The organism is Pseudomonas sp. NPDC089758 (assembly GCF_044748705.1).
GTDB lineage: Bacteria > Pseudomonadota > Gammaproteobacteria > Pseudomonadales > Pseudomonadaceae > Aquipseudomonas > Aquipseudomonas putida_X.
Window position 1 is genome coordinate 56,116 of record NZ_JBIVGN010000010.1, and the last position, 56,573, is coordinate 112,688.

The 56,573-nt window shown below is 61.8% G+C and carries 54 protein-coding genes and 1 pseudogene (1 of these 55 running past the window's edge); 24 read left to right on the forward strand and 31 right to left on the reverse strand.

Going from position 1 to position 56,573, the window contains the following annotated elements:
- Positions 1–39 precede the first annotated feature (39 nt).
- Positions 40–1,236: a methionine gamma-lyase gene (locus ACIPZH_RS15155; RefSeq protein ID WP_400636716.1), complete on the reverse strand. Its 1,197-nt coding sequence runs from the start codon at positions 1,234–1,236 to the stop codon at positions 40–42.
- 127 nt (positions 1,237–1,363) lie between these two features.
- Between ACIPZH_RS15155 and ACIPZH_RS15160 the strand changes: the two genes are divergently transcribed.
- The 5 genes from ACIPZH_RS15160 to ACIPZH_RS15180 all read left to right on the forward strand — a co-directional run bounded on the left by ACIPZH_RS15160 (position 1,364) and on the right by ACIPZH_RS15180 (position 5,778).
- Entirely contained in the window at positions 1,364–1,843 is a 480-nt protein-coding gene (locus ACIPZH_RS15160; RefSeq protein WP_400636717.1) for an Lrp/AsnC family transcriptional regulator, read from the forward strand.
- 112 nt (positions 1,844–1,955) lie between these two features.
- The gene (locus ACIPZH_RS15165; RefSeq protein WP_400636718.1) at positions 1,956–4,220 is read left to right on the forward strand and encodes an S-type pyocin domain-containing protein; all 2,265 of its coding nucleotides are present in this window, start codon (positions 1,956–1,958) and stop codon (positions 4,218–4,220) included.
- Positions 4,217–4,480 carry a bacteriocin immunity protein gene (locus ACIPZH_RS15170; protein ID WP_400636719.1) on the forward strand — a complete coding sequence of 88 codons (264 nt, stop codon included), beginning with the start codon at positions 4,217–4,219 and terminating at the stop codon, positions 4,478–4,480. The genes ACIPZH_RS15165 and ACIPZH_RS15170 overlap by 4 nt, the downstream gene beginning before the upstream one ends.
- Positions 4,481–4,655: 175 nt before the next feature.
- A complete protein-coding gene (locus ACIPZH_RS15175) occupies positions 4,656–4,871 on the forward strand; it encodes a bacteriocin immunity protein (protein WP_400636720.1) in 216 nt (71 codons plus the stop codon).
- Positions 4,872–5,109: 238 nt separating this feature from the next.
- Entirely contained in the window at positions 5,110–5,778 is a 669-nt protein-coding gene (locus ACIPZH_RS15180) for an RES family NAD+ phosphorylase (protein ID WP_400636721.1), read from the forward strand.
- Positions 5,779–5,814: 36 nt separating this feature from the next.
- On the opposite strand, the gene ACIPZH_RS15185 is transcribed toward ACIPZH_RS15180, so the two are convergent.
- The 5 genes from ACIPZH_RS15185 to ACIPZH_RS15205 form a co-directional block, all read right to left on the reverse strand.
- Positions 5,815–6,447 carry a hypothetical protein gene (locus ACIPZH_RS15185; protein ID WP_400636723.1) on the reverse strand — a complete coding sequence of 211 codons (633 nt, stop codon included), beginning with the start codon at positions 6,445–6,447 and terminating at the stop codon, positions 5,815–5,817.
- A gap of 166 nt (positions 6,448–6,613) precedes the next feature.
- A complete protein-coding gene (gene cysN, locus ACIPZH_RS15190; RefSeq protein ID WP_400636725.1) occupies positions 6,614–8,515 on the reverse strand; it encodes a sulfate adenylyltransferase subunit CysN in 1,902 nt (633 codons plus the stop codon).
- A gap of 53 nt (positions 8,516–8,568) precedes the next feature.
- Positions 8,569–8,910, reverse strand: coding sequence for a four helix bundle protein (locus tag ACIPZH_RS15195; protein ID WP_267821113.1), 342 nt, complete (start codon positions 8,908–8,910; stop codon positions 8,569–8,571).
- A gap of 104 nt (positions 8,911–9,014) precedes the next feature.
- Positions 9,015–9,932 carry a sulfate adenylyltransferase subunit CysD gene (cysD, locus tag ACIPZH_RS15200; RefSeq protein ID WP_054884652.1) on the reverse strand — a complete coding sequence of 306 codons (918 nt, stop codon included), beginning with the start codon at positions 9,930–9,932 and terminating at the stop codon, positions 9,015–9,017.
- 224 nt (positions 9,933–10,156) lie between these two features.
- A complete protein-coding gene (locus ACIPZH_RS15205; RefSeq protein WP_241806639.1) occupies positions 10,157–10,915 on the reverse strand; it encodes a Nif3-like dinuclear metal center hexameric protein in 759 nt (252 codons plus the stop codon).
- 158 nt (positions 10,916–11,073) lie between these two features.
- Here ACIPZH_RS15205 and algW point away from each other — a divergent pair, with 158 nt between their 5' ends.
- Positions 11,074–12,237 (forward strand): Do family serine endopeptidase AlgW, encoded by a 1,164-nt coding sequence (algW, locus tag ACIPZH_RS15210; protein ID WP_241806638.1) that lies wholly within the window; start codon positions 11,074–11,076, stop codon positions 12,235–12,237.
- Positions 12,238–12,364: 127 nt separating this feature from the next.
- Here algW and ACIPZH_RS15215 read toward each other — a convergent pair whose 3' ends face one another.
- The 4 genes from ACIPZH_RS15215 to ACIPZH_RS15230 form a co-directional block, all read right to left on the reverse strand.
- Positions 12,365–13,129 (reverse strand): amino acid ABC transporter ATP-binding protein, encoded by a 765-nt coding sequence (locus tag ACIPZH_RS15215; RefSeq protein WP_054899237.1) that lies wholly within the window; start codon positions 13,127–13,129, stop codon positions 12,365–12,367.
- Positions 13,130–13,139: 10 nt separating this feature from the next.
- On the reverse strand, positions 13,140–14,237 hold the full coding sequence (locus ACIPZH_RS15220) for an amino acid ABC transporter permease (protein WP_241806637.1): 1,098 nt from the start codon (positions 14,235–14,237) through the stop codon (positions 13,140–13,142).
- A 10-nt stretch (positions 14,238–14,247) separates the two neighbouring features.
- A complete protein-coding gene (locus ACIPZH_RS15225; protein WP_400630325.1) occupies positions 14,248–15,426 on the reverse strand; it encodes an amino acid ABC transporter permease in 1,179 nt (392 codons plus the stop codon).
- Positions 15,427–15,493: 67 nt separating this feature from the next.
- Positions 15,494–16,522 (reverse strand): amino acid ABC transporter substrate-binding protein, encoded by a 1,029-nt coding sequence (locus ACIPZH_RS15230; RefSeq protein WP_241806635.1) that lies wholly within the window; start codon positions 16,520–16,522, stop codon positions 15,494–15,496.
- 330 nt (positions 16,523–16,852) lie between these two features.
- On the opposite strand from ACIPZH_RS15230, the gene ACIPZH_RS15235 reads away from it, so the two are divergent.
- Positions 16,853–17,509: an alpha/beta hydrolase gene (locus tag ACIPZH_RS15235; protein ID WP_400636726.1), complete on the forward strand. Its 657-nt coding sequence runs from the start codon at positions 16,853–16,855 to the stop codon at positions 17,507–17,509.
- A gap of 100 nt (positions 17,510–17,609) precedes the next feature.
- Positions 17,610–19,061 carry an ATP-dependent RNA helicase RhlB gene (rhlB, locus tag ACIPZH_RS15240; protein ID WP_241806633.1) on the forward strand — a complete coding sequence of 484 codons (1,452 nt, stop codon included), beginning with the start codon at positions 17,610–17,612 and terminating at the stop codon, positions 19,059–19,061.
- 279 nt (positions 19,062–19,340) lie between these two features.
- Here rhlB and moaE read toward each other — a convergent pair whose 3' ends face one another.
- The 5 genes from moaE to ACIPZH_RS15265 all read right to left on the reverse strand — a co-directional run bounded on the left by moaE (position 19,341) and on the right by ACIPZH_RS15265 (position 23,404).
- Entirely contained in the window at positions 19,341–19,787 is a 447-nt protein-coding gene (moaE, locus tag ACIPZH_RS15245; protein ID WP_241806632.1) for a molybdopterin synthase catalytic subunit MoaE, read from the reverse strand.
- Positions 19,788–19,789: 2 nt separating this feature from the next.
- Positions 19,790–20,035: a molybdopterin converting factor subunit 1 gene (gene moaD / locus ACIPZH_RS15250; RefSeq protein WP_241806631.1), complete on the reverse strand. Its 246-nt coding sequence runs from the start codon at positions 20,033–20,035 to the stop codon at positions 19,790–19,792.
- Positions 20,035–20,505, reverse strand: a complete 471-nt coding sequence (moaC, locus tag ACIPZH_RS15255; protein ID WP_241806630.1) for a cyclic pyranopterin monophosphate synthase MoaC — start codon at positions 20,503–20,505, stop codon at positions 20,035–20,037. The genes moaD and moaC overlap by 1 nt, the downstream gene beginning before the upstream one ends.
- A gap of 95 nt (positions 20,506–20,600) precedes the next feature.
- Entirely contained in the window at positions 20,601–21,995 is a 1,395-nt protein-coding gene (locus ACIPZH_RS15260) for a PhoH family protein (RefSeq protein ID WP_241806629.1), read from the reverse strand.
- A 281-nt stretch (positions 21,996–22,276) separates the two neighbouring features.
- The gene (locus tag ACIPZH_RS15265) at positions 22,277–23,404 is read right to left on the reverse strand and encodes a polysaccharide deacetylase family protein (protein WP_400636729.1); all 1,128 of its coding nucleotides are present in this window, start codon (positions 23,402–23,404) and stop codon (positions 22,277–22,279) included.
- A 136-nt stretch (positions 23,405–23,540) separates the two neighbouring features.
- Here ACIPZH_RS15265 and yaaA point away from each other — a divergent pair, with 136 nt between their 5' ends.
- Positions 23,541–24,320 carry a peroxide stress protein YaaA gene (gene yaaA / locus ACIPZH_RS15270; RefSeq protein WP_267821091.1) on the forward strand — a complete coding sequence of 260 codons (780 nt, stop codon included), beginning with the start codon at positions 23,541–23,543 and terminating at the stop codon, positions 24,318–24,320.
- 70 nt (positions 24,321–24,390) lie between these two features.
- Here yaaA and ACIPZH_RS15275 read toward each other — a convergent pair whose 3' ends face one another.
- The 8 genes and pseudogenes from ACIPZH_RS15275 to ACIPZH_RS15310 form a co-directional block, all read right to left on the reverse strand.
- Positions 24,391–25,608 (reverse strand): efflux RND transporter periplasmic adaptor subunit, encoded by a 1,218-nt coding sequence (locus ACIPZH_RS15275; RefSeq protein WP_400636730.1) that lies wholly within the window; start codon positions 25,606–25,608, stop codon positions 24,391–24,393.
- Positions 25,601–27,064: a TolC family protein gene (locus ACIPZH_RS15280; RefSeq protein WP_400636731.1), complete on the reverse strand. Its 1,464-nt coding sequence runs from the start codon at positions 27,062–27,064 to the stop codon at positions 25,601–25,603. Before ACIPZH_RS15280 ends, ACIPZH_RS15275 begins: the two co-directional genes overlap by 8 nt.
- Positions 27,057–27,428, reverse strand: coding sequence for an FtsX-like permease family protein (locus ACIPZH_RS15285; protein ID WP_400636733.1), 372 nt, complete (start codon positions 27,426–27,428; stop codon positions 27,057–27,059). The genes ACIPZH_RS15280 and ACIPZH_RS15285 overlap by 8 nt, the downstream gene beginning before the upstream one ends.
- Before the next feature lie 233 nt (positions 27,429–27,661).
- A pseudogene (locus tag ACIPZH_RS15290) lies at positions 27,662–28,234 on the reverse strand (ABC transporter permease); the annotation flags it as partial.
- Positions 28,212–28,877, reverse strand: coding sequence for an ABC transporter ATP-binding protein (locus tag ACIPZH_RS15295; RefSeq protein ID WP_400636734.1), 666 nt, complete (start codon positions 28,875–28,877; stop codon positions 28,212–28,214). The gene ACIPZH_RS15295 and the pseudogene ACIPZH_RS15290, both read right to left, overlap by 23 nt.
- Entirely contained in the window at positions 28,874–29,662 is a 789-nt protein-coding gene (locus tag ACIPZH_RS15300; protein WP_400636736.1) for a hypothetical protein, read from the reverse strand. Before ACIPZH_RS15300 ends, ACIPZH_RS15295 begins: the two co-directional genes overlap by 4 nt.
- A gap of 97 nt (positions 29,663–29,759) precedes the next feature.
- Positions 29,760–30,200: a hypothetical protein gene (locus ACIPZH_RS15305; protein ID WP_400636737.1), complete on the reverse strand. Its 441-nt coding sequence runs from the start codon at positions 30,198–30,200 to the stop codon at positions 29,760–29,762.
- Positions 30,201–30,260: 60 nt separating this feature from the next.
- Positions 30,261–30,683, reverse strand: a complete 423-nt coding sequence (locus ACIPZH_RS15310; protein ID WP_400636739.1) for a hypothetical protein — start codon at positions 30,681–30,683, stop codon at positions 30,261–30,263.
- A 442-nt stretch (positions 30,684–31,125) separates the two neighbouring features.
- Here ACIPZH_RS15310 and ACIPZH_RS15315 point away from each other — a divergent pair, with 442 nt between their 5' ends.
- From ACIPZH_RS15315 to ACIPZH_RS15380, 14 genes are all read left to right on the forward strand, one after another.
- A complete protein-coding gene (locus ACIPZH_RS15315) occupies positions 31,126–32,442 on the forward strand; it encodes a nucleotide sugar dehydrogenase (RefSeq protein ID WP_241806619.1) in 1,317 nt (438 codons plus the stop codon).
- 67 nt (positions 32,443–32,509) lie between these two features.
- Positions 32,510–33,991: a glycosyltransferase family 2 protein gene (locus ACIPZH_RS15320; RefSeq protein ID WP_267821080.1), complete on the forward strand. Its 1,482-nt coding sequence runs from the start codon at positions 32,510–32,512 to the stop codon at positions 33,989–33,991.
- A gap of 37 nt (positions 33,992–34,028) precedes the next feature.
- Entirely contained in the window at positions 34,029–35,195 is a 1,167-nt protein-coding gene (locus ACIPZH_RS15325) for a PilZ domain-containing protein (RefSeq protein WP_267821078.1), read from the forward strand.
- 12 nt (positions 35,196–35,207) lie between these two features.
- Complete coding sequence (algK, locus tag ACIPZH_RS15330; RefSeq protein WP_241806616.1) at positions 35,208–36,635, forward strand: alginate biosynthesis TPR repeat lipoprotein AlgK; 1,428 nt, start codon at positions 35,208–35,210, stop codon at positions 36,633–36,635.
- Complete coding sequence (locus tag ACIPZH_RS15335; RefSeq protein WP_400636741.1) at positions 36,632–38,110, forward strand: alginate export family protein; 1,479 nt, start codon at positions 36,632–36,634, stop codon at positions 38,108–38,110. The genes algK and ACIPZH_RS15335 overlap by 4 nt, the downstream gene beginning before the upstream one ends.
- 19 nt (positions 38,111–38,129) lie before the next feature.
- Positions 38,130–39,689, forward strand: a complete 1,560-nt coding sequence (algG, locus tag ACIPZH_RS15340) for a mannuronan 5-epimerase AlgG (protein ID WP_241806614.1) — start codon at positions 38,130–38,132, stop codon at positions 39,687–39,689.
- A 13-nt stretch (positions 39,690–39,702) separates the two neighbouring features.
- Positions 39,703–41,142 (forward strand): alginate O-acetyltransferase, encoded by a 1,440-nt coding sequence (locus ACIPZH_RS15345; RefSeq protein ID WP_400636743.1) that lies wholly within the window; start codon positions 39,703–39,705, stop codon positions 41,140–41,142.
- Positions 41,143–41,149: 7 nt separating this feature from the next.
- The gene (locus tag ACIPZH_RS15350; protein WP_400636745.1) at positions 41,150–42,253 is read left to right on the forward strand and encodes a mannuronate-specific alginate lyase; all 1,104 of its coding nucleotides are present in this window, start codon (positions 41,150–41,152) and stop codon (positions 42,251–42,253) included.
- 132 nt (positions 42,254–42,385) lie between these two features.
- Positions 42,386–43,846 (forward strand): MBOAT family protein, encoded by a 1,461-nt coding sequence (locus ACIPZH_RS15355; protein WP_241806611.1) that lies wholly within the window; start codon positions 42,386–42,388, stop codon positions 43,844–43,846.
- 11 nt (positions 43,847–43,857) lie between these two features.
- A complete protein-coding gene (locus tag ACIPZH_RS15360) occupies positions 43,858–45,015 on the forward strand; it encodes an alginate O-acetyltransferase (RefSeq protein WP_400629275.1) in 1,158 nt (385 codons plus the stop codon).
- Between the two features lie 21 nt (positions 45,016–45,036).
- Complete coding sequence (locus tag ACIPZH_RS15365; RefSeq protein WP_267821065.1) at positions 45,037–45,684, forward strand: alginate O-acetyltransferase AlgF; 648 nt, start codon at positions 45,037–45,039, stop codon at positions 45,682–45,684.
- A gap of 37 nt (positions 45,685–45,721) precedes the next feature.
- Positions 45,722–47,176, forward strand: a complete 1,455-nt coding sequence (locus ACIPZH_RS15370; RefSeq protein ID WP_241806608.1) for a mannose-1-phosphate guanylyltransferase/mannose-6-phosphate isomerase — start codon at positions 45,722–45,724, stop codon at positions 47,174–47,176.
- A 267-nt stretch (positions 47,177–47,443) separates the two neighbouring features.
- Entirely contained in the window at positions 47,444–47,908 is a 465-nt protein-coding gene (locus ACIPZH_RS15375; RefSeq protein WP_241806607.1) for a multidrug transporter, read from the forward strand.
- Between the two features lie 261 nt (positions 47,909–48,169).
- A complete protein-coding gene (locus ACIPZH_RS15380) occupies positions 48,170–48,994 on the forward strand; it encodes an SDR family oxidoreductase (protein WP_400636747.1) in 825 nt (274 codons plus the stop codon).
- Here ACIPZH_RS15380 and ACIPZH_RS15385 read toward each other — a convergent pair.
- The 5 genes from ACIPZH_RS15385 to ACIPZH_RS15405 form a co-directional block, all read right to left on the reverse strand.
- Positions 48,944–49,354 carry an SDR family NAD(P)-dependent oxidoreductase gene (locus ACIPZH_RS15385; RefSeq protein ID WP_349976350.1) on the reverse strand — a complete coding sequence of 137 codons (411 nt, stop codon included), beginning with the start codon at positions 49,352–49,354 and terminating at the stop codon, positions 48,944–48,946. The two genes, ACIPZH_RS15380 and ACIPZH_RS15385, sit on opposite strands and share 51 nt — an antisense overlap.
- 16 nt (positions 49,355–49,370) lie before the next feature.
- Positions 49,371–50,822 (reverse strand): efflux transporter outer membrane subunit, encoded by a 1,452-nt coding sequence (locus ACIPZH_RS15390; RefSeq protein ID WP_400636749.1) that lies wholly within the window; start codon positions 50,820–50,822, stop codon positions 49,371–49,373.
- A complete protein-coding gene (locus ACIPZH_RS15395; RefSeq protein ID WP_400636838.1) occupies positions 50,819–51,880 on the reverse strand; it encodes an HlyD family secretion protein in 1,062 nt (353 codons plus the stop codon). Before ACIPZH_RS15395 ends, ACIPZH_RS15390 begins: the two co-directional genes overlap by 4 nt.
- 27 nt (positions 51,881–51,907) lie before the next feature.
- Positions 51,908–53,449, reverse strand: coding sequence for an MFS transporter (locus ACIPZH_RS15400; RefSeq protein WP_400636750.1), 1,542 nt, complete (start codon positions 53,447–53,449; stop codon positions 51,908–51,910).
- 136 nt (positions 53,450–53,585) lie between these two features.
- Positions 53,586–54,494: a LysR family transcriptional regulator gene (locus ACIPZH_RS15405; protein ID WP_267821050.1), complete on the reverse strand. Its 909-nt coding sequence runs from the start codon at positions 54,492–54,494 to the stop codon at positions 53,586–53,588.
- Positions 54,495–54,789: 295 nt separating this feature from the next.
- Here ACIPZH_RS15405 and ACIPZH_RS15410 point away from each other — a divergent pair, with 295 nt between their 5' ends.
- Positions 54,790–55,239, forward strand: coding sequence for a universal stress protein (locus ACIPZH_RS15410; protein WP_400636752.1), 450 nt, complete (start codon positions 54,790–54,792; stop codon positions 55,237–55,239).
- A gap of 19 nt (positions 55,240–55,258) precedes the next feature.
- Here ACIPZH_RS15410 and ACIPZH_RS15415 read toward each other — a convergent pair whose 3' ends face one another.
- The 3 genes in view from ACIPZH_RS15415 to ACIPZH_RS15425 are tightly spaced (at most 10 nt apart) and all read right to left on the reverse strand, a layout consistent with a single transcriptional unit that may run on beyond the window.
- Positions 55,259–56,119, reverse strand: a complete 861-nt coding sequence (locus tag ACIPZH_RS15415) for an HlyD family secretion protein (RefSeq protein WP_241806600.1) — start codon at positions 56,117–56,119, stop codon at positions 55,259–55,261.
- Between the two features lie 10 nt (positions 56,120–56,129).
- The gene (locus ACIPZH_RS15420) at positions 56,130–56,330 is read right to left on the reverse strand and encodes a DUF1656 domain-containing protein (protein WP_241806649.1); all 201 of its coding nucleotides are present in this window, start codon (positions 56,328–56,330) and stop codon (positions 56,130–56,132) included.
- A gap of 4 nt (positions 56,331–56,334) precedes the next feature.
- Positions 56,335–56,573, reverse strand: partial view of an FUSC family protein gene (locus ACIPZH_RS15425; protein WP_400636753.1) — the 3' portion only. The gene runs 1,939 nt beyond the window's last position; the window shows 239 of its 2,178 coding nt (coding positions 1,940–2,178); its start codon lies beyond the right edge, outside the window; the stop codon is at positions 56,335–56,337.

Below are 56,573 nucleotides of genomic sequence, written 5' to 3' on the forward strand. Positions count from 1 at the left end.
AGGAGCCGGCTTGCCGGCGATAGGGCCAGACCAGGCCACCTATCTGCAAGACTCCAACGCCTGCTTCACATCCGCGATCAAGTCCTCGACATCCTCCAGCCCCACCGACAAGCGCACCAACCCCTCCGAAATCCCATGGTGCGCACGCTCCTGCGGCGTATAGCTCGAATGCGTCATGCTCGCCGGGTGCTGGGCCAGCGACTCGGCATCGCCCAAACTCACCGCCCGCGCAAACAGCTGCAAGGCGTTCATGAAGCGCCGCCCCGCCTCGATCCCGCCTTTGAGCTCGAACGCAATCATTCCACCTGGCAAGCGCATCTGGCGCTGGGCCAGCGCATGTTGTGCAAACGCTGGCAGCCCTGGGTAGTGGATCAGCTCGACCTGCGGTTGGCTCGCTAAAAACTCCGCCACCTGCTGCGCATTGGCGCAATGGCGATCCATGCGCAAGGCCAAGGTCTTGATGCCCCGCATCAGCAGCGAAGCGTCCTGCGGCGACAACACCGCGCCGGTCATGTCCTTCAGCCCTTCCAGGCGAACCCGGTCGATCAGCGCCTTGCGCCCGACCACCAGGCCCGCCGTGATATCCCCATGGCCGCTCAGGTATTTTGTCGCGGAATGCACTACCAGGTCGGCCCCCATTTCCAGAGGCCGCTGCAAATAAGGCGTGCAATAGGTGTTGTCGACCACGATATGCACGTCATGCCCACGCGCGGCGTCGGCCACCGCAGCGATATCGACCAGTTGCATGTTGGGGTTGGCCGGGGTTTCGAAGTAGATCATCCGTGTCTTGCGCGTGATCGCTGCCTTGAGCGCCTTGATGTCGTTAAGGTCCACGTGATGGATCTTAACCCCGAACTCGCCGATGCCATGGTGCAGGAAAGCAAAGGTGCAGCCATACAACGTACGCCCGACGATCAGCTCGTCGCCCGGCCGTAGCAGCGTCCACAGGGTGGAGGTGATCGCGCCCATGCCCGACGCCAAGGCCAGGCCTGCCTCGCCGCCTTCCAGCGAGGCCATGCGCTGTTCGAGCAAGGCCAGGGTGGGGTTGGAGATGCGGCTGTAGAAGTGCCCCGCCTGCTCCCCGGCAAAGCATGCAGCGCCGAATTCGACCGAGGGAAAGGCATAGGTAGCGGTCTGGTACACCGGTGGCACCAAAGCCCCGCCATGGGCCAGCGGATCGTAGCCTTCATGAATGGCACGGGTAGAAAAACCGTTGTTGTTATGGGAGCCGCGCATGGCAACCTGCCTCTGGTGGTTTGTTCTAAGCTTATGCCACCCAGCAAGGGGTATTTTTCCAAAATTGCCCACGCAATGCGTAGGGTTTGGAACAAAAAGAACGATAACTTCCTCCTGAGGGCAAACCATGCCTAACAGCCTCGACCGTACCGACCGCGCCCTGCTCGCTGCACTCCAGAACAACGCCCGCCTCACCGTCGCCGAACTTGCCGACCAGGTCGCACTGACAACCTCCCCTTGCTGGCGACGGGTCAAGCTGCTTGAGGACAACGGCTACATCACCGGCTACCAGGCCATCCTTTCGCCCAAATCGCTGGGGTTCGGGGTGACTGCCTTCGTCAGCATCATGATGGACTCGCACACCAAGGACATGACCCTGGCGTTCGAACGGCGGCTGATGGAAATCCCCGAGATCGTCGCCTGCCACAACATCTCCGGGCGCTATGACTTCTTGCTGGAAATCCTCGCACGGGATCTGGAGTCATTCGGTGAATTTACCCGCAAAGTGCTGCAGCGCTTGCCCGGGGTGAAGGAGATTTATTCGAGTTTTTCCTACAAGGCGATGAAGGAGAAAAGGGTAATACCTGTATCGGAAAAACACATCTAAGTCAGATCTTTCCGAGTGCCAGGAAGCTTCCTACCGATTGACAGGCCGCAGCTGACATACCGCGAATTCGATATACGAAAAGCTAACCCGTGTAGCTACTAGGAGAACCTACATGGCACGGGACAACACGTATTATCTCGATGAGGCGCTGTACATCAGCGCGCAAGCACCAACAGGTGCCGAACTGCGTTTTATTGGTGGAGGAGGTGGTGGACCGGGAGCAGGTGGCTGGGGACTAAGCGATGGTTATCCACGCGGCACCAGTCCAACCAAAAATGACATTGCACGGGTCATCTCCACTCGCAGAGTGCTGACAGAAGAATTTCAGATTATCGAGAAGGACTATTCAGAAAAATATGCTCACGAAGTAAGCCAGCTCCCTGAAACCATTACTGCACTGAAAGCCCAGATCAAAGCCGAGGCGAACAGTACAAACGGCGCGACATCAACACTCTCAACAGAACAACAAATCCTGTCATCGCGAATCAGTCAGATTCGTGATGGTTATTTGCAGATCTTGCCCGACGCCAATAACTACTTTGGCGTACCCGCATTCTACAAGCGCGGCGATTCAATGATGAGCCGGTTTCTGGACCCGGGCTTCTTCGCAGCAAAAACAGGCGAAGAGCTAGGTGTGGAATGGTCCACGAGGCTGCAGAGGTCTTGGGAAGGCACATACCGTTTACACATCGAAGCTCAAAAGCACCAAGCGCTGGCAGACGAACTTGAGGGCCTCGCAAGGCAAGTGGATCAGGAGGAGCTCAACCATCAGCCTCCAAATCTGGTGGAAGTGATCGCGCGCAGAACAGCTCAGATTCACGCAGAGCGGCAGATACATTTCGATTGTTTACCCAACGTCCTTCAGCATGAGCTGGGGCAAACCGTCATTGACGACGCGCTCACGCTTGTTCAAACCTTCAGCGCCTACCTGGCAACCGCTGCTGCCCTGGTGCAGGCCAAGCAATCACAAATTCCGCCGTACCATAATCAAAATCCCCGTATCAACGCCCCCCTGTCGAAGCCTCAACTTGAAGGGCTTTTGCATCTTGTAGATGAACAACGATTACGCCGGGCTGGCCCGCGCTGGCAGGAATACCACCTCGCACTGGCGCTAACCGAATCGATCAGATTCCTGGGCGTATATGCAGGTGCCACGCAACACCTGATGCAGCGCGCCGCTGAAGTGGAGAACCTCCAAGGTCAACTCGCCGCACAGGAAGAAGCTGCACGCCAGCAGGCCGAAGCTGAGCGCTTGGCTGCAGATGCCGAGCGGCAAAGGCTAGAGGCTCTGCGGCGGAGCATTTCCTATATCAACAAAGCGCGTCCGGCGGGACTGACGCCTGCCGTAATCCCCATTGGTGCTACCTCTTTTGCAGTAGCCGAAGCGGCTTACTCGGCTTTGGGTGAAACAATCACGGCCGCGATTGCCCGCCTTGTTGCTACGACTATTCCTTCCCTTGCAGTAGGCACCCTTGCGATGGCCTGGCCGTCAACGCTGGGCAACAGTGAGCGCCGTTATCTTATCAGCACCCCGCTAGCCAGCCTCACGCCACCCGGTGGGCCTGACCTTGCAACCTTGGCAGCGTCATCAACCAGCATCGACCTGCCGTATCTGCTGGCTGGATCCGAGCACGAAAATGGCATGGACCTGTATGTGGTGGCTGGGGGCAAGCCGGTACCGGTACGCGCAGCGACATTCGACACTGAACGTCAGGTCTACAGCCTGGCACTGGATAATCCGCACCGGATTCTCACTTGGACACCCGCCAGCGCGCCGGGCGGTGAAGACGGAAGTTCTACCAGCTTGCCACCAGCACCGCCCGGCACCGTCGTTTACACCGGCAGCACCCTGAACCCCGTCAATACCGAAACAGAGGGTTACCCCGCGCTGGATTTGCTGGACCAGGAACGGCTGATCATCACCTTCCCCATGGACTCGGGATTACCGCCTATTCTGGTGGTGTTCAAAAGCCCACGCTATGAGCCGGGGACCGCTACAGGTGTCGGCATGCAGATAACGGGAACCTGGCTCGGAGATGGTACTCGGAAAAACGGCGCGTCAATCCCAGCACATATTGCTGACCTTCTCAGAGGTACGGAATACAGAAATTTCGATGCATTCCGAACAAAATTCTGGAAGGCAATCGCTAATGATTCAGAGCTATCGAAGCAATTTGACGAAAGAAGCTTGCGCCGGATGAGGAAAAACGGGAATGCTCCGCCAGTAGATGATAGTGACATCTACAGGAGTCAGGTAACTTTTGTGCTCCATCACTCCACGCCGATAAGTGAGGGCGGCGGAGTCTACGACATGGACAACATTAAAATCGTGACACCGGTGGCTCATAATAGAATTCATTATGGAGACAACCAATGAAATTTAAAGAAAAACTCAGCGACTATACAGAAGAAGAATTTCTGGACTTCCTGAACGAAATCGACAGAGCAAATGACGACGAGCCTGACGCTGTGCTAGCTCCTCTGCTACTACATTTCAGAAAAATCACTGAACATCCATCTGGCATTAATTTATTGTACAAGCCTGCTTCCAGCAAGGATGGTGAGCCACAGGAAATACTCAGAATCATCAAGGAATGGCGCCTAGCTAACGGTAGGGATAGCTTCAAGACGTCCTGACAAGGTTCATACAGAGGTCCTGATAACTCAGGCCCTCTGACCTCCCCAACGCGTGCGATTGAAAATTCCTACACATCGGAAGAAAACGGCCCACAGCCAAATAGGTTCTACTTAGGTTTATAAAATTCAAAGACTACGTCACCATCTTTTGACACCCGCTCAAGAGAACTATCCTATGGCTGCTCATACCCCCAACCACATTCTTAACAAGCTAGCCGCACAGACTTTCGATGACTTCGACCACTTCACCCAGGCAGTCAGGATGGCAATCGCCGAAGACCCGATCTACTACACCGAAACCGCACACGAATGCTGCGCCGAGCAGGTGATCGCACATATGGCAGCTTGGCGAAAATCGCAGGAACTTGCCTTATTCAAGGATACGAAATGAGAACAACTGCACTCTTGTTGATCCCGATTTTGTCAGGGTGTGTCCATGGGAGACCCCTGCTTTTACCTGATAAGCAGGACCTGAAGTTCGCTTGCGACATGGACCCCTACAAACAAGGGTGCGAGAGGCGAAGCGACTACGATCAGCATTTCAAATTGATTGAGGGCAAGAAAGCCACATGGACCGAGGCTATTGAATAGCAGCCTGGTCAACAGCGCGATCAGATCGGAGGGCGGTCATGAGCAGTGAGGTACAGCGGTATGAAAACGACATAAAAAGAAAGGTACAGCAAGCACTGAACAACTATCCAGAACTGATGCGACAAATACGAAGAGGTACAATTTTGCATCGCGTTCAACCCTCCCGCTACGACGCCAACCCTGTCCACTACCGCGCCGATTCCGATACCCGCTACGCTGACTCTGCCAAACGGGTCGGCGTTTATTACTTGGGATTCACTGAAGAAGTTGCGTTGGCGGAGTCTTTTCAGCCTGGCAAGGGCGTTGATGATCAGCCGGTACGCCTTTCTCACCTGGAGCAGACGTCGCTGCACCGGCTAAAGGCTGCTCGCGACCTGAATGTCGTAGACGTGGCCGCCCTGGCGAACAGGGCCACTAATCACAAATTGCGAGATATCGTACAGGCCAAGGGGCAAGGCAGGCAGGGGTACGCTCTGACGCAGAGATTCAGCCAGGCGTGCATGCAGCTAAGGGAGATTGACGGGCTGCTTTATCAGTCAGCGGTATACACCGTAACCGGCTCGATGAATGGCTGCAATCTTGTTTTGTTCGAAGGCCGCACACTCCAAGTTTTAGCGATGAGCCATCGGTTGGTACTGGAGGCGGTACTCTCGAATGGTGAAACGGCCATCGAATTTCTGGACAGCCTGGGAGTTGCTCTGGAGTAACAGCTCAGGCACTCGACCTTCGATAGGGTCCGCTATTCACCGCCCCGCTTCCATGGCATTGACGTAGTCCCGCTTGATGATTGCCAAGGCATCGCTGTCGTCCAATAACTCGAAACGTGGCACTTCATTGCTCGGCTCCCCAGGCTCGGAATAATCCATCTTGCCGACTAGATGCTGAACCAGAAAATTCATGGCCTCGGTATCTGCAGGGTCGACATCGAGCGCCTTGATCAGGGTCGCAACAACCGCCCTTGGCTTGTTATAGGCAAACTGAAACGCTGGGTAGTATTTTCTGCGGTTACCGATGTTGGTGTAAGCCAGGAGGTGGCCAGCCTTGGTCTTCTGGCTCAGTGCCTGTTTGGTAATCCCCAATATCTCGTGCGCGGCCTTGGGGTCTAGTAACTCGCAACGGCTAGCTACACGCTCAAAGGCGCGCGCTTTCATATTGGCTGCCGCTTCCTGATTGCGGGTAGCAACACTTCGCTTCGAGTTCACGTCGACCTTGGCCAGTGCGGCAAACGCTTTTTCGTCGGCAAGGGCCACGGCTTTCAGCACGACCGCTGCCGATGCGCGGGCAAGGTGCTCTTCAAATCGCCCACGCAATGCCGCTTTGGCCGCCTCGAGGTGAGCGATCGTGGGGTGGATCTCTTTGTGGGCAGCAGTCGTCATGGCACCTCCTCAGGGGCTGATTAGACTCTTAAAGCGAAGATTAGACCGAGCCAGGCAGCATGTCAACTTGTCAATTTGTTCATATGTCAATCAGCCACGGATTGTGAGCCATGTACGCTTCAAAAAAAAACCCCGCCGAAGCGGGGTTTTGCATGGCAGCCAGTACTTAGATAGCGCCACGCTGACGCAGCACATCCAGCACCAACTTCACGGCTTCGTCGACACTGGTGTTCTGGGTATCGATCACCAGGTCAGCATCCAGCGGCACATCGAACGGGAAGCTCTCACCCGGGATGTTGTCGCCACCGGCAGCGTACAGGCCCTGCGGATCGCGCTCACGGCAGGCCAACGGCGAGGCCTGAACGTAAACGGTCACCAGGCGCTCTTTGCCGATCAGGGCCTTGGCCTGTTCGCGGCCTTCGGCATCCGGGGCCACGAACGCAGCCAGGGTCAGCAGGCCGGCTTCGTTGAACTGGCGCGCCACATGGGCGGCGCGGCGCCAGTTTTCGGTACGACCGGCGCGGTCTTGCGGCAGGCCCTTGTTCAGGTCGTGGCGCAGGTTCTGGCCATCGAGCACGTACACCGCACGGCCCATGTCGAACAGTTTGCGCTCCACGGCATAGGCCAGGGTGCTCTTGCCGGCACCGGACAGGCCGCTGAACAGCACGGTGGCTGGCTGCTGGCCAAAACGCAGGGCGCGCTCTTCGGTAGACACGTGGGCCTGCTTACCATGCTGGCCGGTGCTGCCGTGCGGCAGAACAGGCGGGGCGATGATCATGCCGGCGCCGACGGTGCCGTTGGTCAGGCGGTCGATGACGATGAACGCACCGGTGGTGCGGTTGCTGTCATAGCCGTCCAGGGCGATGGCGCTGTCCAGCGACACCTTGACGCGACCGATCTCGTTCAGCTGCAGCGCGCTGGCTGCATCTTTTTCGAGGGTGTTCACATCGACCTTGTGGGTGATGCTGGCAATCGAGCCCGGCACGTAGCTGGTGGCGCGCTTGATGTCGTATTTCTTGCCCGGCAGCATCGGTTCTTCGGCCATCCATACCAGCATGGCGTCGAACTGGTCGGTCACCGGTGGGACGTTGTCGGCATGTACCAGCAGGTCGCCACGGGAGATGTCGATCTCGTCTTCCATGGTCAGGGTCACGGCCTGGCCTGGGCCGGCGTTCTCCAGTTCACCTTCGTAGGTGACGATGGACTTGACCCGGCTGCTCTTGCCCGAGGGCAGCACGACGATTTCGTCGCCCTTGTGCACCACGCCGCTGGCGAGGGTGCCGGCGAAGCCGCGGAAGTTCAGGTTAGGACGGTTGACGTACTGCACCGGGAAACGCAGGTCGGTGAAGTTGCGGTCGGCCGCGACCTCGACGGTTTCGAGGATTTCCATCAGCGCAGGGCCGGTGTACCACGGCGAACGCTCGCTGCGGTTGACCACGTTGTCGCCCTTGAGCGCAGACATCGGCACGAAGTGCAGGCTGCTCGGGGTCAGGTTGATGGCATCGGCGAACTTCAGGTAGTCGGCCTTGATTGCCTCGAAGACGCCTTCATCGAAGCCTTTGAGGTCCATCTTGTTGACCGCGACGACGATGTGCTTGATGCCCAGCAACGAAGCGATGTAGCTGTGCCGGCGGGTCTGGGTCTGCACGCCGTAGCGGGCATCGACCAGAATGATCGCCAGGTCACAGGTGGACGCGCCGGTGGCCATGTTGCGGGTGTACTGCTCGTGGCCTGGGGTGTCGGCGATGATGAACTTGCGCTTGGCGGTGGAGAAATAGCGGTAGGCGACATCGATGGTGATGCCTTGCTCACGCTCGGCCTGCAGGCCATCGACCAGCAGCGCCAGGTCGACTTCTTCGCCGGTGGTGCCGGACTTCTTCGAATCACGGGTGATGGCCTCGAGGTGGTCCTCGTAGATCATCTTCGAATCGTGCAGCAAGCGCCCGATCAGGGTGCTCTTGCCGTCATCCACGTTGCCGCAGGTGAGGAAACGCAGCAGTTCTTTACGCTCGTGCTGAGCCAGGTAGGCGAGGATGTCCTCGCTGATCAGATCGGATTGGTGACTCATTGCATTCAAGCTCCAAGCTGTAAGCTTCAAGCAGCAAGCTTGTCGGCATACAGCTAGTTAGAAATTTTGTTGATCAACCCTGCAAGCATTTTGGAGAGCTCGCGGGTTTCGTTAATCCAGTCGTTAGCCAATTCAGCGGGCAGGTAACCTATTTCACCGGCGATGATCAGTTGCGTACGCAGCTCCGCACTGGAGGCTTTCGCTACGCTGAGAAACCAGACCTTCTCTCGCCATCCTCTACGCTCCATCCCCTCTGCAATAGTGGAGGGTATTGAAACAGCTGAGCGTGTGATCTGAGATCGGAACCCAAAATCTCGGCATTCGGCAAAAGCCCGATACATCTCGACCGCTAAGCACTTGCTTCTCTGCCAAACCAGTAACTTCTCAAAATCCACTGCGAGCACTCCCTGTGCGCCCGCAGAGCAGGCGGCAGTCCGCAAATTTCAGAAGCTAACGCGTTTCGCTTCTTTCTTGCAGCTTGCCGCTTGTAACTTGAAGCTTAGAAGTAGCCCTGACGTTTCTTGTCTTCCATGGAGCCAGCGCCATCGTGGTCAATGACTCGGCCCTGGCGCTCGGAAGTGCGCGTCAGGAGCATTTCCTGAATGATGTCGGTGAGCGTTTCGGCTTCCGACTCGACAGCACCCGTGAGCGGGTAGCAACCGAGGGTACGGAAACGCACCTTCTTCTTGACGATGCGCGCTTTCTCTTCCTCGGAGAGGTGCTCGAGGATGCGGTCGTCGTCGATCATGATCAGGGTGCCGTTCTTCTCGATGACTTCACGCTCGGCAGCGAAGTACAGCGGCACGATCGGGATGCCTTCGAGGTAGATGTACTGCCAGATGTCCAGCTCGGTCCAGTTCGACAGCGGGAACACGCGGATCGACTCGCCTTTGTTGACCTTGCCGTTGTAGACGTTCCACAGCTCTGGGCGCTGGTTCTTCGGGTCCCAGCGGTGCTTGCTGTCACGGAACGAATAGACGCGCTCTTTGGCACGCGATTTTTCTTCGTCGCGGCGGGCACCACCGAAAGCGGCGTCGAAACCATGCTTGTCCAAAGCCTGCTTGAGGCCTTGCGTTTTCATGATGTCGGTGTGCTTGGAGCTGCCATGGGTGAACGGGTTGATGCCCTGCGCCACACCTTCAGGGTTGACGTGGGTGATCAGCTCCAGGCCCATTTCCTCGACCATCTTGTCGCGGAAGCGGTACATCTCCTGGAATTTCCACTGGGTGTCGACGTGCATCACCGGGAACGGCAGCTTGCCTGGGAAGAAGGCTTTGCGTGCCAGGTGCAGCATCACGGCGGAATCCTTGCCGATCGAGTAGAGCATCACCGGGTTGTCGAACTCGGCGGCCACCTCGCGGATGATGTGGATGCTTTCCGCCTCCAGCTGTTTCAAGTGCGTCAGTTTGTCGACCATGGCTACTCACGTAAAACGATCTTATGGACGGCCTTCGGGCCGTGTTCGAGCGAGCCACTTTATCACAGCGGCTGATTCTATTTAGGCGCCTGACTAGATCGAAAAGGTCTAACGATATGACTGGGGGTTTGGCTATCGAAGGGCCGCTCTGCGGCCCCTTTCGCCGGCAAACCGACGCCCATGCACTGGAGGCCCGCTTGCCCGCGATGGGGCCGAAGATGGCCTCAGATCGGGTTCGGGCAATCGATGAACAGGTGCTCCAGGGCAAAGCGCCGAGCCAGGTAGTCGCCCAGCGCCTGCACGCCGTAACGCTCGGTGGCATGGTGCCCGGCGGCAATGAAGCTCACGCCATTTTCGCGGGCACTGTGGTAGGTCTGCTCGGACGCCTCACCACTGATGAACACGTCCACCCCTGCCGCGATCGCCGTATCGATATAGCCCTGCCCTCCGCCGGTACACCAGCCGACGCGACGGATCACCTGGTCACCCTCGACCAGCAGCGGCTCACGCCCCGTGACCTCTTGCACACGGCGGGCGAAATCGCGCGCCGTCACAGGCTCGGCCAGCGAACCTACCAGCCCGACCACCTTGGGGTTATTCGGGTCCAGCGGCCCTTCGACAGTGATATCCAGCTGGCGGGCCAGTTGCACGTTGTTGCCGACCTCAGGGTGCACATCCAGCGGCAGATGGAAGGCCAACAGGCTGATGTCGTGCTTGAGCAGGGTCTTCAGGCGGCGCTGCTTGATCCCCGTGATGCACGGGTTCTCGCCCTTCCAGAAATAACCGTGGTGCACCAGTACCAGGTCGGCCTGTGCCTCGACTGCGGCATCGAGCAATGCCTGGCTGGCGGTGACGCCGCTGACAATGCGGCTGACCTGCGGGCGGCCCTCGACTTGCAGGCCGTTGGGGCAGTAATCCTGGATTTTTGCGCTACCCAGGTAACGCTCGGCTTCTTCAACCAGGGTGTCAAGGGCGACGGCCATGGAAAATCTCCTCGAAATCTGCACGTTCAACGGGAACAACGCCCGTATAATGGCCGCCATTATGGGCCGTCGCCGGCGTTGGGGAAACCGGTGTATGATCGCGCGCGTTCGCGCTCCGCCGCGCCTCCATGGCCCTCGCCCACTCCCAGGATTCGTTCATGTTCAAGGCTTTGCGTTATTTTGGCTGGCCCCTGCTTACCGGCATATTGATCGCCATACTGATCATTCAGCGCTTCCCGCAGTGGGTCGGCCTGCCCAGCCAGGATGTAAACCTGCAACAAGCGCCACAAACCACGCAGATCATGCAAGGCCCGGTATCCTATGCCGACGCCGTCACCCTCGCCGCCCCCGCCGTGGTCAACCTGTACACCACCAAGGTAGTGAACAAGAGCGCCCACCCGCTGTTCGAAGACCCGCAGTTCCGCCGCTTCTTCGGCGACAACCTGCCCAAGCAGCGGCGCTGGGAGTCGAGCCTGGGCTCGGCGGTGATCATGAGCCCCGAAGGCTATCTGCTGACCAACAACCACGTCACCAGCGGCGCCGACCAGATCGTCGTGGCCCTCAAAGACGGCCGCGAAACCCTGGCACGGGTGATCGGCAGCGACCCCGAAACCGATCTGGCAGTCTTGAAGATCGACCTCAAGAGCCTGCCGGCAATCACCATCGGCCGCTCCGACACCATCCACATCGGTGACGTCACCTTGGCCATCGGCAACCCCTTCGGCGTCGGCCAGACCGTTACCATGGGCATCATCAGCGCCACTGGCCGCAACCAGCTGGGGCTGAACAACTACGAAGACTTCATCCAGACCGACGCAGCGATCAACCCGGGCAACTCCGGCGGCGCACTGGTCGATGCCAACGGCAACCTGGTCGGCATCAATACGGCGATCTTCTCCAAATCTGGCGGTTCACAGGGCATCGGCTTCGCCATCCCGGTCAAACTGGCACTGGAGGTGATGAAGTCGATCGTCGAGCATGGCCAGGTGATTCGTGGCTGGCTGGGTATCGAAGTTCAGCCGCTGAGCCAGGAACTGGCCGAATCGTATGGCATGCAGGGCCGCCCCGGTATCGTTGTCGCGGGCATTTTCCGCGATGGCCCGGCGCAGAAGGCCGGGTTGCAACTCGGTGACGTGATCCTGAGCATCAATGGCGAGCCGGCCGGTGACGGGCGCAAGTCGATGAACCAGGTGGCGCGGATCAAGCCGAACGAGAAGATCACCATCGAGGTGATGCGTAACGGTCAGCAGCTGAAGCTGATCGCCGAGGTGGGCCTGCGGCCGCCACCTGCTCCGGCAGCTGCCCCAGAAGAAGCGAAATAACAGAAGGGCTGCTCTGCAGCCCATCGCCGGCAAGCCCGCTGCCACAAGTGCTGCGCCTATACTGAGCCCGGCGCCGTACCTGTGGGCCGGCTTGCCGGCGATGGGCCGCAGCGCGGCCCCAGTTGCCTCAATGCAGGATCTGGCTGAGGAACAGCTTGGTACGGTCACTGCGCGGCCGGTCGAAGAAATCATCAGGCGCAGCCTGCTCCACGATCTCCCCCTTATCCATGAAGATCACCCGGTTCGCCACCGTGCGGGCAAAGCCCATTTCGTGAGTCACGCAGAGCATGGTCATGCCGTCCTCGGCCAGGCCAACCATGGTGTCGAGCACTTCCTTGACCATTTCCGGGTCGAGCGCCGAGGTCGGCTCGTCGAACAGCATGATCTTCGGCTTCATGCACAGCGCCCGGGCAATCGCCACGCGCTGCTGCTGGCCACCAGACAACTGCCCCGGGAACTTGTGCGCCTGCTCCGGGATGCGTACCCGCTCCAGATAGTGCATGGCGATTTCCTCGGCCTTGCGCCGCGGCATCTTGCGCACCCACATGGGCGCCAGGGTGCAGTTTTCCAGGATGGTCAGGTGCGGGAACAGGTTGAAATGCTGGAACACCATGCCCACCTCACGGCGGATCGCCTCGATCTGCTTGAGGTCGTTGGTCAGCTCCACACCATCGACCACGATGCGCCCCTGCTGGTGTTCTTCCAGGCGGTTGAGGCAGCGGATGGTGGTGGACTTGCCCGAACCGGACGGCCCGCACAGCACGATACGCTCACCCTGGCGCACGTTCAGGTTGATGTCCTTCAGTACATGGAACTGGCCGTACCACTTGTTGACGCCCTGCATCTGGATGATGCCTTCTGGGCCGGCAGGCTGCTTGATCGCTTCACTCATTTCGAAACTCCTAACGCTTGTGGCCAGTGTCCAGCTTGCGCTCCAGGTGCATGGAGTAGCGGGACATACCGAAACAGAAGATCCAGAACACCAGGGCTGCGAACACATAGCCCTCGGTGGCCATGCCCAGCCAGGCCGGGTCGGCGGCAGCCTGCTTGACGCTATTGAGCAGGTCGAACAGGCCGATGATGATGACCAGGCTGGTGTCCTTGAACAGGGCGATGAAGGTATTGACGATGCCAGGGATCACCAGCTTCAACGCCTGCGGCAGGATCACCAGGCCCATCGAACGCCAGTAGCCCAGGCCCATCGCGGCAGCGGCCTCATATTGCCCCTTGGGGATGGCCTGCAGGCCACCTCGCACCACCTCGGCGATGTACGCCGACTGGAACAGGATCACGCCGATCATGGCCCGCAGCAGCTTGTCGAAACTCATGCCTTCGGGCAGGAACAACGGCAGCATCACCGACGACATGAACAGCACGGTGATCAACGGCACCCCACGCCAGAACTCGATGAAGGTCACGCAGACCACCTTCACCGCCGGCATCCGTGAACGCCGCCCCAAGGCCAGCAGGATGCCCAGCGGCAAGGCGCCCACGATACCCACCGTGGCGATGACCAGGGTCAGCATCAGCCCGCCCCACTGGCTGGTCGGCACGCTTGCCAGGCCAAGGTATCCGCCATGCAGCAGCGTGTAGGCCAGGATCGGATACACCACCAGAAAGCCCAGGCCGTAGACGGCCTTGCGCGGGAAACGCTTGATGAACAGCGGCGCGGCGCCCAGCACGGCAAGCCATACGGTCAGGTCCACGCGCCAGCGCAACTCCACCGGATAGTAGCCGTACATGAACTGGCCAAAGCGCTGCTGGATGAACACCCAGCAGGCGCCCTCCTTGGTGCAGTCGGCGCGCGTGGTGCCGACCCAGTTGGCGTCGATCAACGCCCACTGCAGCAGCGGCGGCACGATCAGCCATATCAGGTACACGGCGAACAGGGTCAGCAGGGTGTTGATCCAGCTGGAGAAAAGGTTTGCCCGCATCCATGCGAGCACGCCGACGGTCTTGACCGGTGGCGGCATGTCAGGTTTGAAAACATGGGCATTCACGGGCGTATCCTCACCGCTCGATCAGCGCAATGCGCTTGTTGTACCAGTTCATCAGCAGCGAAATGCTGATGCTGATGGCGAGATAGACACTCATGGTGATGGCGATCACCTCGATGGCCTGGCCGGTCTGGTTGAGTACGGTACCGGCGAACAGCGAGACCATCTCTGGGTAGCCGATGCCGGCCGCCAGCGACGAGTTCTTCGCCAGGTTCAGGTACTGGCTGGTCAGCGGCGGAATGATCACCCGCAGTGCCTGGGGGATGATCACCTTGCGCAGCGTCGGGCCTTCGCGCAGCCCGAGCGAACGGGCGGCTTCGGTCTGGCCATGGCTGACCGAACGGATGCCCGAGCGCACGATTTCGGCGATGAACGCGGCGGTGTAGATGGTCAGTGCCAAGGTCAGCGCAAGCAGTTCCGGAATCAGAACCCACCCGCCAACGAAGTTGAAACCTTTGAGCTGCGGGTTTTCCCAATGCACAGGGCTGCCGAACAGCAACGCACAAAGGCCTGGGATCACCAGGAACAGGGCAAGCCCTGCCCAGAATTTGTGGAACGGTTCGCCGGTTTCGTTGAAGCGTTTGTTGGCGTAACGCACCATCGCCATGATTGCCACGATCGCCAGCACCAGGGCGGCGACGAATGGCCAGAAGCCTTCGGCCATGGTAGCGCCGGGCATGTTCAGGCCACGGTTGCTGATGAAGAAGGCATCGTCGAAGCTGATGCTGCCCCGTGGCCCCGGCAGGGTCAGAAACACAGCGAAATACCAGAACAGGATCTGCAGCAGCGGCGGGATGTTGCGGAATGTCTCGACGTACACCGTCGCCAGCTTATTGATCATCCAGTTCGGTGACAGGCGCGCCACACCGATGATGAACCCCAGGATCGTTGCCAGGATGACGCCGATGAAGGTGACCAGCAGGGTATTGAGCAAGCCGATCACGAACACGCGTGCATAGCTGTCGGACTCCACGTAGGGAATCAGGTGCTGGGCGATGCCAAAGCCGGCACTGCGGTCGAGGAAGTCGAAACCGGAAGTGATGCCCCGGTGTTGCAGGTTGGTCTGCGTGTTGTGGAACAGGTACCAGCCCAGACCCACCACGAAGATGATCGTGAGAATCTGGAATAACCACGCGCGCACACGTGGATCGCTCAGGGTCAGCCCCTTTTGTGCGCCGATTTGATTTTGCATGAAGTGCCCCGGACAGTAGGGATTCGAACAGCCTGCGGCGGCGGAATGCCGCCGCAGGGTGCAGCCATCAGCGCACAGGTGGCGCGTACTGGATGCCGCCGTTGTTCCACAGGGCGTTCATGCCACGGTCGATCTTCAAGTCAGTGCTCTGGCCCAGGTTCTTCTCGAACACCTCGCCATAGTTACCCACTTGCTTGACGATCTGTACTACCCAGTCTTTGGGCAGCTTGAGGTCCTTGCCGTACTCACCATCGGCACCCAGCAGGCGGGCGACGTCAGGATTTTTGGTACCTTTGGCTTCAGCCTCGACATTCTTCGAGGTGACGCCAGCCTCTTCGGCGTTGAGCATGGCGAACAGGGTCCACTTGACGATGCTGAACCACTCCTCGTCGCCCTTGCGTACCACCGGGCCCAGCGGCTCCTTGGAGATGGTTTCCGGCAGCACCACGTAGTCGGTCGGGCCGGCCAGCTTGGAACGCTGGGCGAACAGCTGCGACTTGTCCGAGGTCAGCACGTCGCAACGGCCAGACTCCAGCGACTTGGCACTTTCGTCGGAGGTATCGAAGGTGATCGGGGTGTACTTCAGGCCGTTGGCGCGGAAGTAGTCGGAGACGTTCAGCTCGGTGGTGGTACCTGCCTGGATGCAGATGGTCGCGCCATCGAGCTCCTTGGCACTGGAAACACCCAGCTTCTTGTTGACCAAAAAGCCAACGCCGTCATAGTAAGTGACGCCGGTGAACACCAGGCCCATGCCGGCATCGCGCGAGCTGGTCCAGGTGGTGTTGCGCGACAGCACGTCGACTTCGCCGGACTGCAGCGCAGTGAAGCGTTCCTTGGCGTTGAGCTGGCTGAACTTGACCTTGGTGGCATCGCCGAACACCGCGGCGGCCACGGCGCGGCAGACATCGGCGTCGATACCGATGATCTTGCCCTGCGCATCAGGAACCGAGAAGCCTGGAAGACCGTCGCTCACGCCACACTGAACGAAGCCCTTCTTCTTGACCGCATCGAGGGTGGCGCCGGCCTGGGCATTGCTCACGGCGCCCAGCGCGGCGGCAGCGGTGAGGACTGCCAGGGTGGTTTTCAACATCTTCATTCACAACCTCCAAATCGCTCTTGTTGTACGAGCCGGAATTGCACCGCACCCTTATGAGGCGCATCCGACCCTTGTTGGCTTGTTATTGGGTCAATGGCGCAATGGGCTGTTCTATGACAGCCTTCGCGTGTCAAGGGTGTTACCGTACCGGCCCGACCCTTGCATCGCAGGTTTCATAGCAAGGGGCGTACCATAGTTGGCGGCTAAAGCGTTTAAGCGCTCGTCAAGTAGGGAAAGTTGTATCGTTGCGACATTCTTTTTCCGACAATCATTTCCAGCGCCTTCTTTTTGCGCATGCCTTCATACGATTCGCACACTTTCGGAGCAGTCATGACCCACCCGTTGATTCTCGAACCCCAGAAAACCGCAGATGCCTGTGTGATCTGGTTGCACGGCCTGGGCGCCGACCGTTACGACTTCCTACCGGTTGCCGAATTCATGCAGGAACGTCTGCTGAGCACGCGGTTCGTCATGCCCCAGGCGCCGACCCGGCCAGTCACCATCAACGGCGGCTATGCCATGCCCAGCTGGTACGACATCAAGGCCATGACCCCGGCCCGCGCCATCGACGAAGCGCAGCTGGAAGAATCGGCCGACCAGATCATTGCCCTTATCGAAGCCGAGCGGGCCAAGGGCATCGACCTGACGCGGATCATCCTGGCCGGTTTCTCCCAAGGGGGCGCGGTCGTGCTGCACACCGCCTATATAAAGTGGCAAGAAGCACTGGGCGGTGTGATCGCACTGTCGACCTACGCACCGACCTTCAACGACACCCATCAGCTGAGCGCCTGTCAGCAACGCACCCCGGCCCTGTGCCTGCATGGGGTGCACGACCCGGTGGTGATCCCGGCCATGGGCCGCACCGCTTTCGAGTACCTGAACACCTGGGGCGTGGCCGCACGCTGGCAGGAATACCCAATGGAGCACGAGGTGGTGGTGGCAGAGCTGAGCGATATCCACGACTGGCTGAGCACGCAACTGCAATAGTCAGGCTCTCTTGTAGTTGTGGGCGCATTCCGCTACGCCGCGCCCAGATCTTGCATTACACTGCCCGGCGTACATTCCTTAATCAGTTGATGAGACGATCGTGCTCAAGGCACTCAAGAAAATATTCGGCAAGGGAGACGCGGCACCTCAGGCCGTCGCTCCTGCTGCCAGCATCACGCCGCCTGCGGCGCACGTAGCCCAGCCCGAGCCGCAGCCCTCCACGCCGCGCACCGAAGCCGCCGCCAAGGCTCCATTGCCTGTCGCCGCGGCCAAAGCCGAGCCGCCGGCCAAGGACAAGCCCCGCCGCGAACGCAAGCCCAAACCCCAGGCCAGCCTCTGGAAGCCTGAAGACTTCGTGGTCGAACCACAGGAAGGCAAGACCCGCTTCCACGATTTCAAGCTCTCCAACGAGCTGATGCACGCCATCCATGACCTGGGCTTTCCTTACTGCACGCCGATCCAGGCCCAGGTATTGGGTTACACCCTGCGCGGGCAGGACGCCATTGGCCGCGCGCAGACCGGCACCGGCAAGACCGCCGCGTTCCTCATCTCGATCATCTCTCAGCTGCAGCAGACGCCGCCGCCCAAAGAGCGCTACATGGGCGAGCCGCGTGCGCTGATCATCGCGCCTACCCGCGAGCTGGTGGTACAGATCGCCAAGGACGCTGCCGCGCTGACCAAATACACCGGCCTGAACGTCATGACTTTCGTCGGCGGCATGGACTTCGACAAGCAGCTCAAGGCGCTGGAAGCACGCCACTGCGACATCCTGGTGGCCACCCCTGGCCGCCTGCTGGACTTCAACCAGCGCGGCGATGTGCATCTGGACATGGTCGAGGTGATGGTGCTGGACGAAGCCGACCGTATGCTCGACATGGGTTTCATCCCACAGGTGCGGCAGATCATCCGTCAGACCCCACCCAAGAGCGAGCGCCAGACCCTGCTGTTCTCTGCCACCTTCACCGACGACGTGATGAACCTGGCCAAGCAGTGGACCACCAACCCTGCGATCGTCGAGATCGAGCCGGAGAATGTCGCCAGCGAAACCGTCGAACAGCACGTCTACGCGGTGGCGGGCAGCGACAAGTACAAGCTGTTGTACAACCTGGTGACCCAGAACAAGTGGGAGCGGGTGATGGTGTTCGCCAACCGCAAGGACGAAGTGCGGCGTATCGAGGAGAAACTGGTACGCGACGGTATCAATGCCGCCCAGCTGTCGGGCGACGTGCCGCAGCACAAGCGCATACGTACCCTGGAAAGTTTCCGCGAAGGCCGGATCACCGTGTTGGTGGCCACCGACGTGGCGGGGCGAGGCATTCACATCGACGGCATCAGCCATGTGATCAACTTCACCCTGCCGGAAGACCCGGATGACTACGTGCACCGTATCGGCCGTACGGGCCGTGCCGGCACCAATGGTGTGTCGATCAGCTTTGCCGGTGAGGACGATTCATATCAGTTGCCGGCGATCGAGACGCTGCTGGGGCGCAAGATCAAATGCGAGATGCCGCCGGACGAACTGCTCAAGCCGGTGCCGCGCAAGCATCATTGATGGGTGCGGACAAAGCCGGCTTGCCGGCGATGGGCCGCAAAGCGGACCCAGATGCCCGCTGGCCCCGTCGAGCGCGCTCGGGCTATTACAGGTCTGCTATGGGGCTGCTGCGCAGCCCATCGCCGGCAAGCCGGCTCCCACCACGACCGCGCGGTTCTTCAGGCCTACGCTGTACCTGTGGCAGCAACTGTCTTGCTCAACTTCTAAAAGCTGGCGAGATCCCTGTGGGAGCCGGCTTGCCGGCGATCCGGGGCAAAGCCCCGGCCAATCGATCAGGCCTCACCAGCGCCCCGCCGCGTCCTGATCACTCTGCCGGCCTTCGACCCACCGCGGCCCCTCCTGGGTATTTTCCTTCTTCCAGAACGGCGCACGGGTCTTCAGGTAATCCATGATGAAATTGCAGGCATCGAAGGCCGCCTGCCGATGGGCACTGGCCACACCGACGAACACGATCGGCTCCCCAGGCTCCAGCGCACCGATGCGATGCAGCACTTCAACCTTCAGCAACGGCCAGCGCTGCTCGGCCTCGACCACGATCTTCGCCAACGCCTTCTCGGTCATGCCAGGGTAATGCTCCAGGAACATCCCAGCCACGTCCCGGCCATCATTGAAATCGCGCACGTAACCGACGAACCCGACCACCGCGCCCACGCCGACATTGGCGGCATGCATGGCATTGACCTCAGCCCCGGGGTCGAACGCACCGTCCTGCACTCGCACAGCCATGCTCAGCCTCCGGTCACCGGTGGGAAGAACGCCACCTCATCGCCCGCTTCCAGCGGCTCATCGAGCTTGCACAGCTCTTCGTTGCGCGCGCACATCAGGTTTTGCTCGGCCAGGACCTGGTACTGCCCACCCTTGGCCACCAAGGCTTGGCGTACATCGTCGAGCACCTTGAAGTCACCTTCCAGGCGCTCGGCATCCACCCCGAGCAATTCGCGGTAACGGGCGAAATACATCACTTTGATGTTCATCACGCATCCGCCTTGTAGTGGCCGCTCTTACCGCCGAGCTTCTCCAGCAAGCGCACCTGCTCGATCACCATGCCCTTGTCCACCGCCTTGCACATATCGTAGATCGTCAGTGCGGCAACGCTGGCCGCGGTCAGCGCTTCCATTTCCACGCCGGTCTGCCCGGCCAGCTTGCAGCGTGCGAGGATACGCACCGCATCCACGCCCTCGGCGCTCAGCTCGACCTTGACGCTGGTGAGCATCAGCGGGTGGCACAGCGGGATCAGGTCGCTGGTCTTCTTCGCTGCCTGAATGCCGGCGATACGCGCCACGGCGAACACATCGCCCTTGGGATGCTCACCCTCGACGATCATCTGCAAGGTCTGCGGCAACATCCGCACGCGCGCCTCAGCGGTGGCCTCGCGCTCGGTCACGGCCTTTTCAGTGACGTCGACCATGTTGGCCCGCCCCTGGGAATCAAGATGTGTCAGCACTGCTCTGCTCCTGTGAAGGGAACACAGAGTGTAAACCTGTGGGTCAGGTTTGAGCAGTGGAAAAAACCGGGCGGCGCACCGCCCGGTTCGAGAGGCTACAGATGCGACTCGGCGTACTCGGCCAGCACCGAGCGCGGTACACCTTGCAGGGTGATGTGCACACCGTGGGGGAAGTCCTTGAAACGCTCGGTCAGGTAGGTCAGGCCCGAACTGGTCGCGGACAGGTAGGGGGTGTCGATCTGCGCCAGGTTGCCCAGGCAGACCACCTTGGAACCGGAACCGGCACGGGTGATGATGGTTTTCATCTGGTGCGGCGTCAGGTTCTGGCACTCGTCGATCAGGATCAGGCTCTGCTGGAAGCTGCGACCCCGGATGTAGTTCAGTGATTTGAACTGCAGGGGGACCCGCTCGAGGATGTATTCGACACTGCCGTGGGTGCTTTCATCATCCATGTGCAACGCTTCGAGGTTGTCGGTGATCGCGCCCAGCCAAGGCTCCATCTTCTCGGCTTCGGTGCCCGGCAAAAAGCCGATTTCCTGGTCCAGCCCCTGCACGCTGCGGGTGGCGATGATCCGGCGGTAACGTTTGCTGACCATGGTCTGCTCGATGGCCGCCGCCAACGCCAGGATGGTTTTGCCAGAGCCGGCGGCGCCGGTCAGGTTGACCAGGTGGATATCCGGGTCGAGCAGCGCGAACAGCGCCAGGCTTTGATGGATATCCCGCGGCTTGAGGCCCCAGGCCTCCTGGTGCAACAGTGGCTCTTGGTGCAAGTCGAGCAGCAACAGCTCATCGTTGCGGATGCCCTTGATCCAACCCACGAACCCCTGCTCATCGATGATGAACTCGTTGACATGCACCGCCGGCAGGTTGTCGATCAGTTGCACACGATGCCAGGTTCGTCCCCGCTCCTGACGGGTATCGACCTTGCTGACACGGTCCCAGAACGAACCGGTGACCGAGTGGTAGCCCTTGGAAAGTAGCGAAACGTCATCGACCAGCTGGTCGGTACTGTAGTCTTCGGCCGCGATGCCACAGGCCCGCGCCTTAAGGCGCATGTTGATGTCTTTGGTGACCAGCACCACGTCCAGGTCGGCACGTTTGGCCCGTAGTTCCAGCAACTGGTTGATGATGATGTTGTCGTTGAGGTTCTCCGGCAGCAGCCGGTTGGGTTCGCTGCGGGGGCTCATCAGGATCGATAGAAAGCCCTTTGGCCCGCCCTTGCCACGTTGGATCGGCACGCCCTGCTCGACATCGTTGGGCGATGCGTCACCGAGGGTCTGGTCGATCAGGCGGATGGCCTGGCGACATTCGGCGGCGATGGTGTGTTTCCCGGTCTTGAGCTTGTCGAGTTCCTCCAGCACCGTCATCGGCAGGGCGACGTGGTGCTCCTCGAAGTTGAGAAGTGCGTTGGGGTCGTGAATCAGGACGTTGGTATCGAGCACATAGAGGATTGGCTTGCTGGAGGAAGGGTTGCGTCCTTGGTCATCCATACTCGGTCACCTTATGTCGAAGCCACACGGCGCGGTCTGCTGCGCCGCAGAGTGACTGCCGTTCTTCCCGTATCCGCGTCGCTACGGGCGGGAAGTGAACCTGGCAAGGTGGGCTTGGATGACGCCACCTGTGCTGCAGGAATCGGCTGTCTGGTTTCTTCATACCGCAAAAAGCATGACTAAAAAAAGCATTTTTACGCGTTGGTGAAGTTTATTTTTCCGAATGACGAACAGGACTTGGCGATGGCCCCATACGGGACTACAGTCAGAAGTCAGACCCGTTATTCCTGATCGCCGTATTCACGGCAATCCTCCCAGCCAATGCCGCTTTGCGCGGTATGTTCCAGTAACCATTGCACCGCCGGCTGCGCCTTGGGCAGGCTGTCATGGAACTGGATCACCCCCTTGCGCCACAGCAGCATCAAGGTCACCACCCGCTGGGCCGAGGCTTGGGCTGTCAACGGGCCGTCATCCTGTGCGTCGATATCCCACAGCGACACCCGCAACTGCAGGCTGGCCATGAATGCCTCGCCATCGGCCCGGCGCTGACCATAGGGCGGGCGGAACAACGGCACGTACTGCTCAGGCAGGTCGGCCTGGATCCGCGCCTGGCTGCGCCTGAGCGAATCCTGCCAGCCGTTCCACTGGGCATGCGAGCGATACTCCCATCCCTGAAGCCCCACGCACTGGCCATCATAGAGCTGCCCCAGCGCATTGGCCGCTCCAGCGTCACGCCGCTGCTGCAGGCGGTTGCCCAACACAAAGAAGGTGCCCTGCATCTTCTGTTTGCGCAGGTAATCGGTCAGCGTGTCGGTCGTGCTGCCCTGGGGGCCGGGCCCGCCCACGAAGGTCAGCAGGAACATGCGGTCGTTAAGCTCATCGCCGCTGCGCTCACGGTTGGACAGGCGTTCGACCTCGCTGGTGATCTGCGGCAACAGCGCCGCCTTGCGCAGTTGCTCATCCAGGTAGCGCACATGAAACTGGTGGCTAGGCTCGACCCAGCCGGTATAGAAGGTACCGACATCGGCGGCGAACGTCGCAGCCTTCGTGCGCAAATCGGCCATGGACTCCACCAGGTAGCAGAACGAGGCATCCTGCTCGCAGCTGCGTTGGGCTTGCTGGTAGCCCTGCCACAGCCGCTGCCACATGCGCGCCCGCAGCGCCCGCACCTTCTGCAGGTTGATCTGCCGCAAACCCAGACGCGCGGCCAGCGCCTGGTCGTCGAGCAGCTCACTTTCGTGCAGCACTTGGGCAAACGACAGGATCTCGGCGCGCGACGCGACATCGAACAACGCTGGCGTGTCCAACTGTTCGGGCCACAGGCTGCGGTCCAGGCTGGCGGGGGGAATAGGGGCGGCGTGGGCGGCCAGGCTCAAGAGTGAGGCCAGCAAGACACCGGCAATGCGCACGATCGGTCTCTCCGTCACAGCGAAAGGCGCACTATAGCGCCTGCTCATCCGATGGTCTGTGACTATTGTCGCCATAGTTTGGCGTTCCCTTGCTTCAATCCGTAGAATCCCGGCAACGATTCCAGGAGCCGACCCGATGCTGACGGTGATTTCCCCCGCCAAGACCCTCGATTACGACACCCCTGCGGTGACCGAGCGTTTTACCCTGCCCCAGTACCTGGACGATTCTCAGGAGCTGATCGTGCAACTGCGTGAGCTGTCACCGGCACAGATCAGCGAGCTGATGCACCTGTCGGACAAACTCGCCGGCCTCAACGCCGCTCGCTTTGGCAGCTGGACGCCAGACTTCACGCCGGAAAACGCCAAGCAGGCCCTGCTGGCCTTCAAGGGCGATGTGTATACCGGGCTGGACGCCGAAACCCTGAGCGAAGACGACTTCACCTACGCCCAGCAGCACCTGCGCATGCTCTCCGGTCTGTACGGCCTGCTGCGCCCGCTCGACCTGATGCAGCCCTACCGCCTGGAAATGGGTACCAAGCTGGCCAATGCCCGTGGCAAGGACCTGTATGCCTTCTGGGGCACGCGTATCAGCCAATGGCTGAACCAGGCGCTGACCGAGCAGGGTGATGACCTGCTGTTGAACCTGGCCAGCAACGAGTATTTCAGCGCGGTGAAACGCAGCGCCCTCCAAGGCCGGGTAATCAATGTCGACTTCAAGGACCTGAAGAACGGCCAGTACAAGATCATCAGTTTCTACGCCAAAAAAGCCCGTGGCATGATGAGCCGCTTCGTGATCCAGGAGCGGGTCAACGACCCCCAGCAGCTCAAGCAGTTCGACGTACAGGGCTACTACTACAGCGCCGAACAGTCCAAGCCTGATCACCTGGTGTTCTTGCGCGACCATCCGGCCGAGTGAGTGCCTGCCCCACCGCCAGGCACCTGTTCCCTGCAGCTGTGACCGATGAAGGGGCCGCACAGCGGCCCTTTTACGGCATGCGCACATAACCCGCCGACAGCCCCAGCACCTCGACCCCCTGCGCTACCGCCCTACCAGCGGTAACCGGCACCTTGCGCCCCTGCCGATCACCCCCAGCCCGGTAAACCACGTAAGCCTGCCCCGCCTCGTCCACCTGCAGCGCCTCTGCCGGTACCGCAATGCCCTGCTCCGATCTATGGGCGATCACTGTCAACTGCGCTGTCATCCCCAGGCGCAACAACGGTGTCGACGCGTCCCTCGGCATCTGCAAGGCCACTTGCACGTCGTACCAGGCCCCCTGCCCTTCATCGTTCCTGGCCTGCAGGGCAATCCGTTGCACCTGCCCGGCAAGTGGCTGACCGGCGATGATGACCTCGACCTGCAGCCCTTCGCGCAGCCTGTTCAGGTCATGCTCCTGGACTGCGGCCAGCACCTGCAGTAGATCAAGGTCAACCAGCGTCAGCAAGGGCACGCCCTGGCTGACTCGCTGACCCGGTTGGAGGTGCCGTGAGGCACCGTCACCTTGGTGGTCGGCACGCACCACCAAGGCCGCGAAAGGCGCCCTGACCACCCTACGTTCACGCTGCGCCAGCAACGCCTGCCAACGGGTATGGGTGTTAGCCAGCTCCATCTGTGCAATACGCAGCTCATCGCCTTGCCCGCGTTCGCGCACCAGGCCCAGCTCCTGTTCGGCATCTTGCAGCGCCTCGCGCTGAGCGGCTACCTGCTGCGCCAGGCTGTCGACCTCGACTCGGGCGACAATCCCCCGCTCGAACAGGCGCCGGGTGTCTGCCAGCGCAGCCTCGCTGGCTACCAGAGCCGCCCGGGCGCCAAACATCGCGCGGCGCGCTCGGGCCACCTGCGGCCCGCTTTCCCAACCCTGCAGCAGCCGCACGCTGGTCCGCGCCTTGAGCCACTCGGCCTCTGCCTGGCGTATCTGGATATCCAGTTGGGCGGTATCGAGCCTGAACAGTGGCTGGCCTGGAGCCACCCGCTGGCCTGGGTCCACCTGTACTTCGGCGATCACGCCGTCGAATGGCGCAGCCTGGATCTGCTGGTGGACCGCCTGCACCCTGCCGACCAGGCCCAGTCGGCTTTCCAGGCACTGTGGCTCAACCCACAGCCATCGCGCCTCGATAACCTGCCCCTGGCTGGCAGGCCAGGCTTGCCACAGGAGCAACGCTGCCAGGCACGCCAGCAGCCACAGCAGCAACCGCCAGCTAATCATTGAGCGCCACCGCCCAGCTTTGCAGCGTGGTACCCAATATCCGGTCGAGTTCAGCCTGGCCATTGAGGTAGGCAATTCTGGCATCCAGTTCGACGCTCTGTGCATTGCGCAAATCGCTCTCGAAGCTGAGCACCTGGAAATTGCTCGAGCGCCCGACGGCGAGCTTTTCCTGCTCTATCTCCAGTTTGCGCTGCGATAGCGACAGCGCCCGTGCGGCAATTTCCAGCTGGCGCCAGCGCACCTGGGTATCGCGCACGGCGGTCAACACCTCGCGCTGGAGCTGCTGGTGCGCCTCTGCCAGGCTGACCTGCTGACGTTCCACAGCCACGCGGGCACGCACTTCGGCCTGACGCCGGCTCAGGTCTCCAAGCGGTATTTGCAGCTCCAGCCCCACATAGTGCTCCCAGCTAACCTGGTTACCGGGGCGCTGGCGCGTCTGGCTGGCCCCGCCGACCAGCGACACATCCCACAACTGCTCATTGCGCGCCACCTGCAGATCGATCAACGCCTGCTCACCCGTGATCACTTGCATCAAATACGCAGGTTGCAGCGATTCGGCCCAGGTCAGAGCCTGCGCAGTATCGACCTGCAAGCGCTGGACGTGGCCCTTTTCCACTGCCCGCAAAGGGGCGGCAAGGTCCACTGCCAAGACCTGAGCCAACGCCAGCCGACTTGCGTGGAGCTGATTACGGCTGCTTTCGAGGGCCAACTCCTGCCCAGCCACCTCGGCTTCGGCCTGAACCTTGTCGAATGCAGCCATGCGCCCCGCCGCGATCAGCGCGTGGTTCACCTTCACCAGTTGCCGGGCCCGAGCCAGCCCCTGCTGGGCAATGTGCAACTGCTCCTGGGCTTGAAGCAGTTCGCGATACTGCAAGATGGTACGCGTGATCACTTCGGCCACGCGGTCTTTGAGCACCAAGCGGTTCAATTGCTCGGCGAGTAACGCCTGGCGTAGCGGTGCACTGGCCACCTCACGCCCGGCACCGCGCAGCAGCGGCTGTATCACCATCAGGTTGGCGCCATCGTGGTAGCGTGCGCCAGCCCTGTCGGTGCGTGTCTGGGCATACGCCCAATCCAGGCTCAGCCGTGTGCCGTAGGGCGTCAACAGGCTCGCCGCCGGGGCGAGCTGGACCTCGCGGTAATGGTCATCACTGTTGCGATTGCCAAAGGTACGCGCCTTGAATGAGAGCTGTGGGGCATAGTGATCACGCGCCACGCGCAGGTCGAATTTCTGCGCGATGCGCTCAAGGTAAGCACTGCGGATGGCGCGGTTGTCCCGCAGGGCCAAGGCAACCGCGTCGGCTAGCTCCAGCGATACCTCGGCCTCCCCGCCGGCCGCCCATGCAGTGGCCGACACCGCAAAGGCCTGGCCCGCACGAGACGGCTGCAGGGGCTCTGCCGCCAGTACGGCTCCGCCCAGCAGCGCCAGGCACAGAAACACAGGCCACCTAGTCATCGCGCAATGCCAATACAGGTTGCAGGTGTGCCGCAGCCAGCGCCGGTTGCAAGCCAAAGAACAGGCCGAGCGACAACGCGCTGCCCATGCCCAGCCCTATCGATGACGCATCCAGCGCATAGCGCCAGCCTGACAGCAAGGCAAAGCCCCAACTGGCGGCCAGTCCCACCAGCGTGCCGAGCAACGCTCCGCCCCCTGCCAGCAACAACGCTTCGAGCAGGAACAACCAGGCAATATCGCGGGTGCCAGCGCCATGCGCACGCCGATCTCGCGACGGCGCTGCGCTACGCTCATCAGCATCACATTCATCACCCCAACCCCACCCAACAGCAATGCAATACCTGCAAAGCCGGCGAGCACCCACGTGAGCATCCGTGACTGGTTGGCCATCCCTTCGAGCAACTGCTGTGGCAGCTGCACATCGACCTCGTACCCAGGTAGTCGCGAAGCCAGATAATCAGTCAGCGTTCGTGCCGTGTCCGGCAACACGGCGACAGCATGGCCGCGTGCAAGCACCGTCCCCACCTCCGGCACAGCGCCCAGGCGACGCATACCCGGCAATGGCATCAACAGCGCATCGTCGACCTGTATTGGCAGCATCGGGTTGTAGCCCCGATGCGCAAGCACGCCAACCACCTCGAACAGGTAGCGGCCCGACTGCAGACGGTCGCCCACGCGTGCACCCAGTTGCCGGGCCAGCGTGGCCCCCAGCAACACGTGAGTGGTGTCATCGTCGTAGGCGGACAACAAGCGGCCCTGACTGGCTTGCAAGTCCAGTACTCGCGCCAGTTGCAGCGTGCTTGCAGCGACCAGCGTCTCATGGCGCTTGCTCGCCAATTGCACTGTGGCCACAGAAACCAGCAAAGGCGCAGCCGCGCGAATGGACGCTGGCAATACAGACAGGTCCAGGGCCACCGGCGGAACAACTTCAGCAGGGCGTTGTAGGTTGGCGACCAGCAGATCACTGCCCATACCTCGATACAGCTGCCGAGCATGTTGCGTGGCGCTGTGCCCGATATTGAGCAAGGCCACCAGCGCCGCGCAGCCCACCGCGATGCCGATCAGCGTCAGCCAGGCACGGGGGCCTGCTTGCCGCAAGCTGGCCAACGCCTCGCTCAAACGCTGTGGCCACGAAGGGCCATAGGCCTCAGGCATCAAAGGCCCCGCCATGGCGCACCTCGATGCAACGCTCCATGCGCTGGGCCATGGCAGGGTCGTGGGTGACCATCAGCAAGGTCACGCCCCGCTCACGATTGAGTGCCAGCAACAGCGCTGCAATGTCCTGGGCCGTGGTGCCATCGAGGTTGCCAGTCGGCTCATCGGCCAGCAGCAACGCAGGCTCTGTCACCAGCGCCCGGGCGATGGCGACCCGTTGCCGCTGGCCACCGGACAAGTCGGCTGGCAAGTGTTGCGCCCGCTCGCCAAGCCCGACCGCCTCCAGCTGCGCTCGCGCCGCCTGACGCGCGGCCGCTTGCCCGATACCGCGGTAGCTCAGCGGCAAGGCGACGTTGTCCAGCGCAGAAAGCCGCGGCAGCAGGTTGAAGCTCTGGAAGATGAAACCCAGCATGCGATTGCGCAGGATTGCCCGTTGGTCTGCTGTGGTTGGCATCATGTCCTGGCCGGCGAGCATGATCCGACCGCAGCAAGGCTGGTCGAGCAGGCCGATCAGGTTGAGCAGGGTACTTTTGCCCGAACCGGAAGGCCCGATGATGGCGCAGGTCTGGCCGCGGGGGATGGTGAGTGAAAGGTTGTGCAGCACCGGTCGAGTGCCCAGTCGGCGGGTGATGCCCTGAAGGGTGATGATCGGGTTCATGCTTTGGGTTTCCCGTTGGACGAACCTTCAGCCTGCGGGTCGAGTGTTTTAGCGATATCGTCCTTCGCCGGCTCCCATTCCTTGGCGATCATGTCGATTAAAGAAGTATTGAATTCGGGCCATTCAACTTCGGACATCGAGAATTGCATCATGATGTCAGCTTCGTAATTCCCGAGCTGCGCTTGCTCAATGGCAGGTAATGACCTGTAGTAATCGAGTATTTCGTAAAGCCCCTGATCTTTACTTCCTGTCGATTGAATTTCAGCACTGATCTTGTGGCCCATATAAACAGTCCACTCACATTCGCGCTTACTCAGCTCTTGCCAGGCGGCGTTACGTTCATTCGTTGTAAATTCACCACCATCGTCATACACGATCAAGCTCAACTGCTCTCGCGCGAGTTGCCCGAAAGGGTTCTCTTCCTTACCATTCAAAAATGCTGTCGCCTGCCGCGCGCGCTCCAGCAACTCAGGGTCTTCGGTATTGGGAACGAAGGCGTCGTGGGCACTTTTGCTGAATTGGTAACTGCCGCCGCACACCCTATCCAATATGGTTTTCGCCAGCTCCGCAAGTTCTTTACGACCCAACTGAGCATCCCTGGAAGCCGCACGGGTTGCGGCATCACTGAGCTGTCGGGCTAACGACGTTATTTCACTTCGCGTGTCCGATGAGGGCGCTGCAACAGGCGTTGTCGGTTCAGTTTCAGCAGGATCAGCAATGCGCTTTACAGGTACTGAATTATCAAACTTCAATTCGCGCACCCCGGAAGTCTTGATGATTTCCATAACTCACCCCTATCACTATTCTGTAAGCAGATGGTGTTTGCCTAAACAATCTGCCTCGCAGGCTCACCGGCGAGGCAGCGTGTAGCCCCGGAATGAGTTACTTCATGGTGAACTCAACGGTCCATGAGTTATCCGCGCGCGTACTGGTTATATTCGCTGTACACGCTGCTCCCCCGCTGGGCGTCGCAGTTTTGGTCCACTGGGGTTGTTTTATCCCACCGGGAAGCATGCGCATCTGGAAAGTCGTACCCAATGCGCACGTTTTACGGCCAATGGTGTAGCGGACCATGGCAGCATTAACGTCTGGGCTTACCATGCGCTGCACATCGAAGTTGGTCTGGCCACCCGCCGGGACCCATTGGGCCGGTTTAGGGCTGGCTATCTGATAGGTACTGGTCTCGTTCGACGTAACCATCTTCAACTCTGCGGGTACAGTCCCCACATTTTTGAACGTCACATTGACGTTAGGCCCAGCCTGCGACAGCCCGGCAGCAAGCAGCGATACGGTGGCAAGGAAAGCCTGCGATGTCTTTTTCATAAGCGTGATCTCGTCTCTTCCATGTGATTAAGGATGAGACGCCCCTGATGGCCAGTGGCCTCAGGCTGCCCAAGACGCTCCGTCGTACATGGACAGCGCCTGAAAGGTGCGTCCAAGGGTGTTAACGACCCGCTGGGAAAAAACCTTAGCTTTTGCATGGCTTTGAGTATTTCTGAATGTGATCCCGCACCACCCTGAGGCATGAATCACAAAGCCATCACGCCAACAAACCAGCGTCAAAAAACGGACGAAGGAGCCGTTATCGCCAACCGTCATAAGCCCGCTCGTACTTTTTTGACGAATTTTGAAAAAAATTTTCCCATGCTGGCACAAAAATATCGCACCCGGTTTTCGCCCTTTATATACAGGGGTGCTTCCGAAGCGTGCTATCAGTTTGAAACTATTCGCTACTGAAGAATTATTTAGAAATCTTTCATCGGGGCGAAACCCACCCAGGAACTTCTTCTGCGACGCATAGCTCATAGTGCCGTAACGAATTTCATGCCTGTGCGGTGTGAGAGATGACTTACAGATGACAAGCAGTCGCGAAACAATAGCGGCGCTGAAACTTTTAACAAACGCCCCGGGTACTCCCGTAGGCCCTGCCCAGCAGGAGAGACGCGCCCCTTAAAATCGTCCTAGTGGTTGATTTCAAAGGATTTTTCCAATTGAAAGAACAAGCACAGCAACGCGCCAAGTAGCGCATTGCAATAAAGACGGCTGCATTTCAGGGCACGCCTATTAATTACTGGCCTTTGACTGCCAACTTTGAGTGCATAACTTTGTGCGCTCCGGATTTGTTCATGCCTGCGCTCGGTGAAGTGTGCATTCGCCATGGGATCCGTGCGCCCTAAAACTGTTGTTAATCAACCCGGTCCGGCTCTTCCCGGAGGAGCTGGCGTGATAAACACATGAGGTGATAGCGATGCGTATCAGCATCTTTGGTTTGGGTTATGTGGGTGCGGTCTGTGCAGGCTGCCTGACGGCGCGAGGCCATGACGTGATTGGTGTGGACGTGTCCAGCACCAAGATCGACCTGATCAACCAGGGCAAGTCGCCCATCGTCGAACCTGGCCTGGAGGCACTGCTGCAACAGGGCATCGCCAATGGCCGCCTGCGTGGCACCACCGACTTCGCCGAGGCCATCCGCGCCAGCGACGTGTCGATGATCTGCGTCGGTACCCCAAGCAAGAAAAATGGCGACCTGGGCCTGGAATACATCGAGTCGGTCTGCCGCGAAATCGGTTACGTGCTGCGTGACACCACCCGCCGCCACACCATCGTGGTGCGCAGTACCGTGCTGCCAGGCACTGTCAAGAACGTGGTCATCCCGATTCTCGAAGACTGCTCGGGCAAGAAGGCCGGCGTCGACTTCGGCGTTGCGGTCAACCCTGAGTTCCTGCGTGAAAGCACCGCGATCAAGGACTACGACCACCCACCGATGACTGTCATCGGTGAACTGGACAGCGCCAGCGGCGACGTCCTGCAAAGCCTGTATGAAGAACTCGATGCGCCGGTCATCCGCAAGCCGATCGAAGTCGCCGAGATGATCAAGTACACCTGCAACGTCTGGCACGCCACCAAGGTCACCTTCGCCAACGAAATCGGCAACATCGCCAAGGCCGTCGGCGTCGATGGCCGCGACGTGATGGACGTGGTCTGCCAGGACAAAGTGTTGAACCTGTCGCAGTACTACATGCGCCCTGGCTTCGCCTTCGGCGGCTCGTGCCTGCCCAAGGACGTGCGCGCCCTCACCTACCGTGCCGCCAGCCTCGACGTCCGGGCCCCGCTGCTCGACTCGCTGATGCGCAGCAACGAATCCCAGGTGCAGAACGCCTTTGAACTGATCGAAGCCCACGACAAGCGCAAGGTCGCCTTGCTGGGCCTGAGCTTCAAGGCCGGTACCGACGACCTGCGTGAAAGCCCGCTGGTGGAGTTGGCCGAGCGCCTGATCGGCAAAGGCTACCAACTGGACATCTACGACGAGAACGTCGAGTACGCCCGGGTTCACGGTGCGAACAAGGAGTACATCGAGTCGAAGATCCCGCACGTCTCGTCGCTGCTCAACGCCGACTTCCAGAAGGTCATCGACAACGCCGAGATCATCGTTCTGGGCAACCGTGACGAGCAGTTCCGCGCCCTTGCCGACCAGGCACCGGCTGGCAAGCAAGTGATCGACCTGGTCGGTTTCATGAGCAAGCCGACCTGCACTACCCGCGGCACCGAAGGCATCTGCTGGTAAGCCAGCGGCCAGGCAGCGCAGGCCTCCTGCGCTGCCCTTTTCCCAGAATTCTCAACGGATGCTGAACATGCAAAGGCTACAGACAGTGCTGTTGCAGTGCGCCGGTTGGCTGCTCTACATGAGCCTGCTCATGTTGATCGCCCTGGCCTTGCCGGCCGACATCTTCGACTCGCAGTCCAAGCACTTCATCTTCCTGGTCGGCGCAGTCGGCATCTGGCGCTACTCCATGGGCGCCACCCATTTCATCCGCGGCATGATCTTCCTCTACGGCGTGTACCCCTACCTGCGCCGCAAGGTGCAGAAGATGGGCGCTGCAGCCGACCCCTCGCACGTGTACCTGATGGTCACCAGTTTCCGCATCGAAGCGTTGACCACCGCGCAGGTATACAGCTCGGTGATCCGTGAAGCCATCGATTGTGGCTTCCCCACCACCGTGGTCTGTTCGTTGGTGGAAATGTCCGATGAACTGCTGGTAAAGAGCCTGTGGGCCAAATACAACCCGCCCGCCCACGTGAAGCTGGACATCGTGCGCATCGCCGGGACCGGCAAGCGTGATGGCCTGGCGTACGGTTTCCGCGCCATCTCGCGCATGCTGCCGGATGAAAACGCCGTTGTCGCGGTGATCGACGGCGATACCGTGCTGGCCGAAGGCGTGGTTCGCAAGACCGTACCGTGGTTCAAGCTGTACCCGAACGTGGGTGGCCTGACCACCAACGAGTTCTGCGAAGTGCGCGGTGGCTACATCATGAGCGAGTGGCACAAGCTGCGCTTCGCCCAGCGCCATATCAACATGTGCTCGATGGCACTGAGCAAGCGCGTGCTGACCATGACCGGGCGCATGTCGATGTTCCGTGCCAGCGTGGTGACCAACCCCGAGTTCATCGCCGACGTCGAAAGCGACTCGCTGATGCACTGGCGCCTGGGCCGCTTCAAGTTCCTCACCGGTGACGACAAGTCCAGCTGGTTCAGCCTGATGCGCCTTGGCTACGACACCTTCTACGTGCCGGACGCCGCCATCAACACGGTCGAACACCCGCCGGAGAAAAGCTTCCTCAAGGCCAGCCGCAAACTGATGTACCGCTGGTACGGCAACAACCTGCGCCAGAACTCCCGAGCGCTGGGCTTGGGCCTGCGCCGCCTGGGGCTGTTCACCAGCATCGTGCTGTTCGACCAGCGTGTGTCGATGTGGACCAGCCTCCTGGGCCTGACCGTGGCCGTGATCGCCAGCCTCAAGTTCGGCCTGGGCTTCCTGCTGGTGTACCTGCTGTGGATCGGCATCACCCGCCTGATCCTCACCATCATGCTGCTGTGCTCGGGGCACAACGTCGGCCCGGCCTATCCGCTGATCCTCTATTACAACCAGATCGTCGGGGCAATGATGAAGATCTACGTGTTCTTCCGCCTCGACAAGCAGTCCTGGACCCGCCAACCGACTGCCCTGAAACGCGACCTCGCCAGTTTTCAACAATGGTTCAACACCTGGTCCTCGCGGACCATGACCTTCTCGGCTGCCAGCATCTTCGTCGCTGTGCTGTTCATGGTCGTGTGAGCCAAACCCGGATCGGAACTAACAGGAACAAATCACCATGAATACCGCCGTGAACGTCAATGTCGTGCATGAGTCCGAAGCCCAGCGCCAGCACGCCCGGGTGCGCATCCCAGCCAAGCTGCGCTACCTCGATGGCGAACGCCAGACCCATGAGGTCAAGGTCGAAGACCTGTCCGCTGGCGGCTTGAGCTTCTTCGCCAAGCAGCCGCTGCAGGTCGGCCAGGTACTGCGCGGGCGCTTGCAGTTCGTGGTCGACAACCTGGGCCTGTCGATGGACATCGAGTTTCAGGTGCGCTCCTGCAACCCGAGCGATGGCCGCACCGGTGCACAGTTCCAGAACCTCGAACCGCGCGACATCGCCACCCTGCGCCACATCATCACCAGCCACCTTTCAGGTGAGCTGATCAGCGTCGGCGACGTGCTCAGCACCCTGCAGCGCGACAACTTCACCAAGGCGCGCAAACAGAAGGACGGCGGCTCTGGCCTGTCCGCCTTCGGCCGGTTCAAGGCAGTGACCGTCACCCTCGGCGTGTTTGTGGTCGGTGTTGCCGCCTTCGGCTTCGTCGCCAAATCGCTGTACGGCATGTACTTCGTCAGCCACGCCGAAGCCGGCGTGGTCGCGGTGCCGACCACCAGCATCACCATGCCGCGCGACGGCACCGTCAACAGCCTGGTCGAGCCCGGCGGCATGGTGGTCAAAGGCGCGCCGCTGGCCAGTTTCAGCACCAGCATGCTGGACATGCTCAAGGGCCACCTGGACGACTCGCAGCTGGAACCGGCCAAGGTCGAGGAACTGTTCGGCAAGCAACTCTCCGGCACCCTCACCAGCCCCTGCGATTGCGTGGTCGCCCGCCAACTGGTGGACGACGGTCAGTACGCCGCCAAAGGCCAGCCGATCTTCCAGCTGATCCCGCGGACCAGCAACCCGATGGTCGAAGCACGCTTCAGCTACCGCCAGTTCGATGAAGTCAAGCCAGGTACCCGCGTCAACTTCCAGGTGGCTGGCGAAAACGAAGTGCGCACCGGGCAGATCGTCAGCAGCACCAGCCTCAACAGCGAAAACCTGGCCTCCGATATCCGCGTGCAGATCAAACCAGACGGCGGCCTGCCTGCCGAGCTGGCCGGGCGCCCGGCATCGGTCAGCAGTGACCGTGGCCCTTCGCTCAACTGGCTGATCGACAAAGCCGCGGCCCGTGGGCTGTAAGAGGATCAACGCATGATGCCCCACAAGAAGAGCGCAAGCCTGGGCCTCTGCGCCCTGGCCGCGGCCATCGCCCTGGCAGGCTGTGCCGGCCTGCCCGACCAGCGCCTGGCCAACGAAGCCCTCAAGCGCGGTGACACCGCGCTGGCCGAGCGCAACTACAAGGCGCTGGCGGACCTGGGCTACAGCGAGGCACAAGTCGGCCTGGCCGACATCAAGGTCGCTACCCGTGACCCCGATCAACTCAAGGAAGCCGAGGCCACTTATCGCGCTGCGGCGGCCACTTCGCCACGCGCCCAGGCACGCCTCGGCCGCCTGCTGGTGGCCAAGCCCGACAGCACCCAGGCAGAACGCGAAGAAGCCCAGACCCTGCTCAAGCTCGCCGCCAAGCAGGGCCAAGGCAACACCCTGATCCCGCTGGCGATGCTCTACCTGACCTACCCGCAGAGCTTCCCCGACATCAATGCCCAGCAGCAGATCGACCAGTGGCGCGCGGCCGGCAACCCGGAAGCGGGCCTGGCCCAGGTGCTGCTGTATCGCACCCAGGGGACCTACGACCAGCACCTGGCTGAGGTCGAGGACATCTGCAAGGCTGCGCTGAACACCAACGACATCTGCTATGTAGAACTGGCCACTGTGTACCAGAAACGCGGCCAGGCCGACCAGCAGGCTGCCCTGATCGGCCAGCTCAAATCCGCCTATGCCCGCGGGTCGGTGCCTGCCTCTCGGGTCGACAGCGTTGCCCGTGTACTGGCCGACCGCAGCCTGGGCCAGACCGACGAGAAAACCGCCAAGGCGCTGCTGGAACAGGTCGCTGAGGCCAATCCGGCGTCTTGGGTGAGCCTGGCGCAACTGGTCTACGACTTCCCGGAACTGGGCGACACCGACCAGTTGATGGCCTACATCGACAAAGGCCGCGAAGCCGAACAGCCGCGCGCCGAGCTGCTGCTGGGCCGCCTGTACTACGAAGGCAAGACCTTGCCCGCGGATGCCGAAAAGGCCGAACGCCACCTGCAGGCCGCTGCCGAGGCCGGCGAAGTCAGCGCCCACTACTACCTTGGCCAGCTGTATCGCCGTGGCTACCTGGGCAACGTCGAGCCGCAAAAGGCCGTCGACCATCTGCTTAGCGCCGCCCGCGGTGGCCAGAACAGTGCCGACTACGCCCTTGCCCAGCTGTTCAGCGAAGGCCATGGCATTCGCCCGCAACCGGGCGACGCCTGGGTATTCGCCCAGCTTGCGCAGGCCAACCCGACGCCGCAGGCCACCGAACTGCTGCAGCAACTCGACCAACAACTCACGCCTGACCAGCGCAGCCAGGCGCAGAGCCTGCTGGCGCAGGAGAGGCAGGCTCGCGGCAGCATGGCCCAAGGCGGCGCCAGCACCCTGGCCCTCGAGGCCCTGCAAGACGACGAAAAAGAAGTAGACGGTGAGGACTCGCTATGACGCTCAATCCCTTCGTGAAAGCCGGTATCGGCCTGAGCTTCGCCCTGCTGTGGTCCTGCCCGACCCTGGCCGACATGACTGCCCAGAAGAACTTCGGCCTGGATGTGAAAATCACCGGCCAGTCGGAAGACGATCGCGACCTGGGCACCCGCTCCGGCGGTGACGTCAATGGCCTGGGCCTGGACCTGCGCCCTTGGGTGTACGGCGAGCGTGGCAACTGGAGTGCCTATGCCATGGGCCAGGCCGTCGCCGCCACCGACACCATCGAAACCGACACCTTGCGCCAGAACGACGACGGCACCACCACCGACACCGGTGACGACAGCCGTCAACCCGACAAGAGCTACCTGGCCATGCGCGAGTTCTGGGTTGGCTACAGCGGCCTCACCGCGTACCCCGGCGAGCAGCTGCGCCTGGGTCGCCAACGCCTGCGCAGCGACGACGGGATGTGGCGCGACACCAACATCGAAGCGTTGAACTGGACCTTCGACACCACCTTGCTCAAGGCGGACCTGGGTGTGGCCCAGCGCTTCAGCGAGTACCGCACCGACCTGACCGAGCTGGCCCCGGAAGACGAAGACCGTACGCACCTCTACGGTAACGTCGCCACGCAGTGGACACCGGGCCACTGGGTCGGCCTGCGCGCCCACCACACCCATGACAGTGGCAGCCTGAAAAGCCCGGGCGAAACCATCGACGCACTGGACAAGACCCGCACCGGCGACCTCACCTGGCTGGGCCTGGAAGCCAACAGCGACGCCTACAACTGGCGCAACGACCACACCGTCAACTACTGGGGCAGCCTGACCTGGCTGACCGGTGATCGCGACAAGCTCAACAGCCAGCTGGTCGGTGATGACCAGGTCGTCACCGGCAAGCAGAGCGGCGACGTCAACGCCTGGGCCACCGACCTGGGCATCCGCCTGCGTCTGGACCCGAACTGGCAGGTCGGCGCGGCCTATGCCCGCGGCAGCGGCGGCGGTGGCGACGACGGTTCGAACAACTTCGAGCAGACTGGCCTTGAGAGCAACCGCTCCAACTTCACCGGTACCCGCTCACGCGTACACCGCTTCGGCGAGGCCTTCCGTGGCGAGCTGGGCAACCTGCAGGCGGCCACGCTGTTCGCCTCCTGGCAACTGCGCGAGGACTACGACGCCAGCTTCATCTACCACAAGTTCTGGCGTGTCGATGGCTCGCAGAACATCGGCTCCAGCGGCATCAACGCCGCGGTCAACGACAACGGCGTGAACCGCCAGCTGGTCAACGGCGAGAAAGACCTGGGCCAGGAAATGGACGTGGTCGTCACCAAGTACTTCAAGCAGGGCCTGCTGCCCGCTTCGATGAGCCAGGCGATCGACGAGCCGTCCGCGCTGGTGCGCCTGCGTGCCGGTGTGTTCAAACCCGGCGATGCCTATGGCAAGGAAGCGGATTCTTACATGCACCGCGCCTTCGTCGACGTGATCTGGCGCTTCTGAGGCCGGTAGAGGACCTGCAATGAACCTTCACCCGCACATACGTCACAGCCTTCTGGCCAGCGCTTTGCTGCTGGCCACAGGCCTGGCCGTCGCCGCAGAACCTGCGGTGATTGCCAAGGAACTGCAGCAGGCCAAGACCTACACCGTGTCCAGCGCCCCGACCGAGCCGCTGCACATGGACCCGCCCAAGCTGCCCGATCTGAGCGGTTACACCGCTGCCGCCGTGCAGAAAAAGATCGACCGCAGCCACAAGGGCAAGGTCAGCGTGCGCCGCATGCTGCAGGAAGAATCGCTCAAGGAATTCATCGGCGGCGACAACAAGGCTGCCGAGTGGGTACAACGCCAGCACGGCATCCCCCAGGCGATCTTTGTCGATGATGGCCATGTCGACCTGGTCGAGCTGAGCAAGAAGGTGCCCAAACAGTACCTCAGCGAAGTCGAGCCAGGGGTTTACCTGGCGCGCCTACCGATCGTGGTTGGGCACAAGGGCATCCTTGAGATCGACGGCAAGGTCAAGCAACTGCGCCTGTCCCAGGAGGGCGGCGCGTTCCTGGTCAATGACGGCAAACTGTTTGTCAGCGACACCCAGGTCACTGGCTGGCGCGAGAAGGACAACGGTCCGGCGACCTTCCGCTCGCCCAAGGAATTCCGCCCCTTCCTGCTGTCGTGGGGCGGTACCGAGACGTACATCGTCAACACCAAGATGGCCAGCTTTGGCTATGCCAAGTCCAAGTCGTACGGTGTGAGCATCTCGCAGTACACCCCGAACATGGCCAAGCGCATGGGCCGCCCGGAGCCCACCGGCTGGATCATCGGCTCGGAATTCAGCGACATGTGGTACGGGTTCTACTGCTACGAGACCCAGGACTTCGTGGTCAAGGACAGCACCTACCGCGACAACATCGTCTACGGCATCGACCCGCACGACCGTTCGCACCGCCTGATCATCGCCGGCAACACGGTGTATGGCACCAAGAAAAAGCACGGGATCATCGTATCGCGTGAGGTCAACGACAGCTGGATCATCAACAACAAGAGCTACGACAACAAGCTCTCGGGCGTGGTGATCGACCGTAACAGCGTCAACAACCTCATCGCCTACAACGAGATCTACCGCAACCACACCGATGGCATCACGTTGTACGAGAGCGGCGACAACCTGATCTGGGGCAACAAGCTGATCAACAACCGTCGCCACGGCATCCGCGTGCGCAACAGCGTGAACATCCGCCTGTATGAAAACGTCGCCGTGGCCAACGGCCTGGTGGGTGTCTACGGGCACATCAAGGACTTGTCCGATACCGACCGTGACATCGCCCTCGACCCGTTCGACACCAAGGTGTCCCTGATCGTGGTCGGCGGTGAGCTGGCGGCCAATGGCTCAGGGCCTCTTTCGATCGACTCACCGCTCTCGGTGGAGCTGTACAAAGTCTCCATGCTCGCCCCGCGCAAGGCCAGCGGCATCAGCCTCAACGGCATCCTCGGTGAGCGCCAGGACGAAATCCTCGACCTGCTGGTGCGCCAGCAGAAGGCCGTGCTGATCGACCCGGTCGAACGCCAGACCGAAATGATCGATTAAGGAAGCCCAGACCATGACCCCACACTTGATGAAATTGCTGGGCCTGTCCGCCGCCCTCCTGGCCATCAGCCAGGGCGTGCGCGCCGACGAGGTCAAGGCGCCGACCTTCACTGCCGAGCCTTGCTGCCAGCTGTGCCCCGAAGCACACGACGCCAGTCGCTACACCACCCGCTACCAGCAGAACTTCACCACGCTGGTACAGGCCAAGGGCGACTGGTTGTTCCGTACCCGCGAAGACCTGCGTACCGAGTTCAACACCACACCGGCAGGCTACAAACGCCTGCAGCAAGTGCACGACGCGTTCAAGAAGCGCGGCGTTGAACTGGTGATGGTGTACCAGCCCACCCGAGGCCTGGTGAACCGCAACATGCTCAACCCGGCCGAGAAAGCCGCCTTCGATTACCAGAAGGCCCTTGGCAACTACCAGGCCATGCTCAAGCGCTTCGCCAGCATGGGCTACAACGTGCCGGACCTGTCGCCGCTGACCAACGAACAGTTGGCGGCCGCCGACCAGGGCAAGGACTTCTACTTCCGTGGTGACCAACACTGGACGCCTTACGGCGCTGAGCGTGCAGCCAGGATCGTGGCCGACACCGTCCACAAGATGCCGGCCTTCGAAGGTATCCCACGCAAGGAATTCGAAACCCACAAGTCCGGGCGCATGGGCAAGACCGGCACCCTGCACAACGTTGCCGGGCAACTGTGCGGCACCAGCTATGCCGTGCAGTACATGGACCAGTTCGCCACCGAACCGAAAGGTGCCAGCGGCGGCGACGATCTGTTCGGTGACAGCGGTAACGCCCAGATCACCCTGGTCGGCACCAGCCACAGCGGCAAGAACTACAACTTCTCCGGCTTCCTGGAGCAGTACATCGGTGCCGACGTGCTCAACGTCGCCTTCCCTGGTGGCGGCCTGGAAGGCTCGATGATCGAGTACCTGGGCAGCGAGGAATTCCAGAACAATCCACCGAAGATCCTCATCTGGGAATTCTCGCCCCTGTATCGCCTGGACCAGGAAACCATCTGGCGGCAGATCCTCGCGCTGCTCGACGATGGCTGTGACGCGCGTCCGGCACTGATGAGCGCCAGCAGCACCCTCAAGCCCGGCAAGAACGAGCTGATGGTCAACGGCAAGGGCGGCGTGATCAAGGACCTGATCAACCGCAACCTGCAGATGGACATCAAGTTCGAAGACCCTTCGGTGAAGGTGCTGCAAGCCACCCTCTGGTACCTCAACGGGCGCCACGAGGACATCAAGATCGAGAAGCCGGAAACCTCCGACACCAATGGCCGCTTCGTCTTCCAGATGCGTGAAGACGAGGACTGGGCCAGCCAGAACCTGTTGGCACTCGAGGTCCAAGGGCCGGAAAACGGTACCCAGAAAGTCGAGGCCAAGCTCTGCAAACGCAACAACTACGCCGTGCCCGCGCAAACCGCGCAGGCCGGCCAGTGAGGCGACCATGACTGCATTCAAGCGAATCTTCAGCCCCGCCCTGCTCGTGCTGGCCCTGACCGGCGGTGCCGCGCATGCCGCGCTGGTACCTCCTCAGGGTTATTACGAGGGGATTGAAAAGCTCAAGACCAGTGACGGCAACTTCCGCTGCGAATCTGCGCCCAAACCCTACACCGGCGCACTGCAGTTTCGCAGCAAGTATGAAGGTTCTGACAAGGCTCGGGCGACCCTGAACAAGGAGTCGGAACAAGCCTTCCGCGACTCCACCAAAGACATCACCACCCTGGAGCGTGGTGTCGCCAAGATGGTCAACCAGTACATGCGTGACGGCCGTCCGGCACAACTGGACTGCACCCTGACATGGCTGGGCACCTGGGCGCGCGCCGATGCGCTGATGTCCACCAACTACAACCACACCGGCAAGTCCATGCGCAAATGGGCGCTGGGCAGCATGAGTGGCTCGTGGCTGCGCCTGAAATTCTCCAACTCGCAGCCCCTGGCCGCACACCAGGCCGAGGCCGAGCTGATCGAGAAGTGGTTCGCCCGCCTGGCCGAGCAGACCGTGCGCGACTGGAGCAACCTGCCGCTGGAGAAGATCAACAACCATAGCTACTGGGCGGCCTGGTCGGTGATGGCCACCGCCGTGGCCACCGACCGCCGTGACCTGTTCGACTGGGCGGTGAAGGAATACAAGGTCGGCGCCAACCAGATCGACGACCAGGGCTTCCTGCCCAACGAAATCAAGCGCAAGCAGCGTGCCCTGGCGTACCACAACTACGCCCTGCCGCCACTGGCGATGATCGCAAGCTTTGCCAAGGCCAACGGCGTGGACCTGCGCAGCGAAAACAACTTTGCCCTGCAGCGCCTGGGCGAAGGCGTGCTGTACGGCGCCCGCGACCCGCGCCACTTCGCCGAACGTGCGGGTGAGAAACAGGACATGAAGGACCTCAAGGTCGACGGCAAGTACGCCTGGCTCGAGCCTTGGTGCGCGCTGTACCAGTGCGTGGGCGACACCCTTGAGCGCAAACACGAGATGCAGCCGTTCGACAGCTTCCGCCTTGGCGGCAACCTGACCAGGGTCTATGACCCGAGCGCGGCTTCGAAGAAATAACGCGAAACCCTGTGGAGCCGGCTTGTCGCCAAGCCAGCTGCCACAGGAATACGAGGTGCCTTCCGGTTTTTGGGCTGGGGGGTTTGGGGGGCGCTTTGCCCTGGATGCTGTGAACCATTTAGGAGAACCGGGATGGTCTTCTCGTCCAACGTGTTCCTGTTCCTGTTCTTGCCGATATTCCTCGGCCTGTACTACCTGAGCGGGCAACGCTATCGCAACCTGCTGCTGCTGGTCGCCAGCTACATCTTCTACGCCTGGTGGCGGGTGGACTTCCTCGCCCTGTTCGCCGGTGTCACCCTGTGGAACTACTGGATCGGCCTGAAAGTGGGTGCCGCCGGCGTACGCACCAAGCCTGCACAGCGTTGGCTGCTGCTGGGCGTGGGCGTAGACCTGGCGATCCTCGGCTATTTCAAGTACGCCAACTTCGGCGTCGACAGCCTCAACGCGATCATCAGCTCGTTCGGCCTTGAGCCCTTCATCCTCACCCACGTGCTGCTGCCGATCGGTATCTCGTTCTACATCTTCGAATCGATCAGCTACATCATCGACGTGTACCGCGGCGACACCCCGGCTACTCGCAACCTGATCGACTTCGCGGCGTTCGTGGCGATCTTCCCGCACCTGATCGCCGGCCCCGTGCTGCGCTTCAAGGACCTGGTCGACCAGTTCAACAACCGCACCCACACCCTGGACAAGTTCTCCGAAGGCTGCACCCGCTTCATGCAGGGCTTCATCAAGAAAGTGTTCATCGCCGACACCCTGGCGGTGGTCGCCGACCATTGCTTCGCCCTGCAGAACCCGACCACCGGTGACGCCTGGCTCGGTGCGCTGGCCTACACCGCACAGCTGTACTTCGACTTCTCCGGCTACAGCGACATGGCCATCGGCCTGGGGCTGATGATGGGCTTCCGTTTCATGGAGAACTTCAAGCAGCCGTACATCAGCCAGTCGATCACCGAGTTCTGGCGCCGCTGGCACATCAGCCTGTCGACCTGGCTGCGCGACTACCTGTACATCACCCTGGGCGGCAACCGTAAAGGCACCTTCAACACCTACCGCAACCTGTTCCTGACCATGCTGCTGGGCGGCCTGTGGCACGGCGCCAACTTCACTTACATCATCTGGGGTGCCTGGCACGGCATGTGGCTGGCAATCGAGCGCGCACTGGGCCTGGACACCAACCCGCAGCGCTTCAACCCGGTCAAGTGGGCGTTCACCTTCCTGCTGGTGGTGGTCGGCTGGGTGATCTTCCGCGCTGAAAACCTGGAAGTGGCCGGCCGCATGTACGGCGCCATGTTCAGCTTCGGCGAGTGGCAGCTGTCCGAACTCAACCGCGCCCAGCTCACCGGGCTGCAGGTTGCGACCTTGGTCATTGCCTACGTCACCCTGGCGTTCTTCGGCCTGCGCGACTTCTACCGCAATGCCACCCCGCCGGCAGCAATCCGCACGCCGGCGCAGGTCAATGCCGACGGTTCGCTTGGCCTGGACTGGACCCGGGTGATGACCCGTGCCCTGATCCTGCTGCTGTTCGTGGCCTCGATCCTCAAGCTTTCGGCGCAGAGCTACTCGCCGTTCCTTTACTTCCAGTTCTGAGGTTGATGACCATGACCCGGACATTACGCATCACCTATTCCCTGTCGTTCATCGGCCTGCTGGTGGGCATGGGCGCCTGGTCCACCGGCGGCCTGCAAAGCTTCCAGCGCACCGAGCAGATGACCCTGCTCAACGGCAAGCTGGCCAAGGCCGCCGAAACGCACTACGACGATGAGTTCCCGATCAAGCGCCTGGGCACCAACCTTTGGGCAGCCCTGGATTACAAGCTGTTCAACGAGGGCCGCCCCGGCGTGGTGCTGGGCCGTGACCAGTGGCTGTTCAGCGATGAAGAATTCAAGCCGACTGCCGGTGCCGACCAGCTCATGCAGGAAAACCTGGCGCTGATCCGCGGTGTGCGCGACACCCTGCAACAGCACGGTAGCCAGCTGGTGCTGGCGATCGTGCCGGCCAAGGCGCGGGTCTATTCGGAGTATGTGGGCAAGGAGGCGCCTGCCAGCCTGCATGAGGACCTGTACAACCAGTTCCATGCCCAGGTCCGTCAGGCCAACGTCTTCGCCCCTGACCTGATGGCCCCGATGGAACAGGCCAAGGCCCGCGGCCAGGTATTCCTGCGTACCGATACCCACTGGACGCCAATGGGCGCTGAAGTCGCCGCACAGGCGGTGGCCGAGGCGGTCAACCGCCAGAGCCTGCTCAATGGCGACCCACAGGCGTTCATCACCGAGGCTGGCAACACCGCCCCGTACAAAGGCGACCTGACCAACTTCCTGCCACTGGACCCGCTGTTCAGCAATCTGCTGCCCAGCCCGGACACCCTGCAGCAACGCAGCACCCACCCCGTCGAGGCCCCAGGTGATAGCGGCGATGCCCTGTTCGCCGACAGCCAGATCCCGGTCGCGCTGGTCGGCACCAGCTACAGCGCCAACCCGCACTGGAACTTCCTCGGTGCGCTGCAGCAGGCCTTGCATAGCGATGTCGCCAACTATGCCGAAGACGGTCACGGCCCACTGCTGCCAATGCTCAAGTACCTGCAAAGCGATGCCTTCAAGAACGCCGCGCCACAGGTTGTGGTGTGGGAATTCCCCGAACGTTATCTGCCAATGAAAAACGACCTCAGCAGCTTCGATCCGCAGTGGATCGCGCAACTGAAGAACACCCGTAAATCCGAAGAAAACCTGGCCCTGTCGTCCAACCGGACGGACCACTGATAGATAGAGAGGAACACGCACATGACTACCAAGACTTCCATTGCCAAAGCCCTCACCCTCGCAGCAGGCCTGTCGTTGGCTTCGATGCAGGCATTCGCCGGCGCCGATGCTGCCTTGTATGGCCCTACCGCACCGAAAGGCTCGACCTTCGTGCGCCTGTACAACGCCGCCCCTGCACCCGCTGCCGCGAGCGTTGGCAACACCCAGATCAAACAGGTCGGTGCCCAGGCCAGCAGCGACTTCAGCTTCCTCCCGGGCGGTGACTACACCGCGCAGGTCGCTGGCAAGAGCGTCCCGGTCAAGCTGGCCGCTGACAAGTACTACACCCTGGTCAACAACGGCAGCGGCAACCCGCAGCTGATCGAAGAACCACCGTTCAAGAACAAGCAGAAAGCCCTGGTACGTGTACAGAACCTGAGCGACCAGCCGCTGGCCCTGAAGACCGCCGACGGCAAGACCGAGGTGGTCAAGCCAGTGGCAGCCAAAGGCCGTGGCGAGCGTGAGATCAACCCGGTCAAGGTCAACCTGGCCCTGTTTGCAGGAGACAAGAAAGTCAGCGACGTCAAACCCGTCGCCCTGGAGCGCGGTGAAGCCGCCGTGCTGTACGTCACTGGCTCGGGCAGCAGCCTGTCGCCGGTCTGGGTCACCCGCCCAGTGTCCACCAACTGATCCTCTGCCTCTTTAACGACCTTATTGGAGAAACAACATGATCCCGGTAATTCTTTCTGGTGGTAGCGGTTCGCGTCTGTGGCCTTTGTCGCGCAAGCAGTTCCCCAAGCAGTTCCTCGCCCTGACCGGTGAGCACACGCTGTTCCAGCAAACCCTCGAGCGCCTGGTATTCGAAGGCATGGACGCGCCGATCGTGGTCTGCAACAAGGACCACAAGTTCATCGTTCAGGAACAGCTCGCGGCGCTGAAACTGCAAACCCAGGGCATCCTCATGGAACCCTTCGGCCGCAACACCGCCCCTGCGGTGGCGATGGCCGCGATGAAGCTGACCAGCGAGGGGCGCGATGACTTGATGCTGGTGCTGCCGGCCGACCACGTGATCGACGACCAGAAAGCCCTGCAGCGGGCCTTGGCCCTGGCCACCGTAGCTGCCGAGCGTGGCGAAATGGTGCTGTTCGGTGTCCCGGCGACCAAGCCCGAGACCGGTTATGGCTACATCCGCTCCAGCCAGGACGCCCTGCTGCCCGAAGGGGTGGCCCGCGTGGCGCAGTTCGTCGAAAAACCCGACGAGAAGCGCGCTACCGAGTTCGTCCAGTCCGGTGGCTACTTCTGGAACAGCGGTATGTTCCTGTTCCGCGCCAGCCGCTTCCTGGAAGAGCTGAAAAAGCACGACCCTGACATCTATGACACCTGCGTGCTGGCCCTGGAGCGCAGCGACGAAACAGATGATGTGCTGAGCATCGACGAAGCGACCTTCGCCTGCTGCCCGGACAACTCCATCGACTATGCGGTGATGGAAAAGACCCAGCGCGCCTGCGTGGTGCCGATGTCGGCTGGCTGGAGCGACGTTGGCTGCTGGTCGTCGCTGTGGGAAGTGCATGACAAGGACGCCAATGGCAACGTCACCAAGGGTGATGTGGTGGTGCAGGACAGCCACAACTGCATGATCCATGGCAACGGCAAGCTGGTGTCGGTGATCGGCCTGGAAAACATCGTCGTGGTCGAGACCAAGGACGCGATGATGATTGCCCACAAGGACAAGGTCCAGGGCGTCAAGCAGATGGTCAAGACCCTCGACGAGCAAGGCCGCAGCGAAACCCAGAACCACCTCGAAGTGTATCGCCCATGGGGCTCTTACGATTCGGTGGACATGGGCGGCCGCTTCCAGGTCAAGCACATCACCGTCAAGCCGGGCGCCAGCCTGTCGCTGCAGATGCACCACCACCGTGCCGAGCACTGGATCGTGGTTTCGGGCACTGCTGAGGTGACGTGCGATGAAAATGTGTTCCTGCTGACCGAAAACCAATCGACCTACATCCCGATCGCCTCGGTCCACCGCCTGCGCAACCCGGGCAAGATCCCGCTGGAGATCATCGAAGTGCAGTCCGGTAGTTACCTGGGCGAGGATGACATCGAGCGCTTCGAGGATGTGTATGGGCGCACCTCCACGCCCGTCGACCGGGGCGTGTCGGTCAAGACCATCGCGCAGTAAGCTGCAAGCTTCGAGCTGCAAGCGGCAAGAAAAAGCGGGGCGGTGGTGTTCCTACTTGATGTGGAGCACCGCCGGCCCGCTTTTCTCTTGCAGCTTCAAGCTTCGAGCTTCGAGCTGCAAGCGGCAAGACAAAGCGGGGCGGTGGTGTTCCTACTTGATGTGGGGGCACCGCCGGCCCGCTTTTCTCTTGCAGCTTGCAGCTTGGAGCTTGAAGCTTCCAGCTAGCCGCTCCAAGATGTCCGGAGACTCGAACGGGATTCGGACCACATGATCATCGGCGCCTTCCTCATCCTCACCTGGCTGGTACTGCTCCTGCGTTACCCGGGCAAGGCCCTGCCGATCTCGCTGGCCGCCGTCTGCGGCCTGGGGCTGGTCGCACTTTTCGTCGTCTGGCAGGACACACGCGAAGCTTCGCAACTGGCGCGGCTTGACCTGCGCCTGACCTACGCACCGGATCAATGCCCTGCCGACCGTGCCTTGAAGGTACATATGAAAAACGGCAACAAGGCTCCGCTGACCGAGCTGCGCTGGCGGGTCGCTGCCTATGCCCCGGGCGATACCATCAACCTGGCCGAAAATACCTACAGTGCACCGCGCTATCGTGGGCCGGGCGAACTGCAGCCTGGGGCCGAATGGACCGATTGCCTGCCACTGCCGCCACTGCGCGCTGGGTACCGGCCGCAGACACTGGAGTTTCGCGCCGAACATCTACAGGGTACATTCGCCAACTGATACGGTGCCTGAACGGGCCCCATCGCCGGCAAGCCGGCTCCCAAAAGCACCCAGTACCGCCTGGCATCGGCGCACCCTGTACCCGTTGGCAGCTATGGATTTGGGCTGGCCCCAGGAAATTGGACACCAATCCAATGCCTTGGGGCAATCCAGGTACAGCACAGAGCTCAAGCCCTGCGCGGTCCATTTGTGGGAGCCGGCTTGCCGGCGATGGGGCCGGTCCGGCCTCTACATAACTTACTCTGAGCACAGGCCTGCCCAATGCCCACCGTCCTGATCACCGGTTGTTCCAGCGGCATCGGCCGCGCCCTGGCCGAAGCCTTCCGCGATGCTGGCCACGACGTATGGGCCACCGCCCGTAAAACCGAAGACGTCGAACACCTGGCCGCAGCCGGCTTCACCGCCCGGCAGCTTGATGTCAACGACGCCGAGGCCCTGATGCGCCTCGCCGACGAGCTGGAAACAAGCCACGGCCGCCTCGACATCCTGGTCAACAACGCTGGCTACGGTGCCATGGGCCCCTTGCTCGATGGCGGTGTGGAGGCCATGCGTCAGCAGTTCGAAACCAATGTGTTCGCCGTGATCGGCGCCACCCGCGCACTGTTCCCGCTGCTGCGCCGTGCGCATGGCCTGGTGGTCAACATCGGCAGTGTATCGGGCATACTGGTCACGCCGTTCGCCGGCGCCTACTGCGCCTCAAAGGCTGCTGTGCATGCCTTGAGCGACGCCCTGCGCCTGGAGCTGGCGCCTTTCGGCATTCAGGTCATGGAAGTGCAACCGGGAGCGATCGCCTCACAATTCGCCAGCAATGCCCAGCGCCAGGCCGATCAGGTGGTGGCAGCGCAGTCGCCGTGGTGGCCGCTGCGCGAGCATATCCAGGCGCGGGCCCGCGCCTCGCAAGACCGGCCCACCTGCGCCGCGCAATTTGCCCAGGGGCTGCTGGCTGCCACGCGCAAATCGCCTGTGCCAGCGGTGGTACGGCTGGGCAATGGCAGTACGGCGATGCCGCTAGTGGCCCGCTGGCTGCCACGACGTTTACTGGACTGGGTACTGCGTAAACGCTTCGGGCTGCTGCGACCGCTCTGATCCACTGCCCAGGTGGATCACCTGCCCCCACTTGCGCTCGGCCATGCCGCGGGCGTAATGCCGCTGTAGCCGCAGGGCAACGTCCTGCGTGCCGTTATTGACCAGGATATCGGTGTGCGGCACCTGCTGGAGCAAGGCCTGCACACCCTGTTCGGTGCCCAGGTCAGCGGCAACGCCAATGATCCGCGCCTTGGGCAAACGCTCGCGCACCGCTTTGAGCGCAGCGTCGACCAGCGCCTGGGTGCGGTCGTTGAGCACGACCTCGGCGCCGGCGGCGGCAAGGTCGATGGCGGTAGACACGCCCTGCCCAGCCATGGAACCACTGATGAGTGCGCGCTTGCCATTGAGGGAGAGGTGCATGGCTGCCTCCGCTTGATCACACCTTGTTCGTCGGCTGCCCGTCGAACGCCTGCCAGCCACCACCCAAAGCCTTGTACAGCCCGACCAACGCCTGCGATACCGCCGCCGAACTGTCGATCCACTGCTCTTCACTGGCAAGCAACGCACTCTGCACCGTCAGCACATTGAGAAAGTCCACCGCGCCTTCCACGTACTGGCGCTGGGCGGTTTCCAGGGCGATGCGGTTCTGCCGCACCGCTTCGGCCAAGTGATCACGGCGCAGTTGGCTGGCGTTGTACAGGCGCAGCACATCGTCGATCTCATGCCAGGCACCGAGCACCACCTTGCGGTAGTTGAGCGCCGCCTCCTGCTGCTGCGCCTCACGCAGCGCCAGGGTGCCCTTGAGCCGGCCACCCTCGAAGATCGGCAACGACAGCTGCGGGCCGAAGGCAAAGCGGCGCGAGTCCCAGGCGCCGAAGTCCGACAGTTGCATGGCCTGGAAGCCGACGCTGCCGGACAGCCGGATGCTAGGGTAGAAATCCGCCTTGGCCACGCCAATGCTGGCGGTGGCCGCATGCAGCCGGGCCTCGGCCTGACGGATGTCTGGACGGCGCTCGGCCAGCTCGGACGGCAAACCGATCGCGAATTGCTGCTGCGGCGCAGGCAGCTCCCCACCCTCAAGCAGCTGTGCCCGCAAGCTACGCGGCGGCTCGGCCGCCAGCAGGCTCAGCGCGTTGATCAGGTCATCGCGCCGGGCCTCGAGGCTGGGCAGACGGGCCTCGATCGAGGCTACCTGGGCGCTGGCCTGGGCCACGTCGAGCCGGGTGGCGACACCCTCGGCCTGGCGGTCCTGGGACAGCTTCAGGCTGTGCTGGGCGACCCTCAGGTTGTCACGGGTGACATCGAGCGTGTGCTGCACGGCACGCAACTGGATGTAGTTGCCCGCGGTTTCCGACAACAGCGCCAGGAGCACACCGCGCCGGTCGTTCTCGGCCACTTGCACCGTGGCGTCGGCAGCCTCCACCTGCCGGCGTACCCGGCCCCAGAGGTCCAGTTCCCAACCGGCGACCAGGTCGCCCTGCCACAGGTTGAACGCCGACTTGCCGGCATTGCCAGACGGGTCGTTGAGGCCTTCGGCACTGTTACGGGCGCGGCTGTAGCCGGCATCCACATCGACCGACGGCGCCTGGTCGGCAGCCACCGTGCTGCGCAAGGCGCGGCTTTGCAGCAGCCGCGCACTGGCGATCTGCAGGTCCAGGTTACGCTCGGCCACCTGCTGGATCAGCGCACTCAGGCGTGCATCGTGGAAGGTCTCCCACCAACGAAGTTCAAGCGGTTCTGCCTGCGCCTGGCTGGGTGCCGCCTGGCCCTGCAGCGATGGCCATTGTTGAGGGGCCTGGCTGTCCGGGCGCTCGAAGTCCGGGCCAAGGGTGCAGCCAGCCATCAGCACGGCCAGCAGCAAAGGGCTCAAGCGTAATGCCGGTTTCATCGTGCACTTACCTCTTTGCCACTGAGCCTGTCACCACGGGTGTCGATGGTCGCTTCCACCGACATGCCCACACGCAAGCGCGCGAGTAACGGCTGGCCGTCATCGAAGACGATTTTCACCGGGATACGCTGCACCACCTTGGTGAAGTTGCCGGTGGCGTTGTCGGGTTTCACTGCCGCGAAGGTCACGCCCGTGGCGGGGGCAATGCTTTGCACATGGCCTTTGAGGGTTTCACCGGCAAAGGTATCGACGCTGATACTGACCGGCTGCCCCGGCTGCACATGGGTCAACTGGGTTTCCTGAAAATTGCCCACCACATAGGCCTGCTGCAAGGGCACCACCGACAGCAGGGGCGCGCCTGGGTTGACGAAGGCACCCACGCGCAGGGCACGCTCACCGACCATGCCATCCACCGGCGCGGTGATGCGGGTGTAGGACAGGTCCAGCTGAGCTTTTTCAAGGCCCGCTTCGGCACGCTTCAACTGCCCGTCGGCGCTGGCGACCTGAGCGCTGAGGATGTCCACCTGCTTGCGCGCGGCGACCAATGCAGCCTGGGTATTGGCCAGCCGTGCGCGGGCCTGGTCGACCCGGCTGCGCGCCTGCTGGGCATTCTGCACGGTGCCGGCGCCCTGCTCGGCGAGGCGGCTGTAGCGTTTGACCTCGTGGTCGGCGAACGATGCTTCGGCCTGCGCCGCCTTCACCGCCGCCTCAGCCTGGGCAATCAATGCCGCCTGGCGTTCCAAGGTGGCACGCGCATCGGCACTTTGCGCCTTGGCCACCAGCAGCTGGGCCTGCGCGGCATCCAGTGCGGCCTGGTAGTCCCGTGCATCGATGGTCGCCAGCAACTGGCCGGCCTGCACCTGCTGGTTGTCTTCGACCAGCACCTGCTTGACGAAGCCGGCCACCTTGGGTGCCACCACGGTGTAATCGGCGATCACGTAGGCGTCGTTGGTACGTTGCCGGTGGTCACTGCCGAGCACCCAGGGGCCGACGATACCCGCCAGCACGGCCACGGCGAGTACCGAGCCGATCACGATTGTCTTGCGCTTGTTGGTCATTTTCAGCGATCTCGAATTCATCCGGGCTCAGGCCACCGCGCGCGGTGGGTAGACCCGGGTAGGCACGAAAGGAATCAGGCAGATCAGCGCCACGGCGATACCGGCCATGACCAGGTAAAGGTCGGCCGAAGTCAGCACCAGCGCCTGGTCATGAATACGCTTGGCAAGGCCCGCAGCGTTGTCATCGATCAGCGGGGCGTTGCCCAGGCTGTCCACCAGGTGGTTGGAATGAAAGTGCCGGCGCAGCGTGCCAAGGGCGTCGAGCAGGCCACCGGCGATCACTGCGGCGAGCCCTTTGACGGTGTTGAACCAGGCGGAAGCGAATGGGCCTTCCTGCGGGCTCATGCCGTTGGTGGAGAGCATCAGCAGCGGCAGTACCGCCATCGGTTGGCCGAACACCTGAAGCAGGTAGAACGGGTAGAAATCACCGCGTATCCATTGGCCGGTCAGCAGGCTGCTACCGATGCACGACAGCGCCAGCAGCGCCAGCCCCGTGGCCAGCACCCAGCGGCAGTCCACTGCGCGCAGGTTGCACAGTGCCGCCGTCAGCGGCAGTGCAATCAGTTGCGGCATGGCCACCAGCATCATCAGCGGGCTGGTTTGCGCCGGGCGATACCCTTGGATTTGTGCAAGGTAGGCGGAGGGGATGCTGCCCACGCCGGAAAGCACCACCAGCACGCCGGCCAAGGTGACCAGGGCGAAGCTCAGGTTGCGCCGCGACAGCATGCGCAACTGGAAGAACGGCAACGGCTCGGACCATTCGTTGTACAGGAACAGCACCAGCAACAGCGCACCCCCGCCCAGCAGCCAGCAGATCAGCGGCGAATCGAACCAGCCCCAGCGGTCCCCAAGCGACAGGCCCAGGACAATGCAGCTGATGGCCGGCAGCCCCAGCAGCACCCCGCGCCAATCGAACTGCTTGAAGCGCTCAAGGCGCAGCGGGTCCTGGGGCAAGCCCCAGCCGACACAGAACATGGCCAGTGCCGAGGGCAAGATGATCTGCCAGAACGCCCACTGCCAACCTACATATTCGGTCCACAGCCCGGCCAACGGCGTGCCAAGGTTCGGGCCGAAGGTGGCGGTCAGGGCATAGCAGGCCAACCCGTACACCTTGATGCCCGGCGGCAGGAAACGCAGCGCCACGCTCATGAGCATCGGTGGCAAGGCGCCCGATGCAAAGCCCTGAAGGATGCGCAGCAGCATGAGGCTGTGCAGGTTGGGGGCGAAGGGCTGCAGCAATCCAAGCAGCGCGAACATCCCAACCGCGCTCATGGTGAAGCGGCGCAAGGAGAAGGTAGTGGCCAGCCAGGGCGCGAAGGCCATGGCCGAGACCGAGGCGGCGCTGTAAACCGCCAGCAGCCAGGCGCCCTCGTCGGCGCCGATGCCCATGGCCCCGCGGATATCAGCCAGGGAGATCTTGGTCACCGATTCGTTGAGGCCGGCGCACAGCACCGCCAGCAACACGCCGAACAGCCCGACCACCACGCGCAGGCCGAACGCCGACTGCACGGGCGCTGCCGGCGCCGGGGCGGCGGCGATCGCGGTGGCAGGGGCGGACAGGGAACTCATGGGTAGACAACTCCAGCAACAATTTTATGGCTGGAGCAAGTCTAAGAAAGTCGAATGCTTACGAAAACTGACTTATCGGCAGTTCTATATTGCGTGTGACGCAATCCACTCGAAGCGCCACAAAAATGCAGTGGGTTTACGGATCCACACTGCAACAGGCTTTCAAGATCTGCCGCAACCAGCGGTGCGCCGGATCGTTGTGATAACGCGGGTGCCAGGCCTGCAGCACGGTCACCCGTTCCAGCGGCACCGGAATCTCGAACGAGCGCAACGGCAAGCCGAGCTTGTGCACACTGTTGAGAATATTGGCGGGCATCGGCAGGATCAGGTCCGAATCGGGCAGCGAGAACAACGCCGAGTGGAAGCTCGGTGTGATCAGCGCCACCCGCCGTTGCACCTTGAAGTTGGCCAGCTCGACATCGATCGGCCCGTTAGCACGGCCACGCCGGGACACGCTGATCTGTGGATAACTGGCAAAACTCTGCGCGGTGATCGGCTGGTCGAAGATCGGATGGTCGCGCCGCGCCAACCCCACGTAGTAGGTCTGGAACAGGCTCTGCACCTTGATTTCCGGGCCCAGGTCGACGGTCGAGCTGATGATCAGGTCGGTGCGCCCATCGCGCAGGATGCTGTCGTCATCACCACCGGGGCTCTCCGGCACGAAGCGCAATACCGTGCGCGGGGCCTGCTCGTGCATGCGGCGCAACAGCAGGGCACCATACAGGGCGATGAACAGGTCATTGGTGCGGATGTTGAAGGCTCGGTCGAGCTTGGGTAGATCCACCTCTGCAGCACTGCGGAACACCTCACCGGCCTGCTCCACCAGCGCCGCCACCTGCTCGCGCAAGGCCAGCGCCCGGGGTGTGGGTACCAGGCCACGGCCGGCGCGCACCAGGATCGGATCGCCCAGGGCATCGCGGATACGCCCGAGGGTCCGGCTCATTGCCGCCGGGCTGAGGTTCATGCGCTGCGCCGCGCCAACCACACTGCCTTCATCGAGCAGGGCGTCGAGGGCGACGAGCAGGTTCATGTCCGGGAGTGGCATGGCCGATTTCCATGGCGGTTGTGGGAAAGCGATGTTAGCAGGTCGCACGATTGCACCAGACGCAATGTGCTCGTGCGTGGGAGCGCATTTATTTCCATGGCCTGATGAGCCATAAGTAAGGCTGTGGCTGTACCGGCCCTATCGCCGGCAAGCCGGCTCCCACAGGGGTGGGGACTGCCCCGGGACATTGGATGGGTGTCCAACTACCCGGGGGCAGGCCAAACTTGTGGGCGCCGGCTTGCCGGCGATGGGGCCAGTACAGGCAACCGACCAGCCAGTTTCAGCGAGGATCCTTATGCCCAGCCCCGTCCTGATCGCCATCGACGCCTCCCCTGCCTCGACCGCCCTGCTCACCCTCGCCCGCCGCTACTGCCGGCCCGACGAACACGAACTGCACGTATTGCTGGCCATCGACTCGACGTTCGCCGTGCACGACAAGCCTGCGCCTTACACCGCCGAGGAACTGGAGCAATACCCTGCCGCCTGTGAGGAACAACGCCTGGGCGACCGTGCCGTGGCCGAAGCCGTGGCATCGCTCACGCAGGCCGGCTTCAGCAGCCAAGGCTGCATGGTCGCAGGGCAACCGGTCGAGGCCATCGTCGCCAAGGCGCAGGAAATCAAGTGCGAGCTGATCATCATGGGCCACCGCCACCTGTCGCGCCTGGGGCGGATGCTGGACCCGTCAGTCAGTGCGAAGGTGATTGACCGGGTCACAGTGCCGGTCTTGGTCGGGGCGGCAGTCTAGACATCGCACAGGCCCCCGTTCACCCATCGCTCGGCGTCACCACCACGGTGCACGTCGTCCCTGCCGCCAGCAGAAACCCGTCCGGCACTTCATCGATGTGTATCCGCACCGGCACCCGCTGGGCCAGGCGCACCCAGTTGAAGGTCGGGTTCACGTCGGCGATCAGCTCGCGGCTCTGCGGGTTATCGCGGTCGTAGATGCCCCGGGCGATGCTCTGCACATGGCCCTTGAGCCGTTCGCCGCTCATCATCTGCAGCTCAGCCTGGTCACCCACCTTCACGTGCGGCAGCTTGGTTTCCTCAAAGAAGCCGTAAACCCAGAACGAGTGTTCATCGACCACCGCCATCACCGCCTCACCGGTACGCGCATAGTCACCTTTGTGGATATTCAGGTTGGTCACGTAGCCATCGACCGTGGCAACGATGCGGGTGCGTGTGAGGTTCAGCTCGGCCGCTGCCAGGGCTGCCTGAGCCTGTTGATAGTCGGCCAGCGCGGCGTTGGCGATGTTGCTGGCGTCGTCGCGGTTTTCCTTGGAGATCACCAGGTTGTCCATGTCGGCACGGCGCCGGGCGTTGACCTTGCGCATCTCCCAGGTGGCCTTGCGCGAGGCGACCAGCGCCTTGGCCTGGTCGACGGCCAACTGGTAGTGCTCGGGGTCGATCCGGATCAGCAGGTCGCCCTTCTTCACCCGCTGGTTATCCTTGACCGGTACATCCACCACATAACCGGGCACGTCGGCGGCGACATTGATGATGTCGGCCCGCACGCGCCCGTCGCGGGTCCAGGGCGTCGTCATGTAGTGCAGCCACAACTGGCGACCGATCACCACGGCAGCAGTCAGCACCAGCAAGGTGGCAATCAGGCTGAAGAACTTTTTCATCGAAGGATTCTCACCGGTAGAGCGACAGCGCCAGGGCGCCGAACAGGCAGACGAACAGGCTCAGGCGCAACAGCGCCGGGTGCCAGAAGAAGCGGTAGCCATCATGGCTGGCGATGAAGCGGTCCAGGCCCCAGGCCAGGCCCAGGGCGAACAGAAACATCAAGGTCATGGTGGGCATGTACACGCCATGGAAGGCGATCTCACGGGGCATGAGTTCACGGAGCATCGTGCAATCCTTTCGCCGTAGCCAACGGCGACTGTGGGTCGAGCAGGGAGGAACGGATGAAGTGCAGGTAGCTCTGCACGCGGCGCAACACCGAGGTGTCGAAGTGCCGGGCGAAGGGTTCGTCGGTGGCCTGCACACGGCTGATGGCGTGGTCGACGGCCACCAGCGCGCGCTCGTGGTTGCTGGCGCTGGGCTGCAGGAACAGCCGCGCCAGCGCCCGGCCCATGA

Coding starts and splice junctions, on each gene's coding strand:
- ACIPZH_RS15155 (WP_400636716.1), bottom strand. CDS start 1,236: ATGCGCGGCTCCCATAACAACAACGGTTTTTCTACCCGTGCCATTCAT.
- ACIPZH_RS15160 (WP_400636717.1), top strand. CDS start 1,364: ATGCCTAACAGCCTCGACCGTACCGACCGCGCCCTGCTCGCTGCACTC.
- ACIPZH_RS15165 (WP_400636718.1), top strand. CDS start 1,956: ATGGCACGGGACAACACGTATTATCTCGATGAGGCGCTGTACATCAGC.
- ACIPZH_RS15170 (WP_400636719.1), top strand. CDS start 4,217: ATGAAATTTAAAGAAAAACTCAGCGACTATACAGAAGAAGAATTTCTG.
- ACIPZH_RS15175 (WP_400636720.1), top strand. CDS start 4,656: ATGGCTGCTCATACCCCCAACCACATTCTTAACAAGCTAGCCGCACAG.
- ACIPZH_RS15180 (WP_400636721.1), top strand. CDS start 5,110: ATGAGCAGTGAGGTACAGCGGTATGAAAACGACATAAAAAGAAAGGTA.
- ACIPZH_RS15185 (WP_400636723.1), bottom strand. CDS start 6,447: ATGACGACTGCTGCCCACAAAGAGATCCACCCCACGATCGCTCACCTC.
- cysN (WP_400636725.1), bottom strand. CDS start 8,515: ATGAGTCACCAATCCGATCTGATCAGCGAGGACATCCTCGCCTACCTG.
- cysD (WP_054884652.1), bottom strand. CDS start 9,932: ATGGTCGACAAACTGACGCACTTGAAACAGCTGGAGGCGGAAAGCATC.
- ACIPZH_RS15205 (WP_241806639.1), bottom strand. CDS start 10,915: ATGGCCGTCGCCCTTGACACCCTGGTTGAAGAAGCCGAGCGTTACCTG.
- algW (WP_241806638.1), top strand. CDS start 11,074: ATGTTCAAGGCTTTGCGTTATTTTGGCTGGCCCCTGCTTACCGGCATA.
- ACIPZH_RS15215 (WP_054899237.1), bottom strand. CDS start 13,129: ATGAGTGAAGCGATCAAGCAGCCTGCCGGCCCAGAAGGCATCATCCAG.
- ACIPZH_RS15225 (WP_400630325.1), bottom strand. CDS start 15,426: ATGCAAAATCAAATCGGCGCACAAAAGGGGCTGACCCTGAGCGATCCA.
- ACIPZH_RS15230 (WP_241806635.1), bottom strand. CDS start 16,522: ATGAAGATGTTGAAAACCACCCTGGCAGTCCTCACCGCTGCCGCCGCG.
- ACIPZH_RS15235 (WP_400636726.1), top strand. CDS start 16,853: ATGACCCACCCGTTGATTCTCGAACCCCAGAAAACCGCAGATGCCTGT.
- moaE (WP_241806632.1), bottom strand. CDS start 19,787: ATGGCTGTGCGAGTGCAGGACGGTGCGTTCGACCCCGGGGCTGAGGTC.
- moaD (WP_241806631.1), bottom strand. CDS start 20,035: ATGAACATCAAAGTGATGTATTTCGCCCGTTACCGCGAATTGCTCGGG.
- ACIPZH_RS15260 (WP_241806629.1), bottom strand. CDS start 21,995: ATGGATGACCAAGGACGCAACCCTTCCTCCAGCAAGCCAATCCTCTAT.
- yaaA (WP_267821091.1), top strand. CDS start 23,541: ATGCTGACGGTGATTTCCCCCGCCAAGACCCTCGATTACGACACCCCT.
- ACIPZH_RS15275 (WP_400636730.1), bottom strand. CDS start 25,608: ATGATTAGCTGGCGGTTGCTGCTGTGGCTGCTGGCGTGCCTGGCAGCG.
- ACIPZH_RS15280 (WP_400636731.1), bottom strand. CDS start 27,064: ATGACTAGGTGGCCTGTGTTTCTGTGCCTGGCGCTGCTGGGCGGAGCC.
- ACIPZH_RS15295 (WP_400636734.1), bottom strand. CDS start 28,877: ATGAACCCGATCATCACCCTTCAGGGCATCACCCGCCGACTGGGCACT.
- ACIPZH_RS15300 (WP_400636736.1), bottom strand. CDS start 29,662: ATGGAAATCATCAAGACTTCCGGGGTGCGCGAATTGAAGTTTGATAAT.
- ACIPZH_RS15305 (WP_400636737.1), bottom strand. CDS start 30,200: ATGAAAAAGACATCGCAGGCTTTCCTTGCCACCGTATCGCTGCTTGCT.
- ACIPZH_RS15310 (WP_400636739.1), bottom strand. CDS start 30,683: ATGAGCTATGCGTCGCAGAAGAAGTTCCTGGGTGGGTTTCGCCCCGAT.
- ACIPZH_RS15315 (WP_241806619.1), top strand. CDS start 31,126: ATGCGTATCAGCATCTTTGGTTTGGGTTATGTGGGTGCGGTCTGTGCA.
- ACIPZH_RS15320 (WP_267821080.1), top strand. CDS start 32,510: ATGCAAAGGCTACAGACAGTGCTGTTGCAGTGCGCCGGTTGGCTGCTC.
- ACIPZH_RS15325 (WP_267821078.1), top strand. CDS start 34,029: ATGAATACCGCCGTGAACGTCAATGTCGTGCATGAGTCCGAAGCCCAG.
- algK (WP_241806616.1), top strand. CDS start 35,208: ATGATGCCCCACAAGAAGAGCGCAAGCCTGGGCCTCTGCGCCCTGGCC.
- ACIPZH_RS15335 (WP_400636741.1), top strand. CDS start 36,632: ATGACGCTCAATCCCTTCGTGAAAGCCGGTATCGGCCTGAGCTTCGCC.
- algG (WP_241806614.1), top strand. CDS start 38,130: ATGAACCTTCACCCGCACATACGTCACAGCCTTCTGGCCAGCGCTTTG.
- ACIPZH_RS15345 (WP_400636743.1), top strand. CDS start 39,703: ATGACCCCACACTTGATGAAATTGCTGGGCCTGTCCGCCGCCCTCCTG.
- ACIPZH_RS15350 (WP_400636745.1), top strand. CDS start 41,150: ATGACTGCATTCAAGCGAATCTTCAGCCCCGCCCTGCTCGTGCTGGCC.
- ACIPZH_RS15355 (WP_241806611.1), top strand. CDS start 42,386: ATGGTCTTCTCGTCCAACGTGTTCCTGTTCCTGTTCTTGCCGATATTC.
- ACIPZH_RS15360 (WP_400629275.1), top strand. CDS start 43,858: ATGACCCGGACATTACGCATCACCTATTCCCTGTCGTTCATCGGCCTG.
- ACIPZH_RS15365 (WP_267821065.1), top strand. CDS start 45,037: ATGACTACCAAGACTTCCATTGCCAAAGCCCTCACCCTCGCAGCAGGC.
- ACIPZH_RS15370 (WP_241806608.1), top strand. CDS start 45,722: ATGATCCCGGTAATTCTTTCTGGTGGTAGCGGTTCGCGTCTGTGGCCT.
- ACIPZH_RS15375 (WP_241806607.1), top strand. CDS start 47,444: ATGATCATCGGCGCCTTCCTCATCCTCACCTGGCTGGTACTGCTCCTG.
- ACIPZH_RS15380 (WP_400636747.1), top strand. CDS start 48,170: ATGCCCACCGTCCTGATCACCGGTTGTTCCAGCGGCATCGGCCGCGCC.
- ACIPZH_RS15385 (WP_349976350.1), bottom strand. CDS start 49,354: ATGCACCTCTCCCTCAATGGCAAGCGCGCACTCATCAGTGGTTCCATG.
- ACIPZH_RS15390 (WP_400636749.1), bottom strand. CDS start 50,822: ATGAAACCGGCATTACGCTTGAGCCCTTTGCTGCTGGCCGTGCTGATG.
- ACIPZH_RS15395 (WP_400636838.1), bottom strand. CDS start 51,880: ATGACCAACAAGCGCAAGACAATCGTGATCGGCTCGGTACTCGCCGTG.
- ACIPZH_RS15400 (WP_400636750.1), bottom strand. CDS start 53,449: ATGAGTTCCCTGTCCGCCCCTGCCACCGCGATCGCCGCCGCCCCGGCG.
- ACIPZH_RS15405 (WP_267821050.1), bottom strand. CDS start 54,494: ATGCCACTCCCGGACATGAACCTGCTCGTCGCCCTCGACGCCCTGCTC.
- ACIPZH_RS15410 (WP_400636752.1), top strand. CDS start 54,790: ATGCCCAGCCCCGTCCTGATCGCCATCGACGCCTCCCCTGCCTCGACC.
- ACIPZH_RS15415 (WP_241806600.1), bottom strand. CDS start 56,119: ATGAAAAAGTTCTTCAGCCTGATTGCCACCTTGCTGGTGCTGACTGCT.
- ACIPZH_RS15420 (WP_241806649.1), bottom strand. CDS start 56,330: ATGCCCCGTGAGATCGCCTTCCATGGCGTGTACATGCCCACCATGACC.